The sequence below is a fragment of the Gordonia gummivorans genome (assembly GCF_022513585.1).
In the GTDB taxonomy this organism is placed as follows: Bacteria; Actinomycetota; Actinomycetes; order Mycobacteriales; family Mycobacteriaceae; genus Gordonia.
In genome coordinates, this window is sequence record NZ_JAKWBF010000003.1 from 57,672 (window position 1) to 114,666 (window position 56,995).

Annotated in this window: 57 protein-coding genes, 1 tRNA gene and 1 pseudogene (2 of these 59 only partly in view); 26 read left to right on the plus strand and 33 right to left on the minus strand. The window is 66.6% G+C overall.

Annotation, left to right across the window (positions count from 1 at the left end; all coding sequences use genetic code 11):
• Positions 1-558, minus strand: the 5' portion of a protein-coding gene (locus tag MKW15_RS03260; protein ID WP_240856148.1) for a glycosyltransferase family 2 protein. Its footprint begins 285 nt before the window's first position; 558 of the gene's 843 nt are visible here — the first part of the coding sequence; its start codon is at positions 556-558; the stop codon falls past the left edge of the window.
• Positions 559-613: 55 nt separating this feature from the next.
• Between MKW15_RS03260 and MKW15_RS03265 the strand changes: the two genes are divergently transcribed.
• Both MKW15_RS03265 and MKW15_RS03270 read left to right on the plus strand, forming a co-directional pair.
• Positions 614-1,312 carry a glycosyltransferase family 2 protein gene (locus MKW15_RS03265; RefSeq protein ID WP_240856149.1) on the plus strand — a complete coding sequence of 233 codons (699 nt, stop codon included), beginning with the start codon at positions 614-616 and terminating at the stop codon, positions 1,310-1,312.
• A gap of 4 nt (positions 1,313-1,316) precedes the next feature.
• Entirely contained in the window at positions 1,317-1,670 is a 354-nt protein-coding gene (locus MKW15_RS03270; protein WP_240856150.1) for a DUF2304 domain-containing protein, read from the plus strand.
• Between the two features lie 114 nt (positions 1,671-1,784).
• Here the strand turns inward: MKW15_RS03270 and MKW15_RS03275 are convergent, their stop codons facing one another.
• From MKW15_RS03275 to rfbA, 4 genes are all read right to left on the minus strand, one after another.
• Entirely contained in the window at positions 1,785-2,093 is a 309-nt protein-coding gene (locus MKW15_RS03275) for a protealysin inhibitor emfourin (protein WP_308221009.1), read from the minus strand.
• Between the two features lie 17 nt (positions 2,094-2,110).
• The gene (locus MKW15_RS03280; RefSeq protein ID WP_240856152.1) at positions 2,111-3,157 is read right to left on the minus strand and encodes a M4 family metallopeptidase; all 1,047 of its coding nucleotides are present in this window, start codon (positions 3,155-3,157) and stop codon (positions 2,111-2,113) included.
• 221 nt (positions 3,158-3,378) lie between these two features.
• Positions 3,379-3,996 carry a dTDP-4-dehydrorhamnose 3,5-epimerase family protein gene (locus tag MKW15_RS03285; RefSeq protein WP_240856153.1) on the minus strand — a complete coding sequence of 206 codons (618 nt, stop codon included), beginning with the start codon at positions 3,994-3,996 and terminating at the stop codon, positions 3,379-3,381.
• On the minus strand, positions 3,996-4,871 hold the full coding sequence (gene rfbA / locus MKW15_RS03290; RefSeq protein ID WP_240856154.1) for a glucose-1-phosphate thymidylyltransferase RfbA: 876 nt from the start codon (positions 4,869-4,871) through the stop codon (positions 3,996-3,998). Before rfbA ends, MKW15_RS03285 begins: the two co-directional genes overlap by 1 nt.
• 37 nt (positions 4,872-4,908) lie before the next feature.
• On the opposite strand from rfbA, the gene rfbB reads away from it, so the two are divergent.
• Complete coding sequence (gene rfbB / locus MKW15_RS03295; protein WP_240856155.1) at positions 4,909-5,913, plus strand: dTDP-glucose 4,6-dehydratase; 1,005 nt, start codon at positions 4,909-4,911, stop codon at positions 5,911-5,913.
• Here the strand turns inward: rfbB and MKW15_RS03300 are convergent.
• Positions 5,903-6,796 (minus strand): alpha/beta hydrolase, encoded by an 894-nt coding sequence (locus MKW15_RS03300; protein ID WP_240856156.1) that lies wholly within the window; start codon positions 6,794-6,796, stop codon positions 5,903-5,905. The genes rfbB and MKW15_RS03300 overlap by 11 nt on opposite strands.
• Positions 6,797-6,984: 188 nt before the next feature.
• On the opposite strand from MKW15_RS03300, the gene galE reads away from it, so the two are divergent.
• On the plus strand, positions 6,985-8,004 hold the full coding sequence (galE, locus tag MKW15_RS03305) for a UDP-glucose 4-epimerase GalE (protein WP_240856157.1): 1,020 nt from the start codon (positions 6,985-6,987) through the stop codon (positions 8,002-8,004).
• Between the two features lie 382 nt (positions 8,005-8,386).
• On the opposite strand, the gene MKW15_RS03310 is transcribed toward galE, so the two are convergent.
• From MKW15_RS03310 to MKW15_RS03320, 3 genes are read right to left on the minus strand one after another with little or no spacing between them, the layout of a single operon-like run.
• Positions 8,387-10,465, minus strand: a complete 2,079-nt coding sequence (locus MKW15_RS03310; protein WP_240856309.1) for a DUF6541 family protein — start codon at positions 10,463-10,465, stop codon at positions 8,387-8,389.
• Between the two features lie 42 nt (positions 10,466-10,507).
• Complete coding sequence (locus MKW15_RS03315) at positions 10,508-11,806, minus strand: MFS transporter (RefSeq protein ID WP_240856158.1); 1,299 nt, start codon at positions 11,804-11,806, stop codon at positions 10,508-10,510.
• The gene (locus tag MKW15_RS03320) at positions 11,803-12,453 is read right to left on the minus strand and encodes a GntR family transcriptional regulator (protein ID WP_240856310.1); all 651 of its coding nucleotides are present in this window, start codon (positions 12,451-12,453) and stop codon (positions 11,803-11,805) included. Before MKW15_RS03320 ends, MKW15_RS03315 begins: the two co-directional genes overlap by 4 nt.
• A 111-nt stretch (positions 12,454-12,564) precedes the next feature.
• On the opposite strand from MKW15_RS03320, the gene MKW15_RS03325 reads away from it, so the two are divergent.
• Positions 12,565-13,785 carry an NAD(P)-dependent malic enzyme gene (locus tag MKW15_RS03325; protein ID WP_240856159.1) on the plus strand — a complete coding sequence of 407 codons (1,221 nt, stop codon included), beginning with the start codon at positions 12,565-12,567 and terminating at the stop codon, positions 13,783-13,785.
• Positions 13,786-13,873: 88 nt separating this feature from the next.
• On the opposite strand, the gene MKW15_RS03330 is transcribed toward MKW15_RS03325, so the two are convergent.
• Complete coding sequence (locus tag MKW15_RS03330) at positions 13,874-14,545, minus strand: VOC family protein (protein WP_240856160.1); 672 nt, start codon at positions 14,543-14,545, stop codon at positions 13,874-13,876.
• A 64-nt stretch (positions 14,546-14,609) separates the two neighbouring features.
• Here MKW15_RS03330 and MKW15_RS03335 point away from each other — a divergent pair, with 64 nt between their 5' ends.
• The 7 genes from MKW15_RS03335 to MKW15_RS03365 all read left to right on the plus strand — a co-directional run bounded on the left by MKW15_RS03335 (position 14,610) and on the right by MKW15_RS03365 (position 19,204).
• Positions 14,610-15,191: an ASCH domain-containing protein gene (locus MKW15_RS03335; RefSeq protein ID WP_240856161.1), complete on the plus strand. Its 582-nt coding sequence runs from the start codon at positions 14,610-14,612 to the stop codon at positions 15,189-15,191.
• A 7-nt stretch (positions 15,192-15,198) separates the two neighbouring features.
• Positions 15,199-15,654 carry a helix-turn-helix domain-containing protein gene (locus MKW15_RS03340; protein ID WP_240856162.1) on the plus strand — a complete coding sequence of 152 codons (456 nt, stop codon included), beginning with the start codon at positions 15,199-15,201 and terminating at the stop codon, positions 15,652-15,654.
• A 60-nt stretch (positions 15,655-15,714) separates the two neighbouring features.
• On the plus strand, positions 15,715-16,146 hold the full coding sequence (locus tag MKW15_RS03345; RefSeq protein ID WP_240856163.1) for a VOC family protein: 432 nt from the start codon (positions 15,715-15,717) through the stop codon (positions 16,144-16,146).
• A gap of 300 nt (positions 16,147-16,446) precedes the next feature.
• Positions 16,447-17,244, plus strand: coding sequence for an esterase/lipase family protein (locus MKW15_RS03350; protein WP_240856311.1), 798 nt, complete (start codon positions 16,447-16,449; stop codon positions 17,242-17,244).
• 64 nt (positions 17,245-17,308) lie between these two features.
• A tRNA-Thr gene (locus MKW15_RS03355) sits at positions 17,309-17,384 on the plus strand.
• A 48-nt stretch (positions 17,385-17,432) separates the two neighbouring features.
• Positions 17,433-18,665, plus strand: a complete 1,233-nt coding sequence (locus MKW15_RS03360; protein WP_240856164.1) for a multidrug effflux MFS transporter — start codon at positions 17,433-17,435, stop codon at positions 18,663-18,665.
• A gap of 38 nt (positions 18,666-18,703) precedes the next feature.
• On the plus strand, positions 18,704-19,204 hold the full coding sequence (locus tag MKW15_RS03365) for a hypothetical protein (RefSeq protein ID WP_240856165.1): 501 nt from the start codon (positions 18,704-18,706) through the stop codon (positions 19,202-19,204).
• A 4-nt stretch (positions 19,205-19,208) separates the two neighbouring features.
• Here the strand turns inward: MKW15_RS03365 and MKW15_RS03370 are convergent, their stop codons facing one another.
• The 3 genes from MKW15_RS03370 to MKW15_RS03380 all read right to left on the minus strand — a co-directional run bounded on the left by MKW15_RS03370 (position 19,209) and on the right by MKW15_RS03380 (position 21,582).
• Complete coding sequence (locus tag MKW15_RS03370) at positions 19,209-20,117, minus strand: cation diffusion facilitator family transporter (RefSeq protein ID WP_240856166.1); 909 nt, start codon at positions 20,115-20,117, stop codon at positions 19,209-19,211.
• A gap of 18 nt (positions 20,118-20,135) precedes the next feature.
• A complete protein-coding gene (gene adhP / locus MKW15_RS03375; protein ID WP_240856167.1) occupies positions 20,136-21,173 on the minus strand; it encodes an alcohol dehydrogenase AdhP in 1,038 nt (345 codons plus the stop codon).
• 97 nt (positions 21,174-21,270) lie between these two features.
• Positions 21,271-21,582, minus strand: coding sequence for a hypothetical protein (locus MKW15_RS03380; protein WP_240856329.1), 312 nt, complete (start codon positions 21,580-21,582; stop codon positions 21,271-21,273).
• A gap of 107 nt (positions 21,583-21,689) precedes the next feature.
• On the opposite strand from MKW15_RS03380, the gene MKW15_RS03385 reads away from it, so the two are divergent.
• Entirely contained in the window at positions 21,690-22,589 is a 900-nt protein-coding gene (locus tag MKW15_RS03385) for a LysR family transcriptional regulator (RefSeq protein WP_240856168.1), read from the plus strand.
• A gap of 7 nt (positions 22,590-22,596) precedes the next feature.
• Here MKW15_RS03385 and MKW15_RS03390 read toward each other — a convergent pair whose 3' ends face one another.
• Positions 22,597-23,883, minus strand: a complete 1,287-nt coding sequence (locus tag MKW15_RS03390; protein WP_240856169.1) for a DNA polymerase III subunit delta' — start codon at positions 23,881-23,883, stop codon at positions 22,597-22,599.
• Positions 23,884-24,154: 271 nt separating this feature from the next.
• Between MKW15_RS03390 and MKW15_RS03395 the strand changes: the two genes are divergently transcribed.
• Positions 24,155-25,615, plus strand: a complete 1,461-nt coding sequence (locus MKW15_RS03395) for an adenylate/guanylate cyclase domain-containing protein (protein WP_240856312.1) — start codon at positions 24,155-24,157, stop codon at positions 25,613-25,615.
• 29 nt (positions 25,616-25,644) lie between these two features.
• On the opposite strand, the gene topA is transcribed toward MKW15_RS03395, so the two are convergent.
• The 3 genes from topA to MKW15_RS03410 form a co-directional block, all read right to left on the minus strand.
• Positions 25,645-28,668 carry a type I DNA topoisomerase gene (gene topA, locus MKW15_RS03400; RefSeq protein WP_240856170.1) on the minus strand — a complete coding sequence of 1,008 codons (3,024 nt, stop codon included), beginning with the start codon at positions 28,666-28,668 and terminating at the stop codon, positions 25,645-25,647.
• Between the two features lie 282 nt (positions 28,669-28,950).
• Positions 28,951-29,529 carry a hypothetical protein gene (locus tag MKW15_RS03405; RefSeq protein ID WP_240856313.1) on the minus strand — a complete coding sequence of 193 codons (579 nt, stop codon included), beginning with the start codon at positions 29,527-29,529 and terminating at the stop codon, positions 28,951-28,953.
• A 91-nt stretch (positions 29,530-29,620) separates the two neighbouring features.
• Entirely contained in the window at positions 29,621-29,824 is a 204-nt protein-coding gene (locus tag MKW15_RS03410) for a cold-shock protein (protein ID WP_004022110.1), read from the minus strand.
• Positions 29,825-30,164: 340 nt separating this feature from the next.
• Between MKW15_RS03410 and MKW15_RS03415 the strand changes: the two genes are divergently transcribed.
• The gene (locus tag MKW15_RS03415; RefSeq protein WP_240856171.1) at positions 30,165-32,492 is read left to right on the plus strand and encodes a DEAD/DEAH box helicase; all 2,328 of its coding nucleotides are present in this window, start codon (positions 30,165-30,167) and stop codon (positions 32,490-32,492) included.
• Positions 32,485-33,039 carry a hypothetical protein gene (locus tag MKW15_RS03420; protein WP_240856172.1) on the plus strand — a complete coding sequence of 185 codons (555 nt, stop codon included), beginning with the start codon at positions 32,485-32,487 and terminating at the stop codon, positions 33,037-33,039. Before MKW15_RS03415 ends, MKW15_RS03420 begins: the two co-directional genes overlap by 8 nt.
• A 393-nt stretch (positions 33,040-33,432) precedes the next feature.
• Here the strand turns inward: MKW15_RS03420 and MKW15_RS03425 are convergent, their stop codons facing one another.
• From MKW15_RS03425 to ssd, 9 genes and pseudogenes are all read right to left on the minus strand, one after another.
• A complete protein-coding gene (locus tag MKW15_RS03425; RefSeq protein ID WP_276614555.1) occupies positions 33,433-33,984 on the minus strand; it encodes a PIN domain-containing protein in 552 nt (183 codons plus the stop codon).
• 11 nt (positions 33,985-33,995) lie between these two features.
• Positions 33,996-34,514 carry a helix-turn-helix domain-containing protein gene (locus tag MKW15_RS03430; RefSeq protein WP_240856174.1) on the minus strand — a complete coding sequence of 173 codons (519 nt, stop codon included), beginning with the start codon at positions 34,512-34,514 and terminating at the stop codon, positions 33,996-33,998.
• Positions 34,515-34,958: 444 nt separating this feature from the next.
• On the minus strand, positions 34,959-35,318 hold the full coding sequence (locus MKW15_RS03435; RefSeq protein WP_240856175.1) for an Rv3654c family TadE-like protein: 360 nt from the start codon (positions 35,316-35,318) through the stop codon (positions 34,959-34,961).
• A gap of 86 nt (positions 35,319-35,404) precedes the next feature.
• A pseudogene (locus MKW15_RS03440) lies at positions 35,405-35,734 on the minus strand (TadE family type IV pilus minor pilin); the annotation flags it as partial.
• 65 nt (positions 35,735-35,799) lie between these two features.
• A complete protein-coding gene (locus tag MKW15_RS03445) occupies positions 35,800-36,021 on the minus strand; it encodes a DUF4244 domain-containing protein (RefSeq protein ID WP_240856176.1) in 222 nt (73 codons plus the stop codon).
• Between the two features lie 380 nt (positions 36,022-36,401).
• Complete coding sequence (locus MKW15_RS03450; RefSeq protein ID WP_240856177.1) at positions 36,402-37,022, minus strand: type II secretion system F family protein; 621 nt, start codon at positions 37,020-37,022, stop codon at positions 36,402-36,404.
• Positions 37,019-37,843 carry a type II secretion system F family protein gene (locus MKW15_RS03455; RefSeq protein ID WP_240856178.1) on the minus strand — a complete coding sequence of 275 codons (825 nt, stop codon included), beginning with the start codon at positions 37,841-37,843 and terminating at the stop codon, positions 37,019-37,021. The genes MKW15_RS03450 and MKW15_RS03455 overlap by 4 nt, the downstream gene beginning before the upstream one ends.
• Complete coding sequence (locus MKW15_RS03460) at positions 37,840-39,009, minus strand: TadA family conjugal transfer-associated ATPase (RefSeq protein ID WP_240856179.1); 1,170 nt, start codon at positions 39,007-39,009, stop codon at positions 37,840-37,842. Before MKW15_RS03460 ends, MKW15_RS03455 begins: the two co-directional genes overlap by 4 nt.
• Complete coding sequence (gene ssd / locus MKW15_RS03465; RefSeq protein ID WP_240856180.1) at positions 39,006-40,067, minus strand: septum site-determining protein Ssd; 1,062 nt, start codon at positions 40,065-40,067, stop codon at positions 39,006-39,008. The genes MKW15_RS03460 and ssd overlap by 4 nt, the downstream gene beginning before the upstream one ends.
• A gap of 419 nt (positions 40,068-40,486) precedes the next feature.
• Here ssd and MKW15_RS03470 point away from each other — a divergent pair, with 419 nt between their 5' ends.
• Complete coding sequence (locus tag MKW15_RS03470; protein WP_374246069.1) at positions 40,487-41,359, plus strand: HAD family hydrolase; 873 nt, start codon at positions 40,487-40,489, stop codon at positions 41,357-41,359.
• A gap of 529 nt (positions 41,360-41,888) precedes the next feature.
• Here the strand turns inward: MKW15_RS03470 and MKW15_RS03475 are convergent.
• Complete coding sequence (locus MKW15_RS03475; protein ID WP_240856182.1) at positions 41,889-42,767, minus strand: alpha/beta fold hydrolase; 879 nt, start codon at positions 42,765-42,767, stop codon at positions 41,889-41,891.
• Between the two features lie 82 nt (positions 42,768-42,849).
• On the opposite strand from MKW15_RS03475, the gene MKW15_RS03480 reads away from it, so the two are divergent.
• The gene (locus tag MKW15_RS03480) at positions 42,850-43,476 is read left to right on the plus strand and encodes a winged helix-turn-helix transcriptional regulator (RefSeq protein WP_240856183.1); all 627 of its coding nucleotides are present in this window, start codon (positions 42,850-42,852) and stop codon (positions 43,474-43,476) included.
• A 5-nt stretch (positions 43,477-43,481) separates the two neighbouring features.
• On the opposite strand, the gene MKW15_RS03485 is transcribed toward MKW15_RS03480, so the two are convergent.
• Positions 43,482-44,237, minus strand: a complete 756-nt coding sequence (locus tag MKW15_RS03485) for a Fic family protein (protein WP_240856184.1) — start codon at positions 44,235-44,237, stop codon at positions 43,482-43,484.
• Positions 44,238-44,501: 264 nt separating this feature from the next.
• Here MKW15_RS03485 and acs point away from each other — a divergent pair, with 264 nt between their 5' ends.
• From acs to MKW15_RS03500, 3 genes are all read left to right on the plus strand, one after another.
• Positions 44,502-46,460 (plus strand): acetate--CoA ligase, encoded by a 1,959-nt coding sequence (gene acs, locus MKW15_RS03490; RefSeq protein WP_240856185.1) that lies wholly within the window; start codon positions 44,502-44,504, stop codon positions 46,458-46,460.
• Positions 46,461-46,622: 162 nt separating this feature from the next.
• On the plus strand, positions 46,623-47,114 hold the full coding sequence (locus tag MKW15_RS03495) for a phage holin family protein (RefSeq protein ID WP_240856186.1): 492 nt from the start codon (positions 46,623-46,625) through the stop codon (positions 47,112-47,114).
• A gap of 18 nt (positions 47,115-47,132) precedes the next feature.
• A complete protein-coding gene (locus MKW15_RS03500; RefSeq protein ID WP_240856187.1) occupies positions 47,133-48,125 on the plus strand; it encodes an alpha/beta fold hydrolase in 993 nt (330 codons plus the stop codon).
• 389 nt (positions 48,126-48,514) lie between these two features.
• Here MKW15_RS03500 and MKW15_RS03505 read toward each other — a convergent pair whose 3' ends face one another.
• The 4 genes from MKW15_RS03505 to nth are packed head-to-tail and all read right to left on the minus strand — an operon-like array spanning position 48,515 to position 51,973.
• Positions 48,515-49,720: a MarP family serine protease gene (locus tag MKW15_RS03505; RefSeq protein ID WP_240856188.1), complete on the minus strand. Its 1,206-nt coding sequence runs from the start codon at positions 49,718-49,720 to the stop codon at positions 48,515-48,517.
• A complete protein-coding gene (locus MKW15_RS03510) occupies positions 49,717-50,487 on the minus strand; it encodes an NUDIX hydrolase (RefSeq protein WP_240856314.1) in 771 nt (256 codons plus the stop codon). The genes MKW15_RS03505 and MKW15_RS03510 overlap by 4 nt, the downstream gene beginning before the upstream one ends.
• Positions 50,488-50,543: 56 nt before the next feature.
• Complete coding sequence (locus MKW15_RS03515) at positions 50,544-51,287, minus strand: TlpA family protein disulfide reductase (RefSeq protein WP_240856189.1); 744 nt, start codon at positions 51,285-51,287, stop codon at positions 50,544-50,546.
• Positions 51,287-51,973, minus strand: coding sequence for an endonuclease III (gene nth / locus MKW15_RS03520; RefSeq protein ID WP_240856315.1), 687 nt, complete (start codon positions 51,971-51,973; stop codon positions 51,287-51,289). The genes MKW15_RS03515 and nth overlap by 1 nt, the downstream gene beginning before the upstream one ends.
• 195 nt (positions 51,974-52,168) lie before the next feature.
• Here nth and MKW15_RS03525 point away from each other — a divergent pair, with 195 nt between their 5' ends.
• Positions 52,169-52,462 (plus strand): hypothetical protein, encoded by a 294-nt coding sequence (locus MKW15_RS03525; RefSeq protein ID WP_240856190.1) that lies wholly within the window; start codon positions 52,169-52,171, stop codon positions 52,460-52,462.
• Positions 52,463-52,644: 182 nt separating this feature from the next.
• Entirely contained in the window at positions 52,645-53,319 is a 675-nt protein-coding gene (locus tag MKW15_RS03530) for a Crp/Fnr family transcriptional regulator (RefSeq protein WP_240856191.1), read from the plus strand.
• Positions 53,320-53,438: 119 nt separating this feature from the next.
• On the opposite strand, the gene MKW15_RS03535 is transcribed toward MKW15_RS03530, so the two are convergent.
• Positions 53,439-54,263, minus strand: a complete 825-nt coding sequence (locus MKW15_RS03535; RefSeq protein WP_240856192.1) for an MBL fold metallo-hydrolase — start codon at positions 54,261-54,263, stop codon at positions 53,439-53,441.
• 113 nt (positions 54,264-54,376) lie between these two features.
• On the opposite strand from MKW15_RS03535, the gene MKW15_RS03540 reads away from it, so the two are divergent.
• The 3 genes in view from MKW15_RS03540 to MKW15_RS03550 are tightly spaced (at most 2 nt apart) and all read left to right on the plus strand, a layout consistent with a single transcriptional unit that may run on beyond the window.
• Positions 54,377-55,534, plus strand: coding sequence for an acyl-CoA dehydrogenase family protein (locus MKW15_RS03540; protein ID WP_240856193.1), 1,158 nt, complete (start codon positions 54,377-54,379; stop codon positions 55,532-55,534).
• A 1-nt stretch (position 55,535) separates the two neighbouring features.
• Positions 55,536-56,744: a CaiB/BaiF CoA transferase family protein gene (locus MKW15_RS03545; RefSeq protein WP_240856194.1), complete on the plus strand. Its 1,209-nt coding sequence runs from the start codon at positions 55,536-55,538 to the stop codon at positions 56,742-56,744.
• Between the two features lie 2 nt (positions 56,745-56,746).
• A protein-coding gene (locus MKW15_RS03550) for an HTD2 family dehydratase (RefSeq protein ID WP_240856195.1) crosses the window boundary here: on the plus strand, positions 56,747-56,995 show its start. 630 nt of this gene lie beyond the right edge of the window; 249 of the gene's 879 nt are visible here — the first part of the coding sequence; the start codon lies at positions 56,747-56,749; the stop codon falls past the right edge of the window.

The window sequence follows — 56,995 nt, forward strand, 5'->3', positions numbered from 1 at the left end:
CACCACCTCGAGTCCCGGTCGGAACCCGACCGCGCGCACCGCATCTGTTCGCCACAGCAGCGACGGAAAGTACGTCCAGTTGCCGTGGTAGAGGCTTGTCGCCAGGCTCTCGCCCCGCAGAACGGTCGTGTGCGACGGCGCGAGCATTCCTTTTATCCGATCGCCCAAGGGTCGGACGGGACGGTCGTGATCGTCGATCACCTCCACGCCCGGCGCGATCACCGCGGCGTCCGGATTGGCCGCCGCCAGCGCGCGAACCGTTCCCAGATACCCGGGCAGCATCACGTCGTCGCATCCCATGACCACGAAGTACTCGTGCTCGACGAGGTCGACGCAGCGCCGGAAGTTGCCGTTGACGCCGAGGTTCGTCTCGTTACGGAGGTAGCGCACGCGCGGGTCGTCCAGGCCGAGCAGCCACTCTCGTGGGGCGTCATCGGGATAGCAGTCGTCGACGACGGTCAGGACCAGATCGGGGTCGTCCTGCGCGAGCACGCTCGTGACGGCCTGCCGAAACTGTGCGACGTCACCGTAGAAGGGCATCATCACGTCGATCGGCACCCGACCAGCGTAGGGGTAGCGGTTCCGTTGGCGAGTGCGGGATAGGGTTACGGCCATGGCTGCGACCACCAACGACGACGTCTGGTTGGTGATACCCGTCTACAACGAGGCGCAGGTGATCCGCGAGGTCGCGACCCATGCCAAGGCGACCTTCCCGAACATCGTGTGCGTCGACGACGGCAGTTCCGACGATTCAGTCGCCGAGATCCGGGCCGCCGGTGTGAGCCTGGTCCGGCACCCGGTCAACCTCGGCCAGGGCGCCGCTATCCAGACCGGCGTCGAATACGCCCGGGCACAACCCGGCGCGCGCTACTTCGTCACCTTCGACGCCGACGGCCAACATCAGGTCGACGACGTCGCGGCGATGATCGCCCGCCTGCGCACCGAGCCGATCGACATCATCGTGGGCACCCGCTTCGCCGACGGCCGCAGCGAGTCCGTGCCGCCGCTACGACGAATGGCGTTGCGCACCATCGTCTTTCTCAGTCCACGCACCCGTCGGCTGGGCCTCACCGACGCGCACAACGGACTCCGTGCGTTCAACAAGACAGTCGCCGATCAACTCGACCTGCTGATGAGCGGCATGAGCCACGCGTCGGAGTTCGTCGCCCTGATCGACCACCACCACTGGCGAGTCGCCGAACAACCGGTGACGATCCTCTACACCGAGTATTCGCGCGCCAAGGGGCAGTCGCTGATCAACGGGGTGAACATCGTCGCCGACGGCCTGTTCCACACTCGGATGAGGAAGTGACTCGGTGATCTGGTTCCAGATACTCGCAATCCTCGGCATCGTCGCCCTGGTCGGCTTCTTCGTCGTCAACCGGGGCACCGCCCGGGCGTCGGCAGGCGTGAAGCTCCTGTTTGTGGCCTTCGTGGTGTTCGGCGCCTACGCCATGCTGCGCCAGGACGACGTGACGTGGGTGGCCAACAAACTCGGCATCCAGCGCGGACTCGATCTGGTCCTGTTCCTGCTGGTCATCGCGTTCGCCTTCACCACCGTGTCGACCTATCTCCGCTTCCGCGACCTCGAGGTCCGCTACGCCCGACTCGCCCGCGCAGTCGCATTGCAGAACGCCGAACCGCCGCACGACGTCGAGTCGCGCGACTGATCGTCGAGCCGCGACCACCGCGGCCTGCGGCAAATCTGTACCTGGCAGCCGAGCCGAGTGCACAGCGCATTTCGTGGGGCGCAGGAGTACAGATTCCCCACGGAGTGGCGGGTGTCAGCGTGGCGGCGCCGGTCGCGCTCGAGCTGCGAGGGCGTCGAGCAGCGGACGGACCGCGTCGGGGACATGGGGATCCTGCCAGCGGTACACCCGGCTCTGCGACCCCTCCGTGAGGGTCAGCTCATAGCTGTACCCGTCGGGCACGCCGGTCGACGGACCGTCGGTCGGGGCGGATTCGTTTGCGATGAGATCCGCTGCGACACCGGCGTACTCGGGGGACAGCTCGTGACTGTCCACGGCAGTTGTCATGTCAATTCCTGCGAGTCCACCCGATCTGCGGTATTCGATGTGTACGGGAGACGCCATGCTGGTCAGCCTAGCGCTCAGTGCAAGGGCACCTTGACCGCGTCCCACCCGGCCTGCACCGCGTCGGCCTCCGAACTCGTGGTTCCGAAGCGGATGCGTGCCTGGTTGAGTGTGATCGCGGCGAACGACGTGAAGGTGGCGTTTGGCTTGAGCCGCGGATTGGTCAGTGCGTCGTACCAGATCTGCCCGGCCGCTTTCCACGCCGGCCCGTCGAGGCTTGTGGCGACGACGTAGAACGCCTTGTTGGGGATTCCCGAATTGATGTGCACCCCACCGTTGTCGGCCATGGTCTTCACGTACGAGCCCATGTCGGCGGGCTGGTTGTCGTGCGCGTGCGCGGTCCCGGGAGCCTTCATCGAGCGCAGGGCCGGCTTGAGCAGCGGGCCGACGATGTCGGCGCCGATCAGCCAGTCGGCCTGGTCGGCGGTCTGGCCGAGGTGATACTGCTTGACCAGCGAACCGAAGACGTCGGACATCGATTCGTTGAGCGCCCCGGACTGCCCGGAGTAGGTCAGGTTCGCCTCGATCTGGGTGACGCCGTGCGTCAGCTCGTGACCGATCACGTCGAGTCCCTGTGTGGTATCGGTCAGCATCGCGCCGCCATCACCGAAGAACATTGATCCCTGACCGTCCCAGAATGCGTTGTCGTAGTCGTTGCCGTAGTGCACCAGCGCTCGGATCGGCATGCCCTGACCGTCGATCGAATCCCGGGAGAACACTTCCTGGAAGAACTTGTAGGTGAGGCCGAAGTTGTCGTAGGCGGCGTTCACGGACGGATCGGCGGACGCCGGATCCCCCTCGGCGCGGACGAGCTTGCCGGGTGTGGTCTGCTGCGAATGCGCCTGGTCGTAGATGGTGCGGTGCGGCACCCCACCTACCTCGGCCACCGCGGCCATCTGGGTGACGGGACCCTGCCGCCCGGCGATCTCGGCACGTGCCAAACGGAAGGATTGGTCGATCTCGAGCGTGCGCAGAATGCGCGCCGAATCCTCCGGCGACGCGTCGCGCGCAACGGCACGCAAGATGTCGGGAGACAGGATGCAATGCAACGAATTATGGTTCATGACAACAGGTTTCCTCTCGGCTGTCAGCCGAAGGATCTCCGTCGAGCCCTACCGTCGACGCGCACCATCGGTCTGGTGAACGCCAACGCTATGCTCGTGTGCGCAACCCAACGCGAGTAGTCGAGTACCCGACCTGGGCGCGACCGCGCCCGTTGCGGCGGTGTCGGATCACCTACCCCGCGATGTCCCTGAGTAGTCGCGATGTCCCTGAGTAGTGGCGCCTATTCGGCGAGCGACCGGAGATATGCGGTGACGTCGTCGTAGGACGGCAGGAGCCCGGAGTCACGTGCTTCCGCCAGGCTCGGCGCGGCGGTGTCCTTGCCGGACAACTCGTACGTCAGGGGTGTCCCGTCGCGCCCGAGCGTCGGCCACTCGATGCCGAGCGCGGGGTCGAGTGGGTTGATGCCGTGCTCGGCGGACGGGTTGTAGCCGGTCGAGCACAGGTAGGTGACGGTCGAGTGGTCGGCCAGCGCGCAGAATGCGTGACCGAGGCCCTCCGCGAGGTAGACCGCACGACGGTCGGCATCGTCGAGAAGAACGGTGTCGTAGGTGCCGAACGTCGGCGAGCCGACCCGAATGTCGACGATGACGTCGAGGATCGCACCCGACGCGCAGGTCACGTACTTGGCCTGGCCGGGCGGGACGTCGGCGAAGTGCACGCCGCGCAGCACCCCGGCCGCCGACACCGACAGATTGACCTGGGCGAGGTCGAAGCGGTGCCCGATGACCTCGGCGAGCAGGTCGGCCTTGAACGCCTCGGCGAACAACCCACGCGCGTCGCCATGCTGGACCGGGGTCAGTTCCCAGGCGCCGTCGATAGCCAGCGGACGTACCTTCACTAGAAACCCTTTCCGCGTTCGAGCAATTCGAGCAGGTAGTCCCCGTACCCGGACTTGCGCAGCTTCTCCGCCCGCACCCGCAACTCGTCGTCGTCGATGAATCCGCGACGCCACGCAATCTCTTCGGGCACGGCGATCTTGAGGCCCTGCCGCTGCTCGACGGTGCGCACGAAGTTGCCGGCGTCGAGCAGGGAGTCGAAGGTTCCGGTGTCGAGCCACGCAGTGCCGCGCGGCAACACCTTGACCGACAGCTTCCCACGTTCGAGGTAGTGGGCGTTGACGTCGGTGATCTCGTATTCGCCACGGGCGCTTGGTTTCAGATTGCGCGCGATGTCCACGACGTCGTTGTCGTAGAAGTAGAGTCCCGGTACCGCGAAATTGGACTTCGGATGCTCCGGCTTCTCCTGCAGCGAGCGGGCGACGCCGTTCTCGTCGAAGTCGACGACGCCGTATGCGGTCGGGTTGGCCACCCAGTACGCGAAAATCGCACCGCCGTCGACGTTTTCGAATCCCTGCAACTGCGAACCGAGGCCCGGACCGTAGAAGATGTTGTCGCCCAACACGAGTGCTACCGAGTCGTTGCCGATATGGTCGGCACCGAGCACGAAGGCCTGCGCGAGCCCGTCCGGTGACGCCTGCGTCATATACGACAGATTGATACCGAACTGGCCGCCGTCGCCCAGCAGTCCCTGGAATGCGGACGCGTCGTGCGGCGTGGTGATGATGAGGACGTCGCGGATTCCCGCCAGCATCAGCGTCGACAGCGGGTAATAGATCATCGGCTTGTCGTAGACGGGTACGAGTTGCTTGCTCACACCCTGGGTGATCGGGTGCAGCCGGCTCCCGGTGCCCCCGGCCAGAATGATTCCGCGCATGCTCAACACCCTAATCGCGCCGGTAGAGTGTGGCAGCATGCGTGTTCTTGTAACGGGTGGGGCCGGGTTCATCGGAGCGAACTTCGTGCTGCGCACGCTCGCAACCCGACCGGACGCGACACTGCGTGTACTCGACAAACTCACCTACGCCGCCAATCCCGAGACCCTGGCCCGGGTGGCCGACCGCGTCGAACTCGTGCAGGGCGATGTCGCCGACGCCGGGCTGGTCGATCGTCTCGTCGCCGAGTCCGACCTGGTCGTCCATTTCGCGGCGGAATCGCACAACGACAATTCACTCGCCGACCCGTCGGCCTTTGTGCAGACCAACCTCGTCGGCACCTACACGCTGCTGGAAGCGGTTCGCCGACACGGTGTCCGCTATCACCACATCAGCACCGACGAGGTGTACGGCGACCTCGAGCTCGACGACCCGGCGCGTTTCACCGAACAGACCGCCTACAACCCGTCGAGTCCTTATTCGTCCACCAAGGCGGGCAGCGACCTGCTGGTCCGCGCATGGGTGCGCTCGTTCGGGGTGCGTGCGACGATCTCCAACTGCTCCAACAACTACGGTCCGTACCAGCACATCGAGAAGTTCATCCCGCGCCAGATCACCAACGTACTCAGCGGTATTCGCCCCAAGCTCTACGGCGACGGCCGCAACATCCGCGACTGGATTCACGTCGACGACCACAACGACGCGGTGTGGAGGATCATCGACAAAGGCCAGATCGGCGAGACGTACCTGATCGGCGCCGACGGTGAGGTCGACAACCGCACCGTCGTCGAAACCATTCTCGAGTTGTTGGGTCAGCGGGCCGACGCCTTCGATTTCGTCACCGACCGTCCCGGCCACGATCGTCGCTACGCCATCGACTCCACCCGGCTGCGCACCGAACTCGGTTGGCAACCTCGGTATCTCGACTTCCGGAGTGGGTTGTCGGCGACCATCGACTGGTATCGGGACAACGCCGCGTGGTGGCAGCCGGGCAAGGAGTCGGTGGAGGCCAACTACGCGGTCACCGAACGCGTCACCGGCTGACCGGCACCACGTCGCGCAGAAACGCGATCTGGTCGGTGATCACCTTCTCGAATCCGTCGTCGACGTAGATGTCGAAGTGTCCTTCGTCGTAGCGCCGAAGCCGCACATTGGGGTTCTGCGACGCGTACCGCACGGTCGGCTTGACCGGTGCCACCGTGTCACGATCGCACGCGCACACCAGCGTCGGGCAGGTGAGTTTGCGCAGGGAACGCCCGGGCGTGTGCAGCGGGATCGCCAGGCCGACACGCGCGGCGACGGCGTTGGTGAACGGCAGACCGTAGGGCACCAGCGGCAGGTAGCCGGGCACCACGTCGGGTGCGGTCATCAGCGCGACCGAACCCGGCTCGCCGGCCAGCGGGATCGTCACCGGCTTCCGTCGGATCACCATCGACGCCACGTCGGCCAGGGCGCGACCGACCACCCGGACCGAGTTCAACGGCTCCATGGCCAGGGCTGACGCCACACCGCTCGTGAACGGGCATTGCGCGATCACGGCGGCGACCGCACCGTCGCGTTGACCCGCAACCATCACATGTCCGCCACCGAAGGACGTGCCCCACAGCACCACCCGTGATCCGTCGACGCTGCCCAGCGAGCGTGCATAGGCGATCGCAGCGGCCCAGTCGTCGAGCTGCCGTCGTATCGACAGCAGCTGTCGGGGTCGTCCGGCGCTGTCGCCGAAATAGCGATAGTCGAACACCAGGCACGCGTAGCCCTCGGCGGTGAACCGGTCGGCGAACGCGTCGAGACGCATCTGCCGCACTGCACCGAGGCCGTGTGCCATCACCACGATGGGTGGCGGCTCGGTGGACTCGTCGGGCATGTACAGCCAGGCTGCACAGCGGACCCCACCCGAAACAAACCACACGTCGGTTCGCGACATACTCTCCCACCCGGGTCGTCTTCTATCGATCCGGCCCGCCCCCACGAGCACCGCAATAAACCCTGCCACTATCGGATCACAAAGTCACTATTAGCGATTCTGAATGTGCGATGCAGGGCGGGAAAATGCAGCGCACGACACAGGGTTCGTACGGTCGACTCCCAGGTTTCCCGCCTACGGTGGTCGGTATGCGTGTTCTCGTGAGTGGCGGTGCCGGATACATCGGCTCGCATACGGTGATCCGGCTGATCGACGCCGGCCACGACGTGGTGATCGTCGACGACTTCAGCAATGCCAAGCCGACGGTCGTCGGGCGACTCGAGGCCCTGACCGACACGTCGATCCCCGTGCATGCCTTCGACCTCGCCGACATCGACAAGACCGAACACTTCTTCGCCCATGAGCCGATCGACGCGGTGATCCACTTCGCCGGCTACAAGGCGGTCGGCGAGTCGGTGGCCAAACCACTGGACTACTACCAGAACAACCTCGGCACCACGTTCTCGCTGCTGCGGGCGATGCATCGGCACGACGTGCACACCCTGGTCTTCTCGTCGTCGGCCACCGTGTACGGCGCCGAGCCCAAGCTGCCGATGACCGAGGATCTGCCGACGTCGGCGACTAATCCGTACGGCTGGACCAAGGTGATGATCGAGCAGATCCTGGGTGACGTGGCTGCCGCCGACCCCACCCTGCGGATAGCCGCGCTGCGCTACTTCAACCCGGTCGGCGCGCATCCGAGCGGCCAGATCGGCGAGGACCCGAGCGGCATCCCGAACAACCTGATGCCCTTCGTCGCGCAGGTCGCGGTGGGACGGCGCGACAAGCTGTCGGTGTTCGGCGACGACTACGACACCCCCGACGGCACCGGCGTGCGCGACTACATCCACGTCGACGACCTCGCCGCCGGACACGTCGCCGCGCTCGATCGCGTCAGCAGTGGCGAACCCGGCATGTCGACGTGGAATCTCGGTACCGGACAAGGTGTTTCGGTTCTCGAGGTGGTCAAGGCGTTCGAGCGGGCCAGTGGTCGGGAGATTCCTTACGAGATCGCACCCCGACGCCCCGGCGACATCGCCGCCTCCTACGCCGACCCGACCCGCGCGAACAGCGAATTGGGTTGGTACGCAACCAAGACCATCGACGACATGTGCGCCGACACCTGGCGCTGGCAGTCCGGGAATCCCACCGGTTATCCGGACAGCTGAGATGCACCCACCGCTGACCGGCCCCGGCTGACCCGGGAAGTCCGGCCCGTGCCGAAAAATCTGGGGGAAGAGCTTCTCCCCGGAGTTCACAGTCCTCCCCTACAAATTTCTGGGGGAAGACTCCAAGGGTAGGGGACGAGTTTTCTTCCCCTAGTTTCTTTCTTGGGCGGCATGGAGCGCTTTGGGTGCTCGACGACGATGCTCCCGAGTTCGAGAATTGCGCTGCGACAGGGACCTCATTTCTGGTCAGAGACCTTCGGAACTGCCGACGGTCCCTGACTACGAGTGAGGTTTCTGTGACGGCGGCGGCGATGGCGACGTCGGGCTGCGGAAAGGAGGCGGGGGGCTTCGGAGTGCGGTTGGCGCTGTTCATGCCAACGCGTCACGGAGGTGGTGCGAGCACCGAATCGTTGACGCGGAAGATCGTCACGTTCCCCTGCCGGAACACCTCGGTCAGCCCGGGCGCGCCGTTGCGGCGCAGGGCCAGGAACGGGTCACCCTGGTGTCCCGGGCCCGGTGCGCCGTTCTGGAACGGCCAGTAGCTCGGCGGGGAGTCGATCACGTAGTGCACCCGCATGTCTCGGACGATCTGGTCGATCTTGGGGTCGGCGCCGATCGTCGACACCCCCCAATAGAGATCGCGTTGCCGCTGTGAGAAGTCGTTGGCCCGGTAGAACGGGAAGAGCGGCGTCAGGCCGGTCACGGGATAGATCCAGCCGGTCCCCTGGTCGAGGTTGTTGAGGATCACCGAGTTCCAGGCGTCGGGACGGTCGGCGAGCCAGTGGTAGGCGTCGAGATCATCGGGCCCGATGTACTTCCCACCGCGCTCCTTGGACGCCAACTGGGCGTGTTGCGGATACTTCACCACGCCCGCACCGGCGATGAGCACCAGCAGCAGCGCCAACGCGGCCGTCGCCACCACAGCTGGTGAGAACCTCCGCGGCGCATCGCTTTCCGATGAGCGCGCGGCAAGCTTGCCCGACACCCACCGCGACAACCACACCGCCGCCGACCCGACCGCCAGACCCGCGGCCGACGCGGAAAGCAACGCAACCACAAACGTCAGACGATGGGGCGAATTGTAGAAGTAGCCGCCGATCGAACCGAGCGGATACGACAGCACACTGAGCTCGACCACCGCGTTCGCCGTCACGAGCACGAAGGCCAGCCATGCGAGCAGCCCCGCCCAGCAACGCATCCAGGCCAGCACGATCAGCCCGAGCGCGGTGAAGGCGATCAGACCCCACAGCGGGTAGTAGTCGGCCAATGGGACGGTCCCGTTGAACGCGGCCTGCGACAGTCCCTGCGCGACGCCGACCGTCTCGACGCGGAAGTCGAAGAAGGGCAGTTCGTTGGTGTCGGACACCTTGAGCGTCCCGTAGATGACCGGCGCCACGAGGATCAGCGTGAGCGCCCCGGTCGATACAAGGGTGAGCAGGTCACGCAGTCGCGTGGAAACTGGATGCCATAGTGCCTCGCACAGCCACCACAGGGCGACGATGACGCCGACCACGATCAGGCCCGACGGATGGGTCGCCGTCACACCGGTCACGGCCAATGCCGCGGGACCGACTCGCCGTCGATCGCGGATGACACCCATCGTCAGGATCGCCGCCACCGGCGCGAGGCTGACGCCCACCGCGTTCGGCACCGACGTCAGCTCCACCTCGACGTAGGGCAGCGACGGGAACAGTGCGCTGATCGCGGCGCCCGCGGCGGCGATGGTGGCCGAGGAGTTCACGTCGAAGCGGTGGCGGGCGAACCAGTAGGACATCGATGCGACGCCGAGCGGCACGGTGATCGCCAGCACCGCAGGCGAATAGGTGTTGTACAGCTCGACCGGATTGGCGCCGGTGATCGGGAAGAGCAACGCCCCCAGCGCATGCCAGGTGTTCGGGTAGTAGTTGAACCCGTGGGTGTCGTAGTTCATCAGCTCGCCCATGCGCAGCCCAGAGCCGATGCCCGTCTCGTGGATCCACCGCAAAGAGCTTGCGTGCCACAGGGAATCCCATACCTGCGACACGTTGTTCAGTCCGGCGAAGGCCGTCGTCGCGATGGGCCGGATGCAGGTGATCGCGATGATGGCACCGCCGACGGCAACACCGGCGGCGACGCGCAGCATTGCGGTGATGCCTGCGGGTGGGTCGTCGGACCCAGTTTCGTCGGACCCAGGTCCTTCCGGCGCGGGCGCCACTCGACGTCCCCAACGCGTGCGCAGGAGTGCGGCGTAGGCCCACGCGGCGAACATCGCGAGAACCAGTCCGACGAGCGCGCTGATCGCATTCCACTGGAACCCGACCGCCGAGTACAGGACGGTCAAGATGCTGACGAGTCCGAAGGTGATGGGCGGTCCGGCGGCGAGCGCGACCGGCCACGGCAGCATCATCCGGCGGCCGACGAGCGCACCCGGAACGATCAGGACCAGGGCGGTGACGACGACCACCCACGCCCCCAGCAACATCACGCGCGCCCTTCTGCCGGTGTCCGATCAAACACCAGCAGGTTACCGGGTGGCCGTATCCAGCTCGCAGGACTCCCGGCCCGGCGCCGGGAGCGAAGCGAGCGGGCCGCTTGCGCTTTCGGCGGCGAGGTCGGGGTCGATCCGGTCGGCGCCGGTCCGGTGGCCGATCAGCGTGACGGCGAGGCAGATGACGGCGGCGACGACCCCGAACCCGAACATCGTGGGATATCCGATGCTCACCCAGGTCTCGGAGATCCACGCGAGGATCGCGGGCACGGCGAAGCCGAGGTAGGTGACGCCGTAGAAGACGGCGGTGAGGCCGGCGAGGTCGTCGGGTCCGGCGATGCGTCCGACCTCGAGCAATCCGGCGATCATCGCCATGCCGTAGCCGCAGCCCAGGACGGTTGCCGCGAGCAGTGCGGCCCACACCGTCAGCAGATGGGCGGCGAGCGCGGCCAGCGCCATCCCGACCGCCACGATGACCAGCGCGACCACCACTCCGCGCACGCTCCCGGGCCGATCGATCCGACGGCCGACCGATTGCAGCAAGAAACCGGCGGCCAGTCCCAGCACGCAGCACAATCCCGCGAAGGCGATCGGCATGCCGGAGCTGCGCGTCGACATCAGCGCCGGGATCACCGCATAGGCCGACGCCGCGGCACCGAACACCCATGGCGCGACCGGCAGCACGACGAGCAGGAAGCGTCGATGTCCGGCGGCCGGGATCTTCAGGTCGTCGAGCAGACGGCCGGGCCGGATCTGGCGGGCACGCGTCTCCGGCGAGGCGACGAGGAGCACGGCAGCAAGCGCAGCGATCGAGATGTTGACCAGGTAGGGCAGCACATGCGGCCACGGCCCCCACTGCGCCAGGGCGGCCGCGACACCCGCGCCGATCCCGAAACCTGCGGTCAGGCTCATCGCCGCACGCTTGGCGCCGGTGCCGGCAGGTGCACCGTCGGCGTCGGACAGTTCCTTGATCCAGCTACCACCGACAGCCATGGAGAGCCCCAGCGCGACACCGCTGAGGACGCGGCCGGACGCGAGCATCGTCGCCGAACCGGCACCGGCGGCGAGGATCGCCGAACCGAGCGCCGCGAAGACGGGAGCCGGAAGCATCAGGGGCCGTCGGCCCAGGCGGTCGGAGAGCGGTCCGCCGATGAGCAGTGCGGGGACGATGCCGAGCACGTAGGCGAACAGCAAGGCGTCGACCGTGACCGCAGACATGTCCCCGGACTGGCGGTACATGACGAGCAGAGGGGTGAACTCGTTGCCACCCCACGCGGTGGCGAACACCGCGAGGGCGACCGCGGGCCAACCCAGCGTCGAGATCCGGCGCGTCATCGGCTTCCACCCCGGAGGTCGTGCACTGCGGCGAGATGGTCGGCGAGCAGTGCGGCGTAGGCCGACGCGTCGCCTGACGCGATGGCCTCCACGAGCGCGGCATGGTCACCCAGGATCAGGTCGGGGATGGACGCGTCGCGATGCACACTGCTCGTCGTCATCCGCCGATGCCGTTCACCGAGGCCGACGAAGAATCCCGCCAGGATCGCGTTGTCGCCGGCGGCGACGATCAGCTGATGAAACTCGGCGTCGATCCGGGCGAACTCGGCGACATCGTCCGACGGCACCGCTCGGTGGGCGTCGACGTTTGCCCGCAGCTGTTCGACGAGTTGGTCGCGAGCCCGGTCGCGGCCCGTCAACGATCCCACCGCATGGCTCTCCAACAGGATCCGGGCGTCGACCACGTCGCGCGCTTCCCGGTCGCCGATCGGGACCACCAGAGCGCCGCGTTTCGGGTACAGCCGCATCCATCCCTCGGCCTCCAGACGAAGGAAGGCCTCGCGGACCGGAGTACGGCTGACCGCGCACTGCGTGGCGACCTCACCCTCGCTGATCAGCTCACCGCCGGCGATCTCGTTTGTGAGAATCTGCTCCTTGACCACGCCATATACACGCTCAGCAGCAGATTCCGGGTGCGCATGCGACATAGACACAAGATGTACCCTAACACGGTCCGCCCACCGGCCACCCTGCTTGATCGCTCGTTCGGTGCGGTGGGACACTTGGGCAACTACGCACCAGGGCCCAGGAGGACAACCGTGACGAGCACGGACGGGGGCGCACGCACCGGCGACGCCCCGTACACCGAACCGACCATCGCCGATCAGCCGATCACCGACGAGGAGATCTTCCTCTCGCACGTCGGCGGCAAACTGTCGGTCGAGTTGCGTTCGCCCATCGACACCCAGCGCGACCTGTCGATCGCCTACACACCGGGCGTCGCACAGGTGTCCCGGGCGATCGACGCCGACGCCGACCTGGTGAACAAGTACACCTGGACCGACCGGCTGGTCGCGGTGGTCAGCGACGGCACGGCCGTGCTGGGTCTCGGCGACATCGGTCCGCGTGCGTCGCTGCCGGTCATGGAGGGCAAGTCCGCACTGTTCCGGACGTTCGCCGGACTCAACTCGATCCCGATCGTCCTCGACACCAAGGATCCCGACGAGATCGTCGAGACGTTGATCCGTCTGCGCCCGAGCTTCGGTGCGGTCAACCTCGAGGACATCTCCGCACCGCGGTGCTTCGAGATCGAACAGCGCGTCATCGAGGCCCTCGACTGCCCGGTGATGCACGACGACCAGCACGGCACCGCGATCGTCGTCCTTGCAGCCCTTCGCGGCGCGACCAAGGTTCTGGAGCGCGACATCACCAAGCTGCGTGTCATCATCTCCGGTGCCGGAGCGGCCGGTGTCGCGTGCGCGAAGATCCTTCATGCCGCCGGTATCGAGGACATCGTGGTGCTCGACTCCAAGGGCATCGTCAGCTTCCACCGCGACGACTTGAACGAGGTCAAGCAGGAGCTCGCCGAATTCACCAACCCCCGTGCCATCTCCGGTGGTCCGGCCGAGGCGTTCTCGGGTGCCGACGTGTTCGTCGGCGTCTCGGCGGGCAAGATCGCCGAGGATCTCGTCGCCACCATGGCGGCCGACCCGATCATCTTCGCCATGTCGAACCCGGACCCCGAGATCCACCCCGAGGTCGCCGCCAAGTACGCCACCGTGGTCGCCACCGGCCGCAGCGATTTCCCGAACCAGATCAACAACGTGCTCGCGTTCCCCGGCGTGTTCAAGGGTGCGCTCGACGCCGGCGCCAACCGGATCACCGAGCGGATGAAGCTCGCCGCGGCCGACGCCATCTTCTCGGTCGTCGCCGACGAATTGGCCGCCGACAAGATCGTCCCGAGTCCGCTCGACGACCGGGTCGCCCCCGCGGTGGCCGAGGCCGTCGCACAAGCAGCTCGGGCGGAGGGCCTGCACTAGTCACTCGTGACACTCTGTGTCGAGTCGGGAAACCTGTGTGCTGCAACACCCGGGTTCTCCGATTAGGCACAGAGTGTTTCTCGCACCCTCAGTCGGCGCGCTCCTGCCAGGTACACAGGCACACCTCGTTGCCCTCGGCATCGGCGAGGACCCAGAACGACGGCGCATACTCGTCGGTGAGCAGCCGACCACCCGCTTCCAGCGCGGATTGCAGGCGGTGCTCCAGTTCGTCGTGCGGTACCCACAGGTCGACGTGCATTCGGCTGCGTTGCGGTCGGGCTTCGTCCATCTGTTGAAACCACACCCCCGGCAAACGGCCATCGGGATCGACGAGGTCGATCGGCTGGTGCTCGGCCGCATCTTTGTAACCGAACACGGCCGCCCAGAACGGTCGTATCGCGGCGATGTCGAGGGCGTCGATCGCGAGATCGAACTGGGTCATCGGCGTCGGTGCGGGTTCGATACCCAGGTCCACAGCGATTGCTGCGATCGTGTTCGCCAGCGCGACATCCGCCTCGGTGAGTGCGTGCGCGCTGTGCGTGGTGAGCACCAGATGCACTGTGCCGTAACGGAGGTCGATGTCGGGGTGATGCCCGGCCACCTCTGCGGCGTCGATGATCTTGGCGACGAACTCACCCCCACGGACCATCGACCCGGTCTTGTAGGCGGCGACCAGTTTGTCGGCGAGGACCCGCCAAGGATCGGAGACGACCTCGGTGGCGGCGGCCGCGGTGACTGGTGTTCCACTGGACCCGGTCATACCTTCGACCGTACGTCGCATCCGAACCCTTTTGTAGCCGCATCGCCAGGTCTACCGTCGAAGGGTGCTGTTACCGAGGCCGATCGCTCAAGGAGTCGCCGACGGCTCCGTCGACCTTGCGTTCCGACGCTGGGCCGACTCCCGGGTCAAGGTCGGTTCCACGTTCGTGACTGCGGCCGGGGTCATCGAGATCACCTCGGTGCGCAGCGTCGACCCCGAGAAGATCACCGATCGCGACGCCAAGCGCGCCGGATTCCCGAACGCCGACAAGGCACGCGCACGTCTGCGCGGACCCGACGAGTACCCAACCTTCCGCATCGGGTTGCGTTGGCACGGTGAGGATCCGCGGATCGCGTTGCGCGCCGACGCCGAGCTGTCGGACGAGGACATCGCCGACCTCACCAAGCGCCTCGACCGGTTGGACAGTCGGTCGAGTCACGGGCCGTGGACGCGACAGGTGCTGGCTCTCATCGGACGTCGGCCGGCGGTGGTCTCGACCGAATTGGCCGCCGAACTCGGCAGGGAGAGGCCCGATTTCAAACTCGACGTACGAAAGCTGAAGGCACTCGGCCTGACCAGGAGCCTCGACGTGGGTTATGAGCTGTCGCCACGAGGGCGCGCCTTTCTCGACGCCGATGGGCGATAATCACCTAATGACCAGCACGCATCCCACCCGACACCTGTTGCGGGCGAAGGATCTCGTCGACGTGCGGTTCGCCGAGCCACTCACCGTCGACGACATGGCCGCGGCTGCCAAGCTGTCCCGAGCCCACTTCACCCGGGCGTTCACGGCGGCGTTCGGCGAGTCGCCGCACGCCTATCTGCAGACCCGACGACTCGAACGCGCGGCCGCGATGCTGCGCTCCACCGACAGATCGGTCGCCGACATCTGCATGTCGGTGGGGCTCTCGAGTGTCGGGTCGTTCACCACCAGTTTCGCCCGATCTTTCGGCAAGACCCCGACCGCCTACCGCGCGTCCTTCCCGCCCGCCTCGACCTACGCCCACGTGCCCGCGTGCGTGCTGCGCGTGTACTCGCGGCCGGGCCCTTCGAGCAGGGTGGACAAGACAGCACACGGGGAGAAGACCACCATCGAGCCGTCGGCGTAGCTTCGTTGTCACAAGCTCCCCGAGATTTTCGACGGAGATCGACTTCGAAAGGTGGACAACATGATTCGCATCGCATGCGCGCAACTCTGGGTACACGACCAGGACGAGGCGCTCGAATTCTGGACGACCAAGATCGGCATGGAGGTTCGGTCGGACGTCACCATGCCGGAGATGGGCGGCTTCCGTTGGCTCACCGTCGGTCCGCCCGGGCAAGAGGACGTCAGCATCGTGCTCATGGACATCCCCGGACCGCCGATGATCGACGCCAAGGTCAAGGGCGAGATCGACAGTCTGATGTCGAAAGGCTTTGCCGGAACGGTCTTTTTGACCACCGACGACTGTCAGGCATCGTACGAGGAGCTGGCCGCCCGCGGTGTCGAGTTCACCGAGACCCCCGAGCAGCGCCCGTACGGCATCGACGCCGGGTTCCGCGACCCGTCCGGCAACAGCGTCCGGCTCACCCAACTCGCGGAGAATTTCGCGCAGGTGTGAGCCTCCCGCTGATCGAGCCGCCCCACGCTGATCGAGCCGCCCCACGCTGATCGAGCCGGGACCGAGCCCCTGGGCGAGGACCCGTGTCGAGATCCGCCGGATCGAGCCGGGACCGAGGCGCCAGCCGAGGACCCGTGTCGAGATCCGCCGGATCGAGCCGGGACCGAGGCGCCAGCCGAGGACCCGTGTCGAGATCACCGCCGCAACCAGCCCACCCGCTGACACCACCCAGTGCAGAATGACGACATGACTCACCGTCGTGTCGTCATTCTGCTGTCCATCGCCGTCGGCATCGTGGCCATGTTGGTGACGAGCCCCGGCTCCGCCCACGCGGCTCCCTATCCGGTGACCAGCGACCCCGCACGCGCGATCGCCACCGGTTACGGGAAGCCGGCCACCGCCTCACCCCTGGGGTCGAATCGCTTCGGCTGCAAGGACCGACTCGGCCGCGACCCGGTGATCCTGCTGCATGGGACGGCGCTCAACCAGTACGCCGACTGGGCGTACCTGGCGCCGACGCTGGCCAACGCCGGGTACTGCGTGTTCAGCGTGACCTATGGGCAGACGAGTTGGAGCGGCAACATCGGTGGTCTCGGCAACAAAGATCGGTCGGCGCGGCAGGTGGCAGCGTTCGTCGACCGTGTGTTGCGCGCGACCGGGGCCCGCAAGGTCGATTTCGTCGGGCATTCCCAGGGCGGTGCGATCGCGCAGCTGTTCACGCAGCTGCCCGGTCGTGCCGCCCAGGTCGACACCATCGTCGGCCTGTCGTCGCCCAACCGTGGCCACTCGCGCACCGGCTCGATCACCGACCGCCTCCCCGCCCGCGCCCCCGGCGAGAACAACTGGGGTCCGACGCACCCGACGATCCGCTACGTCAACCTCGCCACCCGCTACGACGAGATCTCCACGCCCTACCCGGTCACCCTCATGCCACCTGGGCCGAACATCACGAACACGCTGGTCCAGGACGTATGCCCGAAGTCGACGATCGGGCACGTCGGCATGGCCTACTCCCCTACCGTCGCCGCGCTCACGCGCAACGCGCTCGATCCCACGCGCCGCGTCGCCGTGCCGTGCGGTGAGGACTTCCCGGCGTAGTGATACTGGTTTTTGTTCGATAGCCGGTAGTCGTTACACTCGTGGGCGCTGCCTCGCGCAGCACGCCGCCCTAGCTCAGTCGGTAGAGCAATTCACTCGTAATGAATAGGTCAGGGGTTCGATTCCCCTGGGCGGCTCCACCGCAACCGCACAATTCGCATGATCTGACGCGCGATATCGTCAGCCCGGTGACCACACCGCCGCCCACCGACCGCGAGGGCCTCGGCGCTCGGCTTCTCTTCGTGCTGGCGCTGCTCTCGGCGACCGCCCCGATCGCCACCGACCTGTACCTGCCATCGTTCCCGGAAGTGCAGGAGTCCCTGCACACCTCGACGACTATGGTGCAGCTCACCTTGACGGCCTTCCTGGTGGGCGTCGGCGTCGGCCAGGTGGTGTGGGGGCCGCTGTCCGACCGCTACGGCAGACGTCGGCCCCTGATCATCGGGTCAGGTGTCGCGGTGCTCGCCGGGATCGTGGTGGTGTTCGCACCCACCATCGAGGTGCTCATCGCGGCGCGCTTCGTGCAGGCTTTCGCGGCGGCTGCGGGCATGGTCACCGCCCGGGCGGTGATCGCCGACCTGCTGCGCGGCTTCGCGGGCGCCCGGTCGATGACGCTCATGATGACCATCCAAAGCCTTGCGCCGGTGATCGCCCCGGTCATCGGCGGGCTGCTCGCCGGGCAGGTGTCGTGGCGATGGGTCTTCGGCGTGATCCTGGCCGCGACCGTCCTGCAGTTCATCGGCGCCGTGACAACGGTCCCGGAGAGCCTGGTCGAGGCGAACCGGAAGGCCACACTCGGGCTGGGCGATCTCCTCGGCCGCTTCCGGCACCCGATCTTCCTCGCCTACGTGCTGACGCAGGCCTTCGCCCTCGGGACGCTGATGGCCTACATCTCGAGTTCGTCGTTCGTGTACCAGAAGGTCATCGGCACCTCGAGCACCATCTACGGGCTCGGGTTCGCCGTCAATGCACTGGGTCTCACGATCGGCGGCCTGGTCTCGGCGCGACTGTCCCGACGACACGTCCACCCGGCACATGTCGTGGGAATCGCCCTGCCGTTGATGATCGTCGGAGCGGTTGTCGTACTCCTCGCCGCGTCGTCGGCAAATCCGTCGCTGCTGGTGATACCGCTGTTTTTCACGGTGCTCTGTTTCGGCTTCGTCGCCGGCAACAGCGCAGCACTCGCCATGGAACACAGCCGCGACGCGGCGGGTGCGGGCAGCGCGGTGCTCGGCGGCGTGATGTTCCTCGTCGCCGGAATCGTCTCGCCGTTGGGCGGATTGGCGGGCGACGACACCGCCGTTCCCATGGGCGTGGTCATGTGCGGATCGGCAGTGCTGGCGACGCTGTGCTTCTTCGTCGCCCGCTTCTACGTCGGCCGGCACCCGGAGTCGGAGAGCGCATTCGCCCGACAATTTTAGCTTTGGTAACGAATCCTTGCCCGACGCAGACATGCTCTGTGAGTGAACTCGTGTCGTCGTGCAACCAGGAGAAGACCATGCGCAACCATCGGATTGTCCTCACGCTCGCCTCCATTGCCGTCGCCGCGGCATTGTCCATCGGATTCGGCAGCCGAGCCGACGCCGCGCCCGCACGCCCGTATCAGAGTTTCGACCTCGGCAATGCCTTCGCCGTCGGCGACAACTGCGTCGGCAAGGCGATGGGGGGAATCAACGTCTCGCCGGGACGCGGTACGGCGTGGGTCAGCGGAGGCTGGTTCGCCTGGACACCAAAGGTTCTCGGGCCGTGCTCGAATGTCGTCACCATCGCCTGGTACAACTTCGCCACCCATCGCAGCGGCAAACTCGTACGCCGACTCACCGACCGCGGGATGTTCAGCTACGACAACAGCATCGGCGCAACCCTGCGCGTCGGGTCGGGTCCCGTGCGCTTCAGGTTGGGTATCGGTGGTCGGTTGCTGACCGCGCCGCCGAAGCCGGTCACCGTGATCATGCCGTGACCCGTCAGTCCTCGATCAGCGTCGGATCGGTGGACAGTTCCACGTTCGCCCACACCTCGTGGTCGGTCGAGTCCAGTCGGTCGACGATGAAGCGCCGCACTCGATCTTCGTCCTCGACCCGCCAATCGCCCTGTCGCACAAGGAAGTCGACTTCGACGTAGAGGCGTCGTCCCAATCGCGTCGCGCGCACGATGGGCTTGGACAGCCCGTACTCGACGGCCGCATCGGCGGCGGCCGCAGCGATGACCTCGTTCAGTTCGCCCGCCGGCGCCGCCTCCATCAGCTCACGTATTCCCTGTCTCAGCAACGCAATCGCCATGGGCGCGATCGACGCCGACGCGATCAGGACCAGGATCGGATCGACATACGACGCGGCCGCCGCCGACCCGCGGCGATCGAGCACGACGGCCACCAGACCGCCGACCGCGACCATCAGACTCAGCAGCGCCCCGGCCCGCCAGCTCACCAGTTCGGCGCGCGCCAGTTGCGACACCCGCGCCGGCCGGTGCAGCACGACGATGACCAGGCCGGACGCCACCGCCGACACGACGCCATAGGCGACGACGCTGCCCGCCGCCGCACCGGAGCCTCCGTTAAGGATGACCGATACTGCGTCGGCGGCGCCGTAGACGAGCGTCGCCAGCAGCGCCGCCCCCTGCAGGCCGACGGCCAGCGGGGTCGCGCCGTGACGACCGAACGGGAACTCGGGCGTCGGCGCGGTGCTTGCTGCTCTGGCGGCCAGCAGTGACACGCCGACCAGCACGCTGCCCGCGAGCATGTAGATGCCGTCGAACAGGATGACGCTCGCGCCGCTGAGGATGCCCCACAGCACCGCACCTGTGCCCAAGACCGCCGTGGCGATCAGGCTCAACACCAGCGCACGGCGCTCACCCGAGTCGGAGCCAACGGTCACGCTGTGAGCTTAGTGCTCTCAGCGGTAGTCGATGACGATGCGACCCTCGATCTTGCCCTCTTCCATCTGCCGGAACACGTCGTTGATGTCCTCGAGACGCGTCGTGGCGACGGTGGGTTTGACCAGGCCACGCGCATAGAAATCCAGCGCCTCCACCATGTCCTGGCGGGTCCCGACAATCGAGCCACGAATGGTGAGACCTTTGAGCACGACGTCGAAGATGGGTGCCGGGAAGTCGCCGGGCGGGAGTCCGACGAAGACGATCGTCCCGCCGCGACGTGCCATGCCGATCGCCTGTCCGAACGCCTCCGGATGCACGGCGGTGACCAGCACACCGTGCGCGCCACCGGTCTGTTCCTGGATCGCGGCTGCGACGTCGGGGGTCGACGCGGCGTTGACGGTGACCTCGGCACCGAGCTCGCGGGCGAGGTCTAGTTTGTCGTCACCGATGTCGACGGCGGCGACGCGCATGCCCATCGCCCGCGCGTATTGCACGGCCACATGCCCGAGTCCGCCGATCCCGGAGATCACGATCCATTGTCCGGGTTTGGTCTCCGACACCTTCAGACCCTTGTAGACGGTGACGCCGGCGCACAGGATCGGCGCCACCTCCACCGGGTCGCAGCCGTCGGGAATCCGCGCCGCGAAACGTTCGTCGACCAGCATGTAGGTCCCGAAGGATCCGTCGAGTGAGTAGCCGCCGTTCTGTTGACGCTCACACAGCGTCTCCCACCCGGTCCGGCAGTATTCGCAATGTCCGCACGCCGACCACAGCCAGGCATTGCCGACCTTGTCGCCGACGGCGATCTCGGTGACACCGGGCCCGACGGCCACCACGGTGCCGTATCCCTCGTGGCCCGGAACAAAGGGCGGCGACGGTTTGACCGGCCAATCACCGTGCGCCGCATGAAGATCGGTGTGGCACACCCCCGAGGTCTCCAGCTTGACCAGCGCCTGACCGTGCCCGGGTTGGGGCAGCGGGCGTTGGTCGATGGTCAGGGGTTCACCGAATGCCGTCACCACTGCCGCGGTGTAGGTCGAATCGGTACCGGTCATGTCACTCACCTCGTCGTCGAAGAATTGCGCATTGAAGAGCGGTACCCCTCATTGTCTGCGCATTCCGACGACGCGGTGGCCGTTCGGGCCGGTCGGATCAGGCCTTCTCGCCCAGTTCTTCCGAACCCGTCTCGGGCGGTGTCGCATCGGACCTGGCCACGTCGTCATCGTCGGCGCCCGCGTCGTCGCTGCCGGCATCGTCGCCGGGATGGCCCACTCCGGTGCCACCCTTGCCGGTCTCCGCAGCACCCGATTCCTCAGCACCCGATTCCTCTGCGCCCGATTCCTCTGCGTCCCGATGGGCTAACGGGTCGTAACCGTCGACGCCCTCCAACACGGTCAGCTCGTTGTCGATCGCCGCCGAGACGGCCCGCGCCTCTTCCTTGACCTTCTTGATGAAGTCCGACATCGCACTCTCCCTGTACCTGTGTGGATGACCCCACTATAGAACCGCACCCGACGCGCACCGGGCCCGGTTGTTGTGGGCCCCGGACCGGCCCGCATACGGTGTCAGCCATGGTGGCGCGCCGACTTCCCGATCTCGCCGCGCTCGAGGTGGTCGTCACCGTCGGCCGGCTCGGCAGCATGGGTGCCGCGGCGCGCGAACTCGGCATGAGCCAGCAGGCGGTCAGTGCGCGGGTCCGATCGGTGGAACATGAGCTCGGCGTCGAGTTGTTCGCGCGTTCCCCGGCGGGTGTGGAGGCGACCGCGAACGGCGTCGTCGTCTTGGAGTGGGCCAACGCACTGGTGGAGCGGGCTGTCGAGTTCACTGCCGGCGTCGACTCGCTGGTTGCGGCCCGTCAGGCAACACTGATCGTCGCCGCGTCGAAAACCGTTGCGGAATACCTTGTTCCGTCCTGGATCGTGACACTGGCCGGCCGCACCGACGCCAAACTGTCGGTGCGGCCGATGAATTCGACCGAGGTGTTCGACGCGGTGCGCGCCGACGACGCACATCTCGGCTTCATCGAGATTCCCGGTCCCACCAAGGATCTCGAGTCCGCGCTGGTGGCCATGGATGAATTGCTGGTTGTCTGCGCTCCGGGTCACCCCTGGGCCCGAACCGGCCGGATCGGCGCCGACGAACTCGCCGCGACGCCGCTGATTCAACGCGAACCGGGATCGGGCACACGGCTCACCTTTGAAGAGGCATTGGCGCAGAAGGGTTTTCAAGCAACCGACCCACTGATCGAATTGCGCTCGGTCACCGCCATCCGCGCGTCGGTGCTCAGCTCACCGGCCGCGACCGTCCTGTCCCGACTGTCGGTCGCCGAGGACATCACCGCCGGGCGGCTGGTGCACGTCGAGGTCGACGGGCTGGCGATGATCCGACCATTGCGCGCGGTGTGGTCGCCGCGCATCACGCTGCGCGGGCCGGCGCGGGAGTTGCTCGAGGTGGCTACGACGCGCAGGTAGCGCTGATTCAGCTCTTGCGCATCGACAACCCGATGGTCGCGACCATCGCGTCGACCGCGAACTTGGGTTTGACGTTCATGTCGAGCGCCTCGCGACAGGCGAGCACCGCTTCCAGGCAGTTCAGCAATTGCTCGGGCCGGGCGTAGGCGGCCATTGGAATCACGATGTCGTCGGTCTTGTCCGGATGCATGGCGGTCACCTTGGCGCCGACGCCCACCACGAGTGCGTCGCGGAACAGGGCGGCGAGGTCGACGAGTGCGCGGTCGAGGACGTCACGCCCGACGCGGGTCTCCCGGGACTTCTGCCGTTTCTCCAGTTCCTTGATGGCCCCGACCGTCCCGCGAGGTGCACGTGCTGCACCCTTGCCGGTGCCGCCCGCCCCGAGCGCGGTCTTCATCTCCTCGATCTCGGGCTCGTTGAGTTCGGCGGCGATCGCCTTGGCGGCGGCGTCGGCGGTGCGCACGAGATTCTCGGCCGCCGCGTAGGCCGTCTTCTCGCGGTTGGCATCCCGAGCCAGCGCGAGTGCCATCTCGCGTTGTGCGCGGGCCTCGGGATCACTCGCCAGCCGACGCGCTCGGCCGATGTGACCGCCGCACACCGACGCGGCCCAACGCGCCTGGTCGGGGTCGATGCCGTCACGTTCGGCCAAGACACGTTCGATGTCGTGCGCCGACGGTGTCGCAAGTGCCACATGGCGGCAGCGCGATCGTAGAGTCACCGCGATGTCTTCGGGGTCCACGGACGGCGCGCACAGCAGGAACACCGTGCGCGACGGCGGTTCCTCGACAACCTTGAGCAATGCGTTGGCCGCCTGCTCGGTGAGCCGGTCGGCGTCTTCGACGATGACGATCTGCCAGCGTCCGGTACCCGGGCGACGCGCGGCCGCCTGCACGATCTCCCGCATCTCCTTGACCGCGAGGCTCAACCCTTCGGGCACCACGTGCCGGACGTCGGCGTGGGTGCGACTCATCACCGTGGTGCACGCGCGGCATTCCCCACACCCGATGTTCGACGCGTCCTCGTGCTGACACTGCAGCGCGGCCGCGAAACAGGTCGCGGCCACCGACCGCCCACTGCCCGGTGGGCCGGTGAACAGCCACGCATGGGTCATCGATGCCCGGGCGGCAGAGTCGAAAGCGTCACCGGTCTGTTCGTCGGGCTCCCCGAACATCGACATCGCACCCGCGTCGCCCTCGTCGAGCCGGTTTGCCAGGCTGCGGGCGGCACGCGCTGCGGCGCGCAGATCGTCGGCGACGGCGTCCTGGCCGGTCAACCGATCGAAGACATTGGTCACAGGCACAGCCTAATTGGCTGCCCCGACAGGACGGCCGACAGCTTCGCCCGCAAGTGCCCGGCAAGGACATTTGTCACAGGTCAGACGGGCAGAAGCCCACCACCACGCGTTTTGGGGGCCCACGACGACGAACCCCTGTGCATTGTTGTTTAACAATTGCAAGCAGCCAGCTACCGTAGTTGGCGTGGTACGTCAGCGGTCGCAATGGTCAAAGGGCGTGCATCTCGCCCGTTGGCTGGTGCACACGCCCTGGCCGATCCTTGCCCTCGACATGCTGCGGGCCAACCTCATCGGCGCGCTGTTCACCTTTGCGTTCCTGCGGTTCGGCATGCCGCTGCAGGATTCCATCAGTCTCGACGAGATCACCGCGCTGAACCAGGTGATCTTCGCCGTCTACCTGATCATCGCGATGCTGGTGGGCGGTTTCCTGAGTATTCAGCTCTCGCTGCCGGTACTCGTGTGGCATCGACGACGAACGCGGCTCGACAACGAGTCGGCCCGTCGTCGTGCATTGGCACTCCCGATGTTGTTGTCTGCGGTGAACGCCGGACTCTGGCTGGTCGGCGGCGTGCTGTTCACACTCGTCAACCTGACGGTGTCCAACAAGAACGCCTTCATCGTCGCGATCGCGAGCTTCATCGGCGCGATGGTCACCTGCGCGCTGAGCTTCATGCAGGCCGAGAAGGTCCTGCGCCCGATCACCGTCGCGGCGATGGCCAACGACCCCGACAGCGCAACCGCGCCGAGCGTGACCACCCGCATCACCGTGTTCTGGGTGATCAGCGCGGTGGCCCCGATGCTGGTGATCGTCGGCCTGATCGTCTTGCACCGGCTCGGATTCATCGACTCCGACTCGACCGGTTTGGAGCGTCCGATCCTGTGGATGGCGCTGTCGGCGTTGGCGTTCAGCCTGCTGGCCATCTTCCGGGTGGTGTCGGCGATCAACGACCCCATCAAGCAGCTGCGTCGCGCGCAGAGCGAGGTCAGTGCGGGCAATCTCGACGTCGCCGTGAAGATCTACGACGGCAGCGACCTCGGTCTGCTGCAAGCCGGGTTCAACGACATGGTCGCCGACCTGCGTGAACGCCAGCAACTCCGCAACCTGTTCGGCCGCTACGTCGGCGAAGACGTGGCCCGCAAGGCCATCGAGACCGGCACCGAACTCGGCGGTGAGGAACGCTACGTCGGCGTCCTGTTCGTCGACATCGTCGGGTCGACGCGGCTGGCCGTCAACCGGCCGCCGCGAGAGATCGTCGAGCTGCTCAACGAGTTCTTCCGTGTGGTGGTCGCAGTGGTCGGACGCCACGGCGGGTTCGTCAACAAGTTCCAGGGCGACGCGGCACTGGCCATCTTCGGCGCACCGCTGGACCTCGACGACTTCGCCGGCCGCGCACTGGCGTCGGCGCGCGAACTGCGCGCCGAACTCTACGAGACCCTGGGCGACACCGACATCGGCATCGGCATCTCGGCAGGCAAGGCGATCGCCGGCCACATCGGCGCCGAACAGCGCCTCGAGTACACCGTCATCGGCGACCCGGTCAACGAGGCCGCCCGACTCACCGAACTCGCCAAGGACGAGCCGACCCGCGTCCTCGGATCGGCGCGCGCCGTGTTCCTCGCCTCACGCGAGGAAGCCGAGCATTGGGACATCGGTGAGGGCGTCGAACTACGCGGACGCGGGATCGAGACGCTGCTCGCCCGACCGCTCATGGCGCCATACCGGCAGGACTGACTCGTCGAGCGTCAGAGCGCGGTGGAGGGTCAGCTCTCGTCGGTCTTCTTCGCCGGTGCCTTCTTGGCTGCCGTCTTCTCCGCAGCCGTCTTCTTCGCAGCCGTCTTCTTTGCGGTGGCCTTCTTGGCTGCCGTCTTCTTCGCAGCAGCCTTCTTCGCGGGCGCCTTCTTGGTGGTCTTCTTGGCCGCCTTCTTCGCCGGGCCGCGGGCTCGACGGTCGGCGAGCAGTTCCATGGCGCGTTCGGGCGTGATCGACGCGACGTCGTCGCCCTTGCGCAGGCTGGCGTTGGTCTCGCCGTCGGTGACGTACGGCCCGAACCGGCCGTCCTTGATGACCATCGGCTTGTCGGAGACCTCGTCGTTCTTCTCGAGGTCACGCAGCGGTGGGGCCGCGGCCTGGCGTCCGCGCCGCTTGGGCTCGGAGTAGATCTTCAGCGCCTCGTCGAGGGTGATCTCGAAGAGCTGTTCCTCGCTGGTCAGCGACCGCGAGTCGGTGCCCTTCTTGAGGTAGGGACCGTAGCGACCGTTCTGCGCGGTGATCTCGTCGCCGGATCCCGGGTCGACGCCGACCACACGCGGCAACGACAGCAACCGCAGCGCGTCCTCGAGGGTCACCGACGCGATGTCCATCGTCTTGAACAACGACCCCGTGCGTGGTTTGGGACCGGCCTTCTTGGCGGCCTTCTTAGCGGTCTTCTTGGCCACGGTCTTGGTGGCCGTGCCGCCGCCGCTCGGGGTGTCGAGCGGAACGACCTCGGCGTCGGAACCCGAACCACCGCCGTTGGGCGTCGGACCTGCGGGAACGGTGGCCGGTGAGCCGCCGTCGTCATCGTCGTCGGAGGGCAGGATCTCGGTGACGTACGGCCCAAAGCGGCCTTCCTTGGCGACGATCTCGTGCCCGGTCGCCGGGTCGACGCCCAGCGAACGTCCCTCCTGCGGCGTCGAGAAGAGTTTCTCGGCGACCGCGAGTGTCAGTTCGTCGGGGGTGATGTCGGCGGGCAGATTGGCGCGCTGCAAGTCTGGCTCGGCGTCCGGCGCCGCGACGTTTCGCTCCAGGTACGGCCCGAATCGGCCGACGCGGACGTAGACTGTGCGTCCCTGCTCGTCGTCGAAGAGCCGGATCGAGTTGACCTCGCGGGCGTCGATCTCCTCGAGGTTCACGCCGACCAGCTTCTTCAGGCCACCATGCTTGGCGACCTCCGAACCGGCTATTTCCGCGTCGTGCTCGGCGTTGGGAGCCGCGTCACCGAAGTAGAACTCGGTCAGCCAACGGGTGCGGTTCTCCCGACCGCTGGCGATCTCGTCGAGGTCGTCTTCCAGGGAGGCGGTGAAGTCGTAGTCGACGAGGCTCTGGAAGTACGCCTCCAGCAGCCCGACCACCGCGAACGCGATCCACGACGGCACCAGGGCATTGCCCTTTTTCACGACGTAGCCGCGGTCCTGGATGGTGCCGATGATCGACGCGTAGGTCGACGGCCGGCCGATGCCGAGCTCCTCGAGCACCTTGACCAGCGACGCCTCGGTGAACCGGGCGGGCGGGTTGGTGGAGTGACCGTCGGCCGAGAGCTCGGTGGCGGTGAGTGCCTGCCCTTCGCGCAGCTGCGGTAGCCGGTTCTCGGCGTCGTCGGCCTGACCGCCCGCCTGATCGTCGACCGTCTCCACATACGCAGATAGGAAGCCGGGGAAGGTGATGGTGCGACCCGACGCGGCGAAGGTGCAGCGCTCGCCGCTCGCCGCGGTGCCGGAGATGCGCAGACTCAGCGTGGTGCCCTTGGCGTCGGCCATCTGCGATGCGACCGTGCGCTGCCAGATCAGCTCGTAGAGCCGGAATTCGTCGGTCTCCAGCTGACCCGCGACCTGACCCGGTGTCCGGAAGCTCTCGCCGGCCGGACGGATCGCCTCGTGCGCCTCCTGCGCGTTCTTCACCTTGCGGGTGTACTGACGCGGAGTCGGGTGAACGTAGTTGTCGCCGTACAGTTCCCGAGCCTGCGCGCGGGCGGCGTTGATGGCCGACTCGCTCAGCGTCGTCGAGTCGGTACGCATGTAGGTGATGAAGCCGTTCTCGTACAGACGCTGCGCGATGCGCATGGTCCGGTCGGAGCTGAACCGCAGCTTGCGGCCGGCCTCCTGCTGCAGCGTCGACGTCATGAACGGCGCATACGGACGACGGGTGTAGGGCTTCTCCTCCACCGACGTCACCGACATCGCCGCACCGCGCAGTCCCGCGGCAAGCGCCTCGGCACGGTCGGCGTCGAGCACGACGACGCCGTCGGAACGCTTCAGCTTGCCGGTCGACTCGAAGTCACGGCCGGCCGCGACGCGAGCGTCGTCGACCGAGACCAGTCGGGCGCCGAACGTGCGCGGCGACGCCTGCTCACCGGCGTCGAGGGTGGCGGCGATATCCCAGTAGTCGGCGGACACGAAGGCCATGCGTTCGCGTTCACGTTCGACGATGATCCGGGTGGCCACCGACTGCACGCGGCCTGCCGACAGCTTCGGCATGACCTTCTTCCACAGCACCGGGGACACCTCGTAGCCGTAGAGGCGGTCGAGGATGCGTCGGGTTTCCTGGGCGTCGACGAGGTCGATGTCGAGGTCGCGGGGATTCTCCGCGGCGGCGCGGATGGCGGGCTCGGTGATCTCGTGGAAGACCATCCGCTTCACCGGGATCTTGGGCTTGAGGGTCTCGAGGAGATGCCAGGCGATCGCCTCGCCCTCGCGGTCACCGTCGGTGGCGAGGTAGAGCTCGTCGACGTCCTTCATCAACGACTTCAGCTCGGTCACGGTGGATTTCTTGTCCGGCGACACCACGTAGAGCGGCTCGAAGTTGTCGTCGACGTTGACGCCGAGTCGGGCCCAGGACTGGCCCTTGTACTTGGCGGGCACGTCGGCCGCGCCGCGCGGTAGGTCGCGGATGTGCCCGCGGGACGACTCCACCACATAGTTGGACCCCAGGTAGCCGGCGATCTTGCGTGCCTTGGTCGGGGACTCGACGATCACGAGTCGTCGCAGTGCCCGCCCACTCGTGGGGGTTGCGGTGCTGGTATCGGCCACCGGCGGTCCTTCGTTGTCTGAGCTCGGTTACGAACTTCTGCGTGCCGCGGATCGAAACATCGAGCACGCCTGTTCGACTGGTTTGTACCTTATGTATAGCGCTATTTGCACATCCGAATTCCGCCGACCACCCTCCGATGTGACCAACGACGCTTCCCGGAGACACGGAAAGGGCTGGTCAGCCACCAGTTCGACGATCGGCCGACACGTTTGCGCAACTGGTGCTCACACAGCTGACGGGCAGTCGGCAGCGCTTGTCGGGCCGCGTCCGACGTAGGCCGGTCACACAGCCGACGGCCAGTCGGTGACTGCGTCGGCCGACGGTGGACCGCCGACGTACTCGACCAGTCGCGTCAGGCGCCGGCGCCCGGCGATGCGCAGGGCGGGCGCGTTGCCGCGTGTGCCGACCAGCGTCGGCGCGATTCCGACCCGCATCAGGGCGGTGGCCAGCACCCCGTGCGTCTCGGGGGCGTGCGGGTCGAGTCCGAGGAGGTAGCGCTCGCCGTCTTTGTGTCCGGCGGCCAGAACCCACAGGCGCAGGACTCGCGGGGTGGGCGTCCAGCCGATGGGCATCGCCTTGACCGCACCGGCCGACCACGCGCGATGAAGGGCATCGAGCTCATGACACGACGCCGTCCGCGCCAGCGGTGTCCCCTCTTCGGAGGACGTGACCTCCGCGGCGAGCCCGGCTGACCGCATCTCGTCGGCGATGGAGTCGGCCCGCCACTGATCGGGCACGACGATCGAGACCCGCGTACCGGAATCCGACCTCACCGATTGCCCGTGCGCAGCCAGCAATCCCGCGAGGTCGTCACACGCGGGCTGTTCGGTCTCCGCCGAGAAGAACGACAACTGGCCCACGTGATCGAGATTACTCATGGAGAGACAAACCCGCCCCCGGCTTGGCCGGGGGCGGGTTGAAGCTGCGTCGTGCGCAGTGCGCGAGCTCGTCTCAGACGGCGCGAACACCGGTGGCCTGCGGGCCCTTGGTGCCCTGGCCGACCTCGAACTCGACTCGCTGGTTCTCTTCGAGAGTGCGGAAACCGGATCCCTGGATCTCGGAGTAGTGGACGAACACGTCGTCGGACCCCTCATCAGGTGCGATGAAGCCGAAGCCCTTTTCCGCGTTGAACCACTTCACAGTTCCCTGTGCCATTACTGCAATCCTTTACATGAACGTGTCGCGACACGATGGTCACCGTGCCGTGGCCGGTCTGACCGCCATACCTCAAAGAGCCCCGCGAAGGTCAATGCTGACCCGCCAAACTAACCTCAGTACCACGGCTGCAACTCGATCTCGCTGTTCACCACCGTCGGTGATAGGCGAAAGCTTGCGGCCGCACCTAGTCAATCATGTTCGGTCCCGCCGCGATAGTCGCACCAACCAATGAGAGCAAAAACCTGGCAGATTTCAGCCAAACGACATCACCAAGTAACATCTGCGCCCGCTCAGTGGAAGTCGGACGTGCTGCCACCGGAGAAGATTCACGTCACCAATGCATAAGTCGACCTACGGCACCGAGCTCCTCCGACGGTCGCTCGCCGGCTCCGATCACGATCCGTCACCCGTCACCCATGTCGAGGTGATTCCCTCCGCCGCACCGTCTTTCGCGCCCTGGCCGGAGTGGCTCCCACCTGCACTGATCGAGGCATTCGGCGACGACGGAGTCGAGCAACCGTGGCTCCACCAGGCTGCTGCGGCGCACGCTGCCCGGCGTGGTGAGCACGTGGTGATCTGCACCGGCACAGCATCTGGCAAATCGCTCGCTTACCAAATGCCAATTCTCACCGAACTACTTGAACATAGGAATTCCACAGCGCTATATCTCTCCCCGACAAAGGCATTGGGCGCCGATCAGATCAGATCAGTCACTCGACTCATTGCCGGGCGTGAAGAATATTCCCATTTGCAACCATGTGCTTATGACGGCGACACCGACCCGGAGATTCGCCAGTGGGCCCGCGCACACTCGCGGTGGATCTTCACCAATCCGGACATGCTGCACATCGGCATCCTGTCGGGACACCCGCGGTGGCGCCAGTTCTTTCGGCATTTGAAGTTCGTCGTGGTCGACGAATGCCACCACTACCGTGGGGTGTTCGGCGCGCACACGTCGCTCGTCCTACGACGCCTCTTGCGCATCGCGCGCGCCGCGGGCGGTAACCCGGTGGTGATCGGCGCCAGCGCAACGGTCGCCGATCCGGCAGAGTCGTTGGGCCGCTTGATCGGTGAGCCGGCGGTCGCCGTCACCGAGGACTCATCACCGCGGGGCGAACGGACCGTCGCGCTGTGGGAGCCCGACTTCTTACCCGCGGTGACCGGTGAGAACGGCGCACCGGTACGACGGTCGGCTGGTGCCGAATCGGCGCGCCTGCTGGCGGATTTCGTGGTCGAGGGCGCGCGGACCCTGTGTTTCGCACGGAGCCGACGAGGGGTGGAACTCACCGCGCTGAGCGCTCAACGGCTTCTGCAGGAGAGCGCCCCGAATCTCGTCGAGCGAGTGGCCGCCTACCGAGCCGGGTACCTCGCCGACGATCGCCGACGCCTCGAGCGCGCCATCAACGACGGTTCGCTCGTCGGCGTCGCGACCACCAACGCGCTCGAATTGGGTGTCGACATCAGCGGATTGGACGCCGTGATCGTCAGCGGCTACCCCGGAACCGTTGCGTCGTTCTGGCAGCAGGCCGGTCGCGCAGGCCGCCAACGCGAGTCGGGCGACTCGCTTGTGGTGCTGGTGGCCCGCGACGATCCGCTCGACACCTACCTCGTCCATCACCCCGAAGCCCTGCTCGGCACGCCGGTCGAGGCGACGGTCTTCGATCCGACCAACCCGTACGTGCTCGGCCCGCACCTGCTGTGCGCTGCGGCCGAGGCGCCGTTGTCGGACAAGGAGATCGACAAGTGGGACGCCCGTCCAGTGGCCGAACAGTTGCAGGCCGACGGGTTACTGCGCCGACGGAAGGCCGGCTGGTATGTGGCGCCGGGCGTGGAACCGCACGCCGACATCGACATTCGCGGCGGCATCGGCGGGCAGGTCCTGATCGTCGATGCGACGACGTCGCAGTTGCTCGGGACAGTCGACTCCGGGCGCGCCCCCGCGTCGGTGCATCCCGGCGCAGTGCACATTCATCAGGGACGGACGTACCTGATCGACGAACTCGACCTCGACGACGGGCTCGCGCTCGCGCATCCGGAGGATCCCGACTGGACCACCTCGGCCCGCGACATCACCGATGTGACCATCACCAGCGTGGTGCGCAGCGACATCGTCGGTCCGCTCACCGTCGCGCTGGTCGAGGTGGACGTGACGCATCAGGTGGTCGGGTATCTGCGGACGCTGCTGACCGGCGAGGTGCTCGACGCCGTCGAACTCGACATGCCTGCACAGACGCTGCACACCCGGGCGGTGATGTACACGCTCACTCCCGAGGCCCTGGGCGCGGCCGGGATCGACGCCACCCGCATGCCGGGTGCCCTGCACGCCGCCGAGCACGCCGCGATCGGTCTACTGCCGTTGGTGGCCACCTGCGATCGCTGGGACATCGGCGGCCTGTCGACCGATCTCCATCCCGACACCGGGCTGCCGACCGTGTTCGTCTACGACGGCTACATGGGTGGCGCCGGCTTCGCCGACCGGGGGTACGAGGCGTTCGGCACGTGGATCGAGGCGACGCGCGCGGCGGTGGCCAGCTGTGCCTGCGAGGCCGGTTGCCCGTCGTGCGTGCAGAGCCCCAAATGCGGCAACGGCAACGAACCACTGGACAAATCCGGCGCTCTACTCGTCTTGGAGCTGCTCGGTCGGCAATACTTGACACATGCCTGACGATGCGTCCCATCACGGGATCGACGCTCCCCGCCTGATCACCCGTCAGACACAAGTGTTCTTCCTGCTCGCCCGCCCGACCCAGAACACCGACAATCTCCCCTCCTCCATCGGCGAACACGACGTGTTCTTCTCCGAAGCACAAGCTCTCGACGCGCTCGACGTGCATTACGCCTGGTGTGCAGCGCGCTCGGGTGGTTTCACACCCGTGGTGACCTCCGCGCAGTGGTACCTGCAGACCGCACTGGTAGGTCCGCGGATCGCGCCCGCCCTCGGCGAGGTGTATCTGGCCGCGACCGACAACCACTCGGGTGAGACGTGGGCCGCCGCCGGCGGCTTCCTCACCGAGGGCGAGCTCATCCACTGGTCGGCATTCGTCCGGGCCGTCCGGCCGTGGATTCCCACGCCCGGGAGCGCGGAGGTCTTCGAACTCGCCTACCGCGGCGACACCTCCGTGCACTTTCACCAATTGTGGTTTGCACCTATGAAATCCGTGCGCGTGTACCCGAAACCGATCGTCGTCGACAGCCCGACGGACGAGGACTGAACCGACACACCGTAACTCACCGCGCCGGCCAGCGCATGTGCAGAATGCACGGACCGACCGAATCGAGTTTCTGATTCTGCACGACAGCATCCACGCAATACGCGTTTGTGTTCGGGCGGCTCATTGATGCATTCGGTGCGCCAGTTGCCAACTCGCTCAGCGCACTCGTTGAAAGAGTTTATGCCGCAGGCGATGCCGCGAAAGTGGCCGGCACAACATCATAATGCGCGACCCCAACCAAATAGCCTTTACCCGCGCAAAGCAGGCCCGGAGAAGTTCCAGATACAAATCTGCTGGACCCTACCACACTATCTTCCTTCACTATGCTTCCGGAGAGATTGAGGCCAATTAGCCACCAATTGGAGAAATCGAAGATGGCTCGTCCTGGCGGAGCTATCGTTCTAGTTTCGCAACCGTGAGCGGCATCTTGTTCTTTCGGAGCGCGTTCATTACGTCCTCGACGGTCTTATCTTGGTCGTCGGCCATTGCGGTCACGATACTGTGCATAACCGGGCCAGCTCTGGGCAAATCGATCAAATCTGCTACGAAATCGTCTGGGTCCTTCTGGACAATCCCGTGGCGGCTGAGGAATTCATCAGGGAATCCCCGCCCGTCACGAGACACGATCACCTGTGCACCAGCCTTTATAGCCGCAGCTGCCACATGTCGATCCTTCGCATCCGGGAGTTCGAAGGCCTCGATCAGATCCTCGTACCCCTCGACCAGACAGTCAGGCACAACACCAGTGATGTACGAAATCAACTTGTTGATCTGCTCCCCCTCGGCCATATCGGGGTACTTGTCGACCAGACGAGCCCGCAATTCGTCATGGATATGGTTAGTCCACTGCGCGCGTACCAAACCAGCGGCGGCCACACGTGTGAGGATGTCCCGCATTGTCCGCGGAAATAGCACGCACGAGTCATACACGACTACAAATGGCATAAGGGCAGAGCCTAGTCGTCGTCGCCCCAATCGGCGGTAAGACGAGCCATCGCACGCGACGCCTCCCGCGAAGCTGCCGTTTGCTTCTGCCGGTACTCGTCAAGGCTGCTTGCCTTGATGCGCCGATGTCGGCCGACCTTGGTCGCCTCAAGGTCTCCTTGGTCGATCAGTTTCACGACGTAGGGGCGCGAGACGTTCAACATGTCGGCCGCTTCCTGAGTGGTGAAGATCGTGTCTGGGGTGACTATCGACACCGGCTGGTCCGCTGCCACCCTTGCTAAGACTTCCTGCAGAAGGCTCAGCACTACAGGAGGTAGGGTCAGCGACTCCGCACCCACATAGACGTCTACCGGTTTAGTTAGGTCTGCGTCTCGTAAGCGCCGCAGAGCCTCGGTCGACTGATTGCGAACCTCTTCGGGGAACTGTTCCACTTCGTCTTTTTGCATCTTTGTTCCCTTGCTCATATAAGCAATATACGAAACAAACGAAACAGGCGCAATGGCAAAACCGCCTTTGACCTGCACATACATGTCCGACGGTAGCCACAAGGCGGCGTCACACAGGAAAGGGTTACCCAACCCTAGGACACCCTGCGTTGGCCGTCCTGCGGGCCGAATGGAGCCCGCTAAGGGGCTGCGCAGCGCCAGTCCCGCAGTCCGGCAAACCCCAGTCAAGCTCAAGTCGGAGTGACTTATGTCACTCCCTTGCTTTCCGTAGCCCGGGTGGACACTTGCATGGCGGGAAGGCGGAAGGGCGCCAACCTATCGACGAGTGTCAGCAGATCTACGACACGTCGGTGGCTTCTGCCTGCGTTGAGCGAGGGGACACTGCTATCGAGTGGTCGGCGATCCAGTCCGCCTGCAGGAGGTCGCGCGTGAACCCAACGTGACTAAGATTTCGTTTGGCCAATGATCTCACGCGTGTACCCGAAGCCGATCGTCGTCGACAGCGACGCCGGTGAGGACTGACCGGCGTCACACCGGCCCCGCCCGCGCCTGCGCGGTCGCGTCCCGAATCCCGAGACCGCCGAGTTCGACGGGTATCCGGGCCCGCACCACCACATCGTCACCGTCGAGTCGGCACTCGGCCAGCACGGCCGGCGGGTGTTGCGCCGACGCCAGATCCCGGGCCGCCGCACAGGGTTCTCCGTCGGCTCCGGCATGTGCGATCGCTGCGGCCAGCGCCGCGAGGTCGGCCGCCGATTGGGCACGGTGTCGTGCGACCACCGCGGCCCCGAGATAGAGCACAATGACGATGATCGACGTCAGTGCCGCTATGGCGAAGGCCGCCAGGATGGTCGCGTTGCCCCGATCATCGGCCAGGATGCGATTCACGGGTCCACCCCCACGCCGGCCTGTATCGGCCCGCTCACTTCGTTCCCGGCGCCGGCCTGCATCGGCCCGCTCACTTCGTTCCCGGCGCCGGGAGCGAAGTCGACCTGATCCTCGCCACGCGGCTCTTTGACGGCTATCGCGGTCGCCGACACGGACAGCCCCGGCAGGAACAGCACCTGCGACCGGACGAGGGCCGAAATACGTTCGGCGTCTTCGGAAATCGTCACGTCGACATCTCCGCCGATCTGCTCACCAGCCTCCCGTGCCGAATCGTCGCCGGCCGCTGCGAGTCGCGCGACCTCCCGAGCCGCATCCGTGCACCGGATCTGGGCAACCATGCCGGCCACTGCACCGACGACGATCAGCGCGGTCACGACGATCGCCGCGATCGCGTACGCGGCCTCCACGGTCACCATCCCCGACTCGTCGGCAAGACTCGCGCGCAGACGATTTCGCATCCGGGCGCATCTGCGGCGTCGGATCATCCGACCGAGGTGCTCAACGCCTTGCCGATGATCCCGGTCAGCGCACTGACGATATTGTCACCGGTGACGACGGTGTAGAGAATCGCGCCGAAGGCCGCGGCAGCAATAGTGCCGATGGCGTACTCGGCCGTTGACATTCCGTCCTCGTCGGTGATGATCTGCAAGGCGTGCGTGTTGATCCGATCGATCGCGGCACGGCAGGTGTTGAGCGGTGACATTGTTTCCTCCCAGGCGGTTTCGGGCTCGGTGAGCCCTCTACATACTTGGACGCAGCGGCGGCGAGTTTGGATCCATCGGAGTACCACGAATGACCTACGCGGCATTCTCCTGTTCCCTGGTGGTCAGGCAGACGATCAACGCCGCAGATCTGGGCGGATTCCCGCACGCCGACCAGCCTGGTCCTCACAGAAAGTAGGGGAAGGAGTTTCTTCCCCGACCCTTGGAGTCCTCCCCCCAAATTTTCGCGGGGATGACTTGGAACTTAGGGGACGAAGTTCTTCCCCTAGATTTTAGGGGGCACGGCGCAAGCGGACTTGCCCAGGTCATCGAACTCTTCGAGCCAGGCAGCGGTGGGTCACCTCAGAGAGATTGATCGAATTCACATGCCGCCCAACACCGTTGATGCCAGGCCGATCACAACCGGCACGATGCCCAGGCAGATGAAGGCGGGCAGGAAGCACAGGCCCAGTGGTCCGCTGATCGCAACACCGGCACGCTCGGCCGCGGCGGTGGCAGCGTCGTGTGCCTGTCGTCGGGTGTCGTCGGCCAACTCGACGAGACCCGCGGCCAACGACGAACCGGCGCGGGAACTGCGGCGGGCCATCGATGCCAAAGCGTCCAGATGTTGCTGCGCGGCACCGTGTTTCCCGGAATCGTGAAGAACGTTCAGCACCGACCACGCCGAGTCGGGGTCGGCGCCGAGGTCGAGCAGATCGGCGACCTCGCTCAATGGCCCCGCCAGCGAGGTCGGCGCCGAACCTGCCACGGTTCGGGCGGCGCCGCCGATCGGCAGGCCCGCCCGCAAACACACCGCGAACAGGTCGAACGCTGCGGCCACCGCGAACGGATCGTCCGACGCCGATCGCACACCGAGCCAGCGTGCTTCACGTCCGCGTGGTGGCGGCATCTCGACCACGCGGTACAGCGACCACCCCGGCCCCGGCCAGATGACCACGGCGAGCGCAGCCACCGCCAACCCCAGCGCAAGAGGCGGATTCACGGCGTCAGCACCCGAGCGGTGAGTCGCTCTGCCCAGACGAGCCCCGCCGCGACCAGCCCCGTCCCGACCACCAGCAGAATCCCGCCGAGCCCGCCACCGCTGAGGACCTGCAGTGGCCGGGCGCCCGTGGCCTGCCCGAGCGCGATGCCCAACACCGGCAGACCGGCAAGGACGACGGCGGTGGCGCGCGGTCCTGCGAGACCTGCGCGGGTGCGATCGATGAAAGCCCTGCGCGCCAGCAGATCCGATCGCAGCGCCCCCAGCAGATCGGCCATCGGCAGGCCGTGCCGCTCGGAGGTCTGCCATGCGACCCCGACGCGTTGCCACGACACCGGCCCCCACGCCGCGTCCCCCGCAGGTAGCGGGTCGACCACCGCACCGCCGAGTTCGGCGCGGCAGGCCATCGCCTCGAGGCCATCGGCAACCTCCGACCGGCCAACGCCTATCCGGAGTTCGGACACCGCGACCAAGCATGCCCGTGTCGGCGGCGTCCCGACCGACATCTCGGCGGTGATCGTCGACAATGCGCGCACCATGTCGTCGATCCGTGCCTCGACCGCACGCTCAGCTGCACGGCGACGACGCCGCCACCAGATCACCGACACCACGATCGTGGCGGCGACACCCGCAGCCACCCCTCCGATCATCAGGGCAGCCAACGGAATCGCAGCAATCAGTACGGCCCGAACATCGACCGACCGCGCACGCGGCGCTGCGTCCACGTGGACAGAGAGTCGATGTTCGACGCGACTCGCCGGCCACCACAGCACTGCCAACGCTGCGGCCACGAAGGCCGGACACCACCACACCGCCTCGGTCATCGAGCCGCCAGCAGTTCATCGAGATGGACTCTCCCACTGGTGAACCCGGATGTCCGCAACCACACCGGCAGAATCCGCACCAGGCCGTCGTCGTCGCGGGTGACGACGCCGACCTCGGCAAGCCCACGCCGGCCATCGCCGCCCCGTGCCACGCCCAGCACAACCTGGAGCGCGGCCGCCAACTGGCTGTGCAGAGCCGCACGATTCATCCCACCCAATGCGGCGAGCGCCTCCATCCGCGCCGGCAGTTCGGCGGTCGAGTTCGCGTGCACAGTACCAGCACTGCCGTCGTGTCCGGTGTTCAACGCCGTCAGCAGATCGATCACCTCGGCGCCGCGTACCTCACCGACCACGATCCGGTCGGGCCGCATCCGCAGCGCCTGCCGTACCAATGCCCGTACCGGGACGTCGCCCACCCCTTCGACATTCGGAGCACGAGCAACCAGGCGCACCACTTGCGGATGCTGTGGCGCGAGTTCGAGCGCATCCTCCACACACAGCACACGCTCGGCCGGGTTCATCGCCCCGATCAGGGCGTTGAGCAGTGTGGTCTTGCCCGACCCGGTACCGCCGACGATGAGGAAGGCCAGCCGCGCCCGCAGCAGGTCCGTCACCAGTGGAACCACCTCGGGCGGGATCGCGCCCGACGCGACGAGAGAGTCGAGATCCTTGGTGGCCGAACGCAACACCCGCAGCGAGATGCAGGTGCCGTCGGCCGACAGCGGCGGGATGATCGCGTGCAAACGCACGGTGTAACCGCGTCGGCCGACGTTCGACAGCTGGCCGTCGACCCAGGGCTGAGCATCGTCGAGCCTACGTCCGGCCCCGAGTGCGAGGCGGCCGGCCAGACGCCGCACCGACGCCTCGTCGGCGAAGGTGATGGGTGCGCGTTGCAGACCGTGACCGCGGTCGACCCACACGTGCCGGGGTCCGGCCACCAAGATGTCGGCGATGTCGGGCTCGGCCAGCAGTTGTTCCAGCTTGCCCGCGCCGGTCAGCTCCGTCTGCAGAAACCGCAGTGCAGCAAGAAGATCGGTGTCGCCCAGGACGCCACCGGACTCCGCACGGATGGCCGCTGCGATCACCTCGGCGGTGGGTTCGGCGGCGTCGGTGGCCAATCGGGACCGTACTCGGTCGAGCAGTTCCTCGTCCGTCCGCGCACTCACGCCGCGATCCTTTCGCCGGGCGAAACGCGACCATAGATGGCCTGCGCCGCCCGCCCGAGGGGGCTGCGCGGACTGATATGAGGACGTCCGGACTCCAGGTGTGCGGGCAAGCGCGGATCGGGACGGTAGGACGCCAACAGCGGCAGACCCACCGCGTCGGCAACCTGGCCGGCACGCAGTCCGCCGGGCGACGGCCCGCGCACGCACAGCGCTACCTGCACGTCGCCGGTGAGCAAGCGCTTCGCGGTGCGTCGGGCGGCGGCACACCCCACCACCGTCGGCGTTGTCACCAGCACCACCAGGTCTGTCGACTCGATCGCCGCGACAACCGCGGGATGGGACTCGCGGGGTAGGTCGAGCACCACCAGATCGCCGTTACCTCGGCCGGCATCGATGACTGCGCTGACCGCGTCCGCACGAAGGGCCGTGCAGTCATCACCCCGCGACGCCAGCACCGACAGGCGATCCTCCGCCTTGGGCAGTGCGTGGTGAAGCGCGGGCGCGGAGACCGCCCCACCTTCCAGCGACAGATCCTGCCACCGCAGGCCGGGACGATCCTCGATCCCCAGCAGAAGATCGGCGCCGGGACCGCCTTCGTCGAGATCGAGCAGAAGCGTGTGAGATCCGGCCCGGGCCGCCGTCAGCGCCACCGCGAGCGACAGCACCGACGCACCGGCACCGCCATGTGCCGGTAGCAAAGCCACTGCGCCCACGGGGTTTCGGCGAGGCGCCCGAATCACACTGAGGGCACGGACGAGCCGCCCGTCATCGGCGGGCAGGGACACAGCGTCGTCGGCACCGAGATCGAGGGCCAGACGCCAGCTGCGGGCCGGCGGTTCACCGTTGGCGACCAGGATGACACCGGCGCGACGCGGTTGGCCGGCGGTCGCCAGCACGTCGAGGGCATCGGGATCGACGAGCACCGCGCGGGAGGTCAGCCACGGCCTGCGACAGTCGCGAGGATCGGCCGTCACCATGCGGTAGCCCGCCGCGGCCGCACAGCGCGCGACATCGTCGTGCAGATCGGGAGACAGGAGGGCGAGCAGTTCGTCGGGCATGGCGTCGATGATGGATGTCGCGACGGCCGACGGACCGAGCGCACACAGGGAGCCAGTGCGATCTGTGGACAGAGCCGCGCCTGTGGAAAATCGATCGGGACTCGGGGCCACAGACGGTCATACTGACTGCGACGTCCGGGGAACCTACCCCAGAAAGAGGACAACCCCGGCCAGGGGGGGAGGAGGCCGGGGTCGTCGCGTTTCAGCCCCGGGGGGTCGGGCTGAAAGGCACCGGTTAATAACCGGGTAAGACCGACTATACACACGCCGTTCGAATCATTGCAACTACAACAAAGGAACTTTGCCAGGTCACGTTTTCATATCGGACCTGCGGTTTTCTTACCGTTGCGTAGGTTATGGCCCGACCAGTACATGCCTATCGATCGAACATGTGCTCGCGGGGCCGTACCCTGGGGAATGTGACAGACACCGCGTCGGCGGAGCCTCCTGCAGAGCAGAACGGCGAGGCGCCTGGGTCGCCTGCCACCGAGCCCGACGCCGCCCGCCCGCCCAGAATCGCGGCATTCTTCGATCTGGACAAGACGGTCATCGCCAAGTCGAGCGCCCTCGCGTTCTCCCGACCGTTTTACGACGGCGGCCTGATCAATCGCCGGTCGGTGCTCAAGTCCAGTTACGCGCACTTCGTCTTCCTCCTCACCGCCGCCGACCACGACCAGGTGGAGCAACTACGCCGCCACGTCATGGACATGTGCCGCGGCTGGGACGTCGATCAGGTCAGCGCCATCGTGCGCGAGACACTCGACGAGGTGGTGCAGCCGCTCGTCTTCGCCGAGGCCGCAGATCTGATCGCCGATCACCATCGGCGCGGCCACGACGTGGTGCTCGTCTCGGCGTCCGGACGGGAGGTGGTGGAGCCGATCGGCGAGCTCGTCGGCGCCGACCACGTCCGCGCCAGCCGGATGAAGGTGGTGGACGGCCGCTACTCGGGAGAGCTCGAATTCTATTGCCACGGAGAGGAAAAGGCCGTCGCGATGAACGAGATGGCAGACACCTACGGCTACCGGCTCGCCGACTGCTACGCCTACTCCGACTCGATCACCGACCTGCCCATGCTGGCGGCGGTCGGGCATCCAGTCGCGGTCAACCCCGACCGCGCGCTTCGCAAACACGCAACCGAGCACGGCTGGGGCGTGATGGCGTTCGGCCGGCCGATACCCGCCCGCGAGCGCCTGACCAGCACCGGGCCGGCGCTCGCGATGGGTGCCGCGGTCTCGGCAGCGGCGGTCGTCGTCGGCGCTGTTGTATTGCGCCACTTGCGCTCTGGCTCGTGACGCCGCCGCCGAGCGCGCTCGACACAGCCGGCGGACCACGCAGTTTGTGCAAGAGGACAACGTCGGGCCAAGTTTGGTCCATTCGACCCTTGATGTGACCGCGGTCACGGTGTACAAAAGGGGTACGGAATCTCGGAAGGCAAAGTTCGACCCGGAAGAGAAGGATCGAACCCCCACGCCGAGCACTTCCCAGCACGGGCGGCAAGCACCCACGCGGAGCGCGCCGCACAGAGGCAGAAGCGTTGTGCGCCTGCGACATTGCGGTCAGCAAGCAGAACATCACCAGATAGCGCCACATCGGGCACTCCGCCCTCGGGCATCCAAGTTCGAGAACAGCCCGGGTGGAGAAGGCAGCGACCGGCAGCATCGGTGATGGTCACAGTGACCTGGCTCGTAATCCCTCGCCGAGGCGATCACCACAACCCACCTTGCACGCTTGGTAACTTGGGTCCGTGCTTATGCGGGCGGCAACCTCGCCGGAGACGGCAGGGAGGCCGCCCGCAGTGCTGTGCAGGGAAAGATACTTCCGTCAGATCATCCAGTTGCGAATGCCCGCAACGAATTCCTCCGGGGCGTCGGACTCCGGATAGGTGCCGGCCCCCTCGATGATCACCGTCTGTGATTCGGGGAATTCACGCTCGAGACGTTCCCGTTCTTTCGTGCGGAAGGCGATGTCGGCGTCGCCCCAGATGATCAGCGTCGGGAGATGCCTGACGCTGTCGAGGCCGTTCTCGATCCCGGCAAAGAACTCACCACTGGCCAGTACGCGTCTGGGCAGCACCGCCGCCGCCTGCCGACGCGCGGGCGTGTCTTGCGCCCGGAGATAGTGGTCGAGCTCCGCCGAGGTGACCTTTCGCAGTCGGTGGCCGGTGGGGATGAACGCTCGTACGAGCATGTTGAGGCGTCGAACGAGAAGGGCCGTCACCGGGTTGCCCATCACGCGGCTGAACGCTTGGAAGTGAAGCTCGCCGTTGACGGGCCACGCCCAGGTGTTCGCGAGGACCAAACGACTGAACAGTTTCGGGTGTCGTTGTGCGACAGCCAGTCCGATCGGGCCGCCCCAGTCCTGGCCGACGAGTGTCAGCCCGGTGAGGCCGAGTGCGTCGACGAAACCGGCGACCACGTCGGCGTGCTCCTCGGGCAGGAATCGATACCCGGGAGCGGGAACGGACAGCCCGAATCCGGGGTAGTCGAGGGCGATGCACCGGAAACCGGCCCGCAGCTCGCGAATCACGTCGCGGAAGAGGAACGACCACGTCGGGTTCCCGTGCAGGAACAGCAGCGTGGGCCCCGATCCTTCGTCGACGTAGTGGACGGTGTGGCCGTCGATCTCGACGAATCGGCTCTGGAACGGGAACATCTCGTCGTCGACCCAGGTCGGCCGCACGTGGACGCCGGTTTCAGTCATGTCATGACCCTCTCACGTGTACTTGAGTTTATAAAGTACGATTGAAAGTATCACGCAGCTGGACCGATGGCAGGAGATACGGATGCGTAGTTACGGGCAGTACTGCGGACTCGCGCGATCCCTCGAGGTCGTCGGAGATCGGTGGAACCTGCTGATCGTCCGCCAACTCCTCATGGCCCCGGCCCGCTACCGCGATCTGGCGGACGGCCTTCCCGGGATCGCGACCAACCTGCTGGCCGATCGGCTCCGCGACCTCGAGACCGCAGGCGTCGTCGAGCGGCGCCTGGCCGGGACCGGCAGCGTGGTGGAGTACGCGCTCACGCCGTGGGGTGCCGAACTTCGCGAGCCCATCAATGGACTGATCCGCTGGTCGACGCCACTGATGATCCGCGGCCCCGAGGGCGACATCTTCCGTCTCGAATGGCTGGTGCTCGCGCTTCCCGCCCTCCTCGACAAGCGCGTCACATCCCGACCCACGGAAGCGATCGGACTCGCGATCGACGAGACGACACTTCGACTACGGGCGACGCGCTACGGGTTCGAGGTGGGTCCGCGCGACGAACGCGCCCTGGCGGGCACCGTGCGGGCGGAACCGATGTGCATCCTCGGCCTCGCCGCCGGCGCACTCGACTTCGACGACGCCGCCGCGCTCGGACTCATCGAGATCGAAGGCGACGAGGCGAGCGTCCGCGCGATGTTCGGGTCTTGATCCGGCTATCCCGCGCGTGCGGCGTCGGCGATCGAACGTGCCTCTCCCGCACCGGCTTCCAACGCCTCGCAGCAGAAGACGATCCAGGCGGCCAAACCGTCGGGTGCCCCGGACGCAAACCCCTGCGCCAGTGAGCGGTAGTCCCCGATTCTTCTGAGCCAGGTCACCTCGGGGACCCCGAGGTTGTGCGGGTCGAGTCCCGTCGCGGTACTCACGAGCCGCGACGCCGCACGCGCGAGGACCCCGTTCGCGGTCGGGAAGGCCCGCACGCCGAGCAGTTCGCCGTGCACCACGGCCGCCAGCACCGGCGCCGGGACCGATGACGCGCCGGTGATCAGCTGGCCGAGCAGATCGAGGCGAGCCGCGACATCGTCACCCGCCCGCGGCCGGCCCAGTTGGTCGGGGTCGTCGACGAGATCGGCGGCCGCCAGCATGTGCAGCCGTGCGAAGGCCTGCGCCGGTGCGCGGCGAAAGATCGCGGTCAGTCCGTCGAGCGAATCGCCGTCGAGCGCCTGCGCCACCCGCATCGCACCCGCGAGGATGGGATCGTCGAAGTCGCCGTCGCGCCGCAGTTCCACGCTGCCGCCGTCGATGGCGGCCGACGACCGTCCCGCGCGCCACGACGCCTCGGTGGCCGTCTTGTCCCAACCACGCAGGTTGGCCGGATGCCGATGCACCGCCGACAGAGCATCGCGAGCCTTGTCGGCGGCGTCGCGGACACCCGGCAGGTCGAGCAGTGGTGCCAACGGGTCCGAACTCACAAGGTCGACCCTAGTGGTCTCGAGATGCGTCGGGCTCGCGAGCTCGCACGTCGCTCCTCGACCAGCGGGGGTTCACCAACGTCCGCACGCGCCGCTCGTCGCGGCTGTGACACCGCTCACCGCGAATACCCGACGCTCGGTCCGACAGGCACCTGCAACGAGATTCCAACGTGACTACCCTCACAATAAGTGCCCGTCACGACGCCTCGTCACCACGCCGGTGACGCGGGCGAGTCGCCGAGAGTGAAAGGCTCACGCCAGACCATGTCCTCCGCATCCCAGTCCACCGCTTCGCCCACCACCTATCCCCCGTCGGAGGAGTTCGCGGCACAGGCCAACGCGACCGCCGCACTGTACGACCGCGCCGACGCCGACCGGCTGGAATTCTGGGCCGAGCAAGCCCGCCGACTGGACTGGGACACCGACTTCGACCAGGTCCTCGACTGGTCGGACGCACCGTTCGCGAAGTGGTTCGTCGGCGGCAAACTCAACGTCGCCTACAACTGCGTCGACCGGCATGTCGCAGCGGGCAAGGGCGACCGGGTGGCCATCCACTGGGTCGGCGAACCGGGCGACTCCCGCGACATCACCTACAGCCGGCTCAAGGACGAGGTGTCCAAGGCGGCCAACTACTTCGCCTCGATCGGTTTGCAGACCGGCGACCGTGTGGCCATCTATATGCCGATGGTCCCCGAAGCCCTGATCTCGATGCTCGCGTGTGCCCGCCTCGGGCTCACCCACTCGGTGGTGTTCGCCGGATTCTCCTCCGGCGCACTGCGTTCCCGCGTCGACGACGCATCCGCCAAACTCGTCATCACCACTGACGGCCAGTACCGGCGCGGCAAGCCGGCACCGCTGAAGACGCAGGTCGACGACGCGCTCGGCACCGGCGACGACGCCGCCGAGTCCGTCGAGAAGGTCCTCGTGGTGCGTCGCACCAACCACGACCCGAACATGAACTGGGTGCAGGGCCGCGACGTGTGGTGGGAAGACACCGTCGACGAGCAGTCCACCGAACACGAACCCGAGGCGTTCGACGCCGAGCACCCACTGTTCCTGCTGTACACCTCCGGCACCACCGGCAAGCCCAAGGGCATCGTGCATTCCTCGGGCGGCTACCTCACCCAGGCCAGCTACACCTTCCACTACGTCTTCGACCACAAGGAAGGCCACGACGTCTTCTGGTGCGGCGCCGACATCGGCTGGGTGACCGGACACTCCTACCTCGTCTACGGTCCGCTCTCCAACGGCGCCACCGAGGTGGTCTACGAGGGCACCCCGAACTCGCCCAACGAACACCGCCACTTCGAGATCATCGAAAAGTACGGCGTCACCATCTATTACATCGCGCCGACCCTGGTCCGCACCTTCATGAAGTGGGGACGTGAGATCCCCGACGCTCACGATCTGTCGTCGGTCCGCCTGCTCGGATCGGTGGGCGAACCCATCAACCCCGAGGCCTGGAAGTGGTACCGCGAGGTCATCGGCGGCAACACGGCACCCATCGTCGACACCTGGTGGCAGACCGAGACCGGCGCCATCATGATCGCCCCGCTGCCCGGCGTCACCGCCACCAAACCCGGCTCGGCCATGAAGCCGCTGCCCGGCATCTCGGCCAACATCGTCGACGACCAGGGCAACCCGGTCGGGGCCGGCGAGCAGGGCTACCTCGTGCTCGACGAGCCGTGGCCGTCGATGCTGCGTGGCATCTGGGGCGACGAGGAACGCTTCCGCGACACCTACTGGTCGCGGTTCGCCGAGCAGGGCTGGTACTTCGCCGGCGACGGCGCCCGCTACGACGACGACCACGCCCTGTGGGTCCTCGGCCGCGTCGACGACGTCATGAACATCTCCGGGCACCGCATCTCGACCGCCGAGGTCGAATCGGCGCTCGTCGGACACTCCGGGGTCGCCGAGGCCGCCGTCATCGGCGCCGCCGACGAGACCACCGGCCAAGGCATCGTCGCCTTCGTCATCCTGCGCGAGGGTGTGGAAGACACCGGGGACACCCTTATTGCCGAACTGCGCCAACAGGTGTCGGTCGAGATCTCCCCGATCGCCAAACCACGCGAGATCAACGTCGTCCCCGAACTGCCCAAGACACGCTCGGGCAAGATCATGCGACGCCTCCTCAAGGACGTCGCCGAGGGCCGCGAACTCGGCGACACCTCCACCCTCGTCGACCCGTCGGTCTTCGAGGCCATCCGCGCACGCAAGGCCTGACCCACCCGACACCCGCGCCGGCGGGTCCCAGACAGGTGCGCCGCCGGAAGCCCCCATCCGGCGGCGCACCGCCCGCTTCGACACATTCGAGTGGGTGGTCCGCAACCCGCGCGGAGTTCGCATGGCAACATATGGGCCATCACCCGATCAACGGAGGACGCTGTGAGCCTGCCCGACCCTGCCAAGGATTCGGTCCCATCGATCCCGCTGTCCGACGCCAATCTCGGCCCGAGTGGTGAACCGAGCATCGGCAGCCTGGTCAAGGACGCCAGCGCCAGCGTGTCCACCCTGTTCCGGTCCGAGGTCGCGCTTGCGAAGGCCGAGCTCATGGGCGAGGCCAAGAAGGCGGGTGCGGGCGGCGCACTGCTCGCCGGCGCCGGACTCCTCCTCCTCTACACGAGTTTCTTCTTCTTCATCTTCCTCGCGGTGCTGCTCGACATCTGGCTGCCGCAGTGGGCCGCGTACCTGATCGTGCTGGTCCTGCTGATCATCATCACAACGGCCGCCGCGTTCGTCGGCTACCTGTTCTTCAAGCGGGTGCGCGGACCGGCCAAGACGATCGAGACCGTCAAGGAGGTACCGACGGTGTTGCCGCACCGCGGCGCCGACAAGGCGGTGGCACATCCACAGATCCCGGCCGCTCGTGAGGGCTGAGTTCGCCGGCGCACGTCGGTGACCGCGCCGCCGGATCCGTCGAGTGTGCGGATCGAGGGCGACTGGCACCATTTCGATGTCCGCGCCAACGGCGTGCGGTTTCATGCAGTCGAAGCGAAGCGAAGCAGGTCGGTCGAAGCGGAGCGAAGCAGGTCGGTCGAAGCCGCCGAAACGAGCGGCATCGCCGACCGCCCACTGGTGTTGCTGCTGCACGGCTTCGGCGAGTTCTGGTGGAGTTGGCGTCACCAGATCGTCGCGCTGACCGACGCCGGTTATCGGGCGGTGGCCGTCGACCTCCGCGGATACGGCGACACCGACAAACCACCGCGCGGATACGACGGCTGGACGCTCGCCGGCGACACCAACGGGCTGGTGCGCGCGCTGGGACACAGCACGGCCACACTGGTCGGTCACGCCGACGGCGGGCTAGTCTGCTGGGCCACCGCGACGCTGCACCCACGCGTCGTCGACCGAATCGCGGTGATCGCCTCGCCACATCCACGTGCGTTGCGCCACAACGTGTTACGCGAGCGCGATCAACGGTCGGAGTTCCTGGGCGGCTTCCTGCGCAACCAGCTGCCGAAGCTCGGCGAACGTGAGCTGACCCGCGACGACGGCGCGTTCGTCGCCGGCTACTTCGCGACCCGATCGTCGGCCGCGTGGCAGGAGACCGAGGACTACGCCGACACCGTCGCGCGCAACCGGTCGGCGATCCAGATCCCCTACGTCGCCCACTGCAGTCTGGAGTACCGCCGCTGGGCGTTCCGCTCGCAGTTCCGGCCCGACGGGTTCCGCTTCATGGAGCTGATGAACCAGCGCCTGCACATCCCCGTACTCGCCCTGCGCGGCCGCGACGACCCGTTCATCCTCAGCGACGTCATGACCGCGAGCGGCCGGTGGGCTGCTCACATGGAGTACCGGACGATCGAGCGCAGCGCCCACTTCGCCCATCAGGAGCAGCCCGCCGACGTCACCGACCACCTCGTCGAACTCCTGCGGCGCGAGGTCTGACGCGAAGAGTCTGGTGACCGCCGCTCTGAGCTGGGTAAATGCCGAGGAACCAGCCGTGGTCGTCCCACCAAAAATAGGGGAGGAAGTTTCTTCCGCGAGGTTCGTAGTCTTCCGCGAGAATTTTCGCGGGGAGGACACCAAGGGTAGGGGAAGAGAGTTCTTCCCCTACTTTTTGTGGGCGCGTGTGCCTGGCATCGAGTTCGGCGGAACGCGACGACCGACAAGCGGTGACTGAGATCGGGCCCGTCAGCGTCCGCTTCCGGGACATTCCCGGAGGACCACCCTCAGGGGCCCGATCTTGGCCACCGGCCCGACCCGCCTTCCCGCCTCCACGATCGCCGACGAGGTCGGCGGGTGGGTCGCTGACTCGAAGAGCAGCCCGCCGACGATCAGCCGCCCGGTTCGAGGTGCACGCACGATTGCGTGCTGACCCGGTTGTTGGGGCCGTTTTCCGAGCGGGCGAAGTCGGTCTGGACCTGCGCGGCGGTCAGCGCGAAACCGGTCTCGTCGGCGGGGTCCTCGGCCGCACCGAACACGACGCCCAGCACTTCGCCGTCCGAGTTCAGCAGCGGACCACCGGAATTGCCCTGTCGGATGACACCGCGCACCGCATATACCTCACGTGTCACGTTCCCGGACTGATAGATGTTCTCGCCGGTGTGCATGAACACCTTGCGGATTCGCAGGGCGCTGACGTTGAACGGCCCGGCCTCCGGGAAGCCGAGTGCGATCGCGTCGTCGCCCGGTTGCGCCGGGCGCTCGGCGAACTTGAGCGCGGGCGCCTGGAGTCCCGAGACATCGAGGACGGCGATGTCGTTCTGGGGGTCGAACAGCACGACCTTCGCCCGCAACTTCTCGCCCTCCGACGTCTCCACCTCCAGGCGCGTCGTACCCGCGACGACGTGGGCGTTGGTCATCACCCGCTCCGCCGACACGACGAAACCACTGCCCTCGAGTGCCTGCCGGCAACTGGGGGCGACCCCCTCGATCTTCACGACACTGGGCCGGGCCTGGGTGACCGCCGGTAGCTGCAGCAGTGCGGGGTCGGGCGGATCGACGTTGCCCGTGGTGCTCAAGTACGGGATCTTGGGAATCCCCGAGCTCTCGACCAATGCCTTGAAGTCGCTCGGCAGATCCTTGACCCATTGCGGCGAGAGAACCTCTACCCCGCCGAGCACCTTCGAATCGTCGACTGCCTGGGCGATCGTGGGTTCGGCGGATTCACGCAGCGGGATGGCGAGCAGACCGGCGGCCAGCAGGACCGCCACAACTTGAAGTAGCGACCCGACGCCACTGTCGACAGCTCGAGCTCCCGGTGAGCGAATGCCGCTGCGGGCCGCGCGGCCGAGCACCATCCCGGCAACCTCGCCGACGATCACCAGCACGAGGATGAGTGCCACCCCGACCACCAGGCGCACCTGTACGTCGACGAAACGCGACATCAGATGCGGCGCAAGCAGCAGTCCCGCGACGGCGCCGAGCGCAACACCGATGAATGCCAGCGCCGACGCCACCGCACCGTGGCGGTAGCCGCTCGCGGCGGCCAGGAGCGCCACCACGATCAGGATGAGGTCGACCCAGCCGGATCCGGTCATCGCGCTCCACCCGTCGGACCGTCCGGTGCGTGCCCGAGCCATTCCGGATGTACCGCCGAGAAGCCCGATTGCTGACGGCTGCCGGCCAGTTCGATCATCTCGTCGAGGGGTCGGACGTCGTCGGTGTCCCAGGGCACATCCCAGCCGGCCGCGTCGCTGATGGCCGCGATCAGACCGCCGGTGAATCCCCAGACGAGCAGGCCGTCGACAAAGAACGCGGGCCCTTGATACACCCGTCCGCCGAGGATGGACCGCCGAACCTGGAACCGGTTGTGCGGCGCGAGCATCTCGCGAATGTTGACCCGTGCGACTCTCGCGGTCTCACCCTCGTCGACGACGCGCACCTCGCTCGGCTTGCGCCAGTACGCGACGACCGGCATCACGTCGAAACCCGACGGCGGCACGGGAAAGGTCGGCAGGTTGGCGACGACGTGCACGCCGGACGCGTCGAGCCCGGTCTCCTCGGCGGCCTCGCGCAGCGCGGTGCCGACCGGAAAGTCGTCACCGGGGTCGGCGGCGCCGCCCGGGAAGGCCACCTGACCGCTGTGCTGACGCAGGGTCGGGGCCCGCTCGGTCAGCAGCACCTCCGCGTCGTGCGGTAATCCCCCGGCACGCGTGGGGTCGGGGTCCCAACTGCCGGAGAACAGCACCAGAACCGCGGCCGAGCGCCGGTTGCGGTTGAACATGGCCGCCCACCGGGTGCGATCACCACCGCGGTTGAGGACGTTTTCACTCACCTTGTCCACGTCGTCGGTCAGCGCTCGCATCCAGGGCGGGATCTCCGCGTCGTCGACGAGCGCCCCGATCTGCGGATCCGGGCCGGTCACACCGTCACCCCGAGATAACGGGAGACGGCCGCGGCGATCTCGTCGGGGCTGTGGAACAGGATCGGGAGGATCCCCGCCACGGTGCCGTCGGGACGCACCAAGATCGTCGACGGAAAGACCGGCGGCGCCCCGAGCGCGGCCGACACCTTGCCATCGGTGTCCAGCACGCTCGGCAGGTGAATGCCGTTCTCGCTCAGATACTTCAAGATCAGTACCTGACTGCTCGCGCCTTGCTGGGCGTGCACACCCATCACGTCGACGCGGTCTCCCGCGCGTCGGGTGAACTGCTCGAAGTACGGCAGTTCCTTGCGGCACGGCAGACACCAGGTCGCCCAGATGTTGATGACCAGCGGCTTCTGGGCGGTCGCGGCTCCGACGTCGATGGGGGTGCCGTCGGCAAGGCACGGCGCGACGACACCGGCCAGCACGGCGTCGGGTCCCGGCGCCGCATCCGACGTCGGACATGGGTCGATGGCCGCGTCCTGTCGGGCCCGCGCAAGTTCGGCATCGCTGACCGGGGCGTCGGTGGCACGGGGTCCGGTGGCAGTCGGCGTGGTGTTCTTCGCGGGTTCCGGGTCTTCGCCGCGCGGCCAGATGGCGACGATCAACGCGAGCATGACGACGACGAAGACCAGCGTCCAGCGGGCTGCGGGCGGGAACCGCGATGGCCGTCGGGTTTCGCCATCGTGGGGAGGTTCGGTCGCCGAGCCCGGCTCGGGTGTGGTCGAGGTGTCGTTCACTACGCCGACAGTCCCGCCAGTTCGAGGAGGTGGTCGGTCTCCGGCCCCTTCACCAGCGCGGCCGCTTCGGCCTTGTCCATGGGCCCGGCACCCACCGACGGGCAATCCCGGGCGAGGATGCAGATCCCACACGCGGGTTTGCGCGCATGACACACCCGACGACCGTGGAAGATCACCCGATGCGAGAGGTCCGTCCACTCCTTGCGTTCGATGAGTTCGCCGACGGCGTGCTCGACCTTCACCGGATCGGTCTCCTCGGTCCACTCCCACCGACGGACAAGGCGCCCGAAGTGGGTGTCGACGGTGATCCCGGGAACACCGAACGCGTTGCCGAGCACCACGTTGGCCGTCTTGCGCCCGAACCCGGGCAGCGTGACCAGCTCTTTCAGGGTCGACGGGACCTCGCCGTCGAACCGCTCCAGCAACCCCTGGCCGAGTCCGATGATCGAATTCGCCTTGTTGCGGTAGAAGCCGGTGGTCCGGATCATCTCTTCGAGTTCGGTGCGGTCGGCGCCGGCGTAGTCGGCGGCGGTGCGGTACTTCGCGAACAGCGCTGGTGTGACCATGTTGACCCGCACATCGGTGCACTGGGCAGAGAGGATCGTGGCGACCGACAGTTCCAGCGGAGTGGTGAAGTCGAGTTCGCAGTAGACGTGCGGAAACGCCACCTTCAGCGTCCGATTCATCCGCCGCGCACGACGGACGAGACCCAGGTGGGTTTCCGTCTTACGTGCGCTCACATCGTTCAGGTTAGCCGGGTCTCGTTGGAGGACCACCGTCGCGACTCCTGCGCGCGGCGGACTCGAACGGTAGGTAACAACTCAGTGACTTCCGCCTCCTCAATGCCGAGCTTGTCGGGCGCATTGTGTTTACTGGTGCCCATGCAAGGTCTAGCCGCGCTCTTGTTCCCGGCCGTCCTCATGCTTTTCGCCATGGCGATGGACAAGGTGCAGGCACGCCTCGATCGCCTGAACGTCACCCGCGACGATGTCGAGGAGTTCCTCGAGACGGCCGACGCCGCCGACCTCGACACCCTGGCCAGGGAGGGTTTCCCCGCAGCTCACGACGAGCTTCGCAATCGTCGTGTCACCAAGCATGAGACCGCCACCGGTCAGCTCGACGCCGACGAAGCCGAAATCGACGAACCCCGCCGCTCGTCGCAACGCGCCAGTTAATCTCCTCAGGCGAGCGACGCTCCCGACCGGTCACAGCATCAAACTCGGTGGACACACCTGCCGCGTCACCGCAAGTGACCCATTCAACACCTATGCTGGGGGCGAGAGTAGCGTTGCTCGACGTGTGCGGTCGCAATCTGACCCACACGTGATCTATGGACAAGATGAGAAAGGCTCCCTAGGTGGAAGAAGTACTGGCGCGGGCAGGCATTTTCCAGGGCGTCGAGCCCTCTGCCGTCGCGGCGCTGACCAAGCAGCTGCAGCCTGTCGACTTTCCTCGCGGGCATGTGATCTTCCACGAGGGTGAGCCGGGCGACCGTCTGTACATCATCTTGTCCGGCAAGGTGAAGGTCGGCCGACGCTCGGCGGATGGTCGCGAGAACCTGCTGACGATCATGGGTCCGTCCGACATGTTCGGCGAGCTCTCCATCTTCGACCCCGGCCCACGTACATCGTCGGCGACGACGGTGACCGAGGTCCGCGCCGTGTCGATGGACCGCGACGACCTGCGCGCCTGGATCAAGGACCGCCCGGAGATCGCCGAACAGCTCCTTCGCGTCCTGGCCCGCCGCCTGCGCCGCACCAACAACAACCTGGCCGACCTCATCTTCACCGACGTCCCCGGACGTGTCGCCAAGCAGCTCCTGCAGCTCGCCCAGCGCTTCGGCACCCAGGAGGGTGGCGCACTGCGCGTCACCCACGACCTCACCCAGGAAGAGATCGCTCAGCTCGTCGGCGCCTCGCGCGAGACCGTCAACAAGGCACTCGCCGACTTCGCTCAGCGCGGCTGGCTGCGCCTGGAGGGCAAGAGCGTCTTGATCGCCGACTCCGAACGACTGGCTCGTCGCGCGCGCTGACGCACTGGCACAAAAGGTAGGGGAAGAACCGCTTCCCTACTTTCGGTGTCTTCCCCGCGAATTTGCTAGGGGAGGACTCCGAACCTCGGGGAAGAAACTTCTTCCCCTACTTTTGTCGGTCAGCTCTCCCGCAGATACTCCAACTGCGCCTTGACCGACATCCGTGCGGCCGGCCACAGCTTCTTGTCGACGTCGCGGTACACCTTGCGGACCACCTTCATCGGTTTCGCCTTCTTGGCCGAGACGTCCATGTCCTCGAGGGCCGCGACGATCTGATCGATCCGCTCCTCGCGATGCGCCTTGTAGAACCGGGCGACCGGGCCGAGGTCCGGGTGATCGGGTCCGTGTGCGGGTAGCAGCGTCGCACCGTCGCCTTCGACGATGAGCCGGTTGAGCGAGTTCATGTAATCCCGCAGCGTGCCGTCCCGGGGGTCGAGAACGGTGGTGCCGCTGCCCAGGATGGTGTCGCCGGTGATCACGGCACGCTCATCGTCGTGCTCGACGAGGAAGCTGACCGAGTCGCCGGTGTGGCCGGGCGTGTGCAGCACGGTGATCTTCAGGCCCGCGGCCTCGATCACCTCGCGGTCGCGCAGCGGATCGGCGTCGCGGGTGTGCTTGCGTGACAACGCCCGTGTCGGCGCACCGGTCCGCTTGTGCAGGCGGTCGATTCCGCCGACGTGGTCGAAATGGCGGTGCGTGATCAGCGTGAGCGCCACCCCGGGCAGCTCCGCGAGATCCTTCGCGTGCCCCTTGTGCTTCGGCGGACCCGGATCGACGACGACGCATTCGTCACTTCCCGGCGCTCGCAACACCCAGGTGTTGGTGCCGTCGAGCTCCATCATCCCGGGGTTGTCGCACAGGATCACCGACGCGAACGGGGTGACCTCGCGCAATGTCCCGTACGCGGGGTGGGCGGGCTGTTCCGAACCGTCAGTGGTCGTCATCACCCCACAGTAGTTCGGGGCGATCAAACGGCAGCCGGGCGGGAGGGGTGACAAAATCACCCAAACTCTATAGACTATTTTCCATAGACCGCCCAGTCGCCTAAGGAACCGCCATGATCACCCTGTCTGCCGAGGAACAAGCCATCGTCAAGACCGTCCGAGACTTCGTCGACAAGCAGGTCCGGCCCGTCGCCCGCGATCTCGAGCATGCCAACACCTACCCCGAAGACCTCATCGAAACGATGAAGGCGATGGGGATCTACGGCCTGGCCATCCCGGAGCCCTACGGGTTCGCCGAGGTCTCGATGCCCTGCTACGTGCAAGTGACCGAGGAACTCGCGCGCGGGTGGATGAGTCTGGCCGGCGCGATGGGTGGTCACACCGTGGTGTCCAAGCTGATCCTGCGCTTCGGCACCGAAGAGCAGAAGGGGAAGTATCTGCCGCGCATGGCCACCGGCGAACTGCGCGCGACGATGGCACTCACCGAACCCGGCGGCGGTTCGGACCTGCAGGCAATGCGCACCTCCGCGGTGGCCGACGACGACGGGTACGTCATCAACGGCTCCAAGACGTGGATCTCCAACGCGCGCAAGGCCGGACTGGTCGCGCTGCTGTGCAAGACCGACCCGACGGCGCAGCCCGCCCACACGGGTGTCTCCATCCTGCTCGTGGAGAAGGTGCCCGGATTCGAAGTGTCCAAGGATCTTCCGAAGCTCGGCTACAAGGGTGTGGAAAGTTGCGAGCTGAACTTCGTCGACGCCCGGGTGCCCGCCGACGCCCTGCTCGGCGGGGTCGAGGGCAAGGGCTTCGCGCAGATGATGAAGGGCCTCGAGGTCGGCCGGCTGCAGGTCGCCGCACGCGCAACCGGCGTCGCACGAGCCGCCTTCGACGACGCACTGCAATACGCCCAAGACCGTGAGAGCTTCGGCGTCCCGATCTGGAAGCACCAGTCGGTGGGCAACATGCTCGCCAACATGGGCACCAAACTCTATGCGGCACGCAGTCTTCTGCTCGACGCGGCCGAGCGTTTCGACACCGGCGCACGCGTCGACATGGAAGCCGGCATGGCGAAGCTGTTCGCGTCGGAGACGGCGATGGAGATCGCGCTCGACGCGGTCCGCATTCACGGCGGCTACGGATACTCCACCGAGTACGACGTCGAGCGGTACTTCCGGGATGCGCCGCTGATGATCGTCGGCGAGGGCACCAACGAGATCCAGCAGGGTGTGATCGCCAAGCAACTCGTCAAGCGCGGCGGAATCGACCTCTGAAGTGCTTCCGCTACACGGAATCACCGTTCTCTCACTGGAACACGCGGTCGCCGCGCCATTCGCGACCCGACAGCTCGCCGATCTCGGCGCACGCGTGATCAAGGTCGAACGCACCGGATCCGGCGACTTCGCCCGCCAGTACGACGAATCGGTGAACGGCCTCGCGAGCTACTTCGTGTGGCTCAACCGGTCCAAGGAATCGATCGCGCTCGATGTGAAGTCCGAGGCCGGACAAGCGCTTCTGCACGAGCTCGCCGCCCAGGCCGATGTCATCGTGCAGAATCTCGGTCCCGGCGCCGCCAAGCGGCTGGGTCTCGGTGCCGAGGAGATCCGAGCGCAGGACCCGAGAAAGATCGTCCTGTCCATCACCGGCTGGGGTTCGACCGGCCCGTGGGCCGACCGCAAGGCCTACGACCTGCTCGTCCAGTGCGAGACCGGTCTCGTCTCCCTGACCGGCACCCCGGACGAGGTGGCCAAGGCCGGGGTCTCGGTCGCCGACATCGCGGCCGGCATGTACGGCTTCTCCAGCGTTCTCGCCGCCCTGTTCCACCGTGAACGCACCGGCGACGGCGCGACACTCGAGGTCTCCCTCTTCGAAGCCCTCGCCGAATGGATCGGCCAGCCCATGCATTTCACCGCCGGGTCCGGGCGCCAGCCCGGCCGCTTCGGCGCCCAGCACGCCACCATCGCCCCGTACGGACCGTTTACCGCGGCCGACGATCACGTCGTTCTCCTCGCCATCCAGAACGAACCGGAATGGCAGCGGCTGTGCACCATCGTCTTCGACGATGCCGACCTGGCGCTAGACCCGCGATTCACCTCCAATTCGCTGCGCGTCGCCAACCGAGATGCACTTAATCATGTTGTAGCTAACCACTTCTCGGATCTGAGTACCGACACCCTCGCCGAGCGGCTGACCACCGCACGCATCGCCTTTGCCGGAGTCAACACAGTGGAAGAATTCATCGCCCACCCGGTTCTGGAAGGGCGCGACCGGTGGCGCAACGTCAGCACCGAATCGGGAAAGGTCCGCGCACTCCTGCCCCCGATCAGCATCGGATCCGACGAGGCTCGCATGGATCCCGTTCCCGCACTGGGTGAACACAGTGTCGCGCTGGCCCACGAACTCGGCGTCGAGGATGCGACGATCCAGCGACTTCTCGCCGATGGCGTCCTTCAGAGTCCCGACCCGACAGCGAAAGGCCAATGACCATGAGCGATACCACGACCGCCGACGAGGCGACCCTGAGTTCCCACATCACCGAGTGGACCCCCGGACCCGTGGTCGAGCACGACGTCCTGGACCCGGCGCAAGCACAGCGACTGGCGGCGACACTCGGTACCGAGGACGCGTTCGGTTCGGGGAGCGAACTTCCCATGCCCTGGCACTGGATCTACTTCTCGCAGTGGCCGCCCACCGATGCCCTCGGCGCAGATGGGCACCCCCGAGACGGTCATTTT

Bases quoted from the DNA above. Each gene is read 5' to 3' on its own strand.
- MKW15_RS03265 (WP_240856149.1), top strand. From the start codon at position 614: ATGGCTGCGACCACCAACGACGACGTCTGGTTGGTGATACCCGTCTAC.
- MKW15_RS03275 (WP_308221009.1), bottom strand. From the start codon at position 2,093: ATGGCGTCTCCCGTACACATCGAATACCGCAGATCGGGTGGACTCGCA.
- MKW15_RS03280 (WP_240856152.1), bottom strand. From the start codon at position 3,157: ATGAACCATAATTCGTTGCATTGCATCCTGTCTCCCGACATCTTGCGT.
- rfbA (WP_240856154.1), bottom strand. From the start codon at position 4,871: ATGCGCGGAATCATTCTGGCCGGGGGCACCGGGAGCCGGCTGCACCCG.
- rfbB (WP_240856155.1), top strand. From the start codon at position 4,909: ATGCGTGTTCTTGTAACGGGTGGGGCCGGGTTCATCGGAGCGAACTTC.
- MKW15_RS03300 (WP_240856156.1), bottom strand. From the start codon at position 6,796: ATGTCGCGAACCGACGTGTGGTTTGTTTCGGGTGGGGTCCGCTGTGCA.
- galE (WP_240856157.1), top strand. From the start codon at position 6,985: ATGCGTGTTCTCGTGAGTGGCGGTGCCGGATACATCGGCTCGCATACG.
- MKW15_RS03310 (WP_240856309.1), bottom strand. From the start codon at position 10,465: ATGTTGCTGGGGGCGTGGGTGGTCGTCGTCACCGCCCTGGTCCTGATC.
- MKW15_RS03315 (WP_240856158.1), bottom strand. From the start codon at position 11,806: ATGACGCGCCGGATCTCGACGCTGGGTTGGCCCGCGGTCGCCCTCGCG.
- MKW15_RS03320 (WP_240856310.1), bottom strand. From the start codon at position 12,453: ATGTCGCATGCGCACCCGGAATCTGCTGCTGAGCGTGTATATGGCGTG.
- MKW15_RS03330 (WP_240856160.1), bottom strand. From the start codon at position 14,545: ATGACCGGGTCCAGTGGAACACCAGTCACCGCGGCCGCCGCCACCGAG.
- MKW15_RS03340 (WP_240856162.1), top strand. From the start codon at position 15,199: ATGACCAGCACGCATCCCACCCGACACCTGTTGCGGGCGAAGGATCTC.
- MKW15_RS03345 (WP_240856163.1), top strand. From the start codon at position 15,715: ATGATTCGCATCGCATGCGCGCAACTCTGGGTACACGACCAGGACGAG.
- MKW15_RS03350 (WP_240856311.1), top strand. From the start codon at position 16,447: ATGTTGGTGACGAGCCCCGGCTCCGCCCACGCGGCTCCCTATCCGGTG.
- adhP (WP_240856167.1), bottom strand. From the start codon at position 21,173: ATGACCGGTACCGATTCGACCTACACCGCGGCAGTGGTGACGGCATTC.
- MKW15_RS03380 (WP_240856329.1), bottom strand. From the start codon at position 21,582: ATGTCGGACTTCATCAAGAAGGTCAAGGAAGAGGCGCGGGCCGTCTCG.
- MKW15_RS03385 (WP_240856168.1), top strand. From the start codon at position 21,690: ATGGTGGCGCGCCGACTTCCCGATCTCGCCGCGCTCGAGGTGGTCGTC.
- MKW15_RS03395 (WP_240856312.1), top strand. From the start codon at position 24,155: ATGCTGCGGGCCAACCTCATCGGCGCGCTGTTCACCTTTGCGTTCCTG.
- MKW15_RS03410 (WP_004022110.1), bottom strand. From the start codon at position 29,824: ATGGCACAGGGAACTGTGAAGTGGTTCAACGCGGAAAAGGGCTTCGGC.
- MKW15_RS03415 (WP_240856171.1), top strand. From the start codon at position 30,165: ATGCATAAGTCGACCTACGGCACCGAGCTCCTCCGACGGTCGCTCGCC.
- MKW15_RS03420 (WP_240856172.1), top strand. From the start codon at position 32,485: ATGCCTGACGATGCGTCCCATCACGGGATCGACGCTCCCCGCCTGATC.
- MKW15_RS03425 (WP_276614555.1), bottom strand. From the start codon at position 33,984: ATGCCATTTGTAGTCGTGTATGACTCGTGCGTGCTATTTCCGCGGACA.
- MKW15_RS03430 (WP_240856174.1), bottom strand. From the start codon at position 34,514: ATGTATGTGCAGGTCAAAGGCGGTTTTGCCATTGCGCCTGTTTCGTTT.
- MKW15_RS03445 (WP_240856176.1), bottom strand. From the start codon at position 36,021: ATGTCACCGCTCAACACCTGCCGTGCCGCGATCGATCGGATCAACACG.
- MKW15_RS03455 (WP_240856178.1), bottom strand. From the start codon at position 37,843: ATGACCGAGGCGGTGTGGTGGTGTCCGGCCTTCGTGGCCGCAGCGTTG.
- ssd (WP_240856180.1), bottom strand. From the start codon at position 40,067: ATGCCCGACGAACTGCTCGCCCTCCTGTCTCCCGATCTGCACGACGAT.
- MKW15_RS03475 (WP_240856182.1), bottom strand. From the start codon at position 42,767: ATGACTGAAACCGGCGTCCACGTGCGGCCGACCTGGGTCGACGACGAG.
- MKW15_RS03480 (WP_240856183.1), top strand. From the start codon at position 42,850: ATGCGTAGTTACGGGCAGTACTGCGGACTCGCGCGATCCCTCGAGGTC.
- acs (WP_240856185.1), top strand. From the start codon at position 44,502: ATGTCCTCCGCATCCCAGTCCACCGCTTCGCCCACCACCTATCCCCCG.
- MKW15_RS03505 (WP_240856188.1), bottom strand. From the start codon at position 49,720: ATGACCGGATCCGGCTGGGTCGACCTCATCCTGATCGTGGTGGCGCTC.
- MKW15_RS03510 (WP_240856314.1), bottom strand. From the start codon at position 50,487: ATGCGAGCGCTGACCGACGACGTGGACAAGGTGAGTGAAAACGTCCTC.
- nth (WP_240856315.1), bottom strand. From the start codon at position 51,973: ATGAATCGGACGCTGAAGGTGGCGTTTCCGCACGTCTACTGCGAACTC.
- MKW15_RS03525 (WP_240856190.1), top strand. From the start codon at position 52,169: ATGCAAGGTCTAGCCGCGCTCTTGTTCCCGGCCGTCCTCATGCTTTTC.
- MKW15_RS03535 (WP_240856192.1), bottom strand. From the start codon at position 54,263: ATGACGACCACTGACGGTTCGGAACAGCCCGCCCACCCCGCGTACGGG.
- MKW15_RS03540 (WP_240856193.1), top strand. From the start codon at position 54,377: ATGATCACCCTGTCTGCCGAGGAACAAGCCATCGTCAAGACCGTCCGA.